Consider the following 57,671-nt stretch of genomic DNA (forward strand, 5'->3'; position numbering starts at 1 on the left):
TGATTTTTCTTGTATCAAACTTTTTATAACATGTTCCCATATCTGTTAAATTTAAATTGTTAAACATATTTGATAAAAATTTAAGAAATTTATTTCCTATGGTGTGCCAAAAAAATAAAATTCTATGTGGCTTACTACCCATAAATCTCGAGCCATATACAACATCTGCCATTCCTTTTAAAAAAGGATTTAATAAATAATTATATTCTTCAGGGTCATACTCTAAATCGGCATCTTGAATAATGGTGTATTTTCCCTTAGCTTTTTCAATACCAGTATGTAATGCAGCACCTTTGCCCTTGTTTACTTTGTGCTTAAAATAATTAATATTTAATTCTGGATTATTATTTATGTAATTACTTAAAGAGAAGTTGGTGTCATCTGTAGAGCAGTCGTCTACTATAATAATTTCTTTTTCAATGTTATTTGTAAGTTTTACATCTTTAATTTTATCTAAAATTTTATGTATTGTTTTTTCTTCGTTATAAACAGGGATAATAATTGATAACATAATGTGTTATGTGTTTTTAGATAAAGGTAGTTGATGAAATCAATTTTCAAAAGTTTCTAATCGTTTTTTTATTTTTAATTTAGTTTAATTGGTACTTTGTGATTTTAATTGTTTAAAATCAACTCTATAACAACAAAAAAATTATTTTTGTTTTTAAAAGCAAATAAAAAGAAATGATTTCAGTTGTAATTCGAAATAAAAATCAAGCTACAGCCTTATCTTTTTTGTTAAAAAATCTAACAGAAAGATACGCAAAAGATATTGCTGAAATTATTGTGATAGATAATTTATCTGAAGATGATAGTAGAGCAGTTTCAATTAAGTACGGGGCTCGTTTTATAAGTATTGAAAAGTTTAGTTATGGTGGTAGCGCTAACTTAGCTGCTCAAGAGGCTAATCAGCCTATTGTAGTTATTTTTAGTGCACATTCCTATCCTGTAAGTTATGATTTTTTTAAATTAATTAAAGAGAAGTTTGAACTAAATTCTAATTTGGCAGGTTTGCGATGTTTACATAGTACCAATGATTATCGAAATTATATTAATAAAGTTACAGCTAAAGCAGATCCTAATAAGTCTGGTTTGATTTTTTCCGGTTCGGCATTTAGTAAGGCTGTTTGGAAGAAACAGCCTTTTAGAGAAGATATAGCTACTTTTGAGGATAAAGAGTGGTCTAAAAGAGTGTTAGAAAAAGGCTATGAAATTGATTTTGTTCCTGCTATTTTTCATTATGAAATAAGAAGAACACCAAAACAACAATTTTTTAGATTTAAAAATGATGTCATTGGTAATTACCAATTGTGGCATCAAGATGTTAGTTTTTGGAATGCTTTAAAAGGATTAATTGGTAGCATATGGAATAGCATTAAATATTTTTTAATAGGGATAAAATATGCTTTTTTACGTTTTTTCTATTTGATAAAATTTATAAGAAACAAACCGAAGCAGTTTTAAGAATGGTAAAAAGAATTAAAAATAATAATTTTGATTTTTTACGCTTTTTGTTCGCAATTTTTGTTGTCATTTCACATTCTTATGCATTATCCGGAGGCACTGAAGAAAATACCGGAATCAGTAAGTTGTCAAATGGTCAATTATCTTTTTCTCAATTAGGATTAAGTGGTTTTTTTATTATTAGTGGTTATTTTATTTTTCAAAGTTTACAAAGAAGTAAAAGTATTTTAGCCTATTACAAAAAACGGTTTTTAAGGCTCTTTCCTGCCTTGTTTGTGGTGTTGTTAATAACGTTGCTTTTATCACCTATAGTTTATAATGGTGATATTCCTTTTGGTAAAAACCTTCAGGTATACAGCTATTTACCCAATAATCTTTCGCTTTATTTATTTCAATCCGGTATAAAAGGAATTTTTGATACTAATCCTTATCACGCTATCAATGGATCTTTATGGACTATTCGTTATGAGTTTTCTTTATATATAGCTTTAGTATTATTGTTTTATTTTAAGGAAAATAAAATAATAACACAAGTATTGCTAGGTTTAACCCTTGCTATTTCATTAGTGATTTTTAATTTTTTTATTGCAAGATTTGCAGAGTCTTCAATATTGGGAATGCAGGGCTATCATATATTAAATTTAGGTACTTTTTTTATTTGTGGAAGTTTTTTAGCGTCTATTGAATTTGAAAAAATAAATAGAAAATGGATTTTGTACATTTCAATTTTGTTGCTTTTAGTTTCAATTTACTACCATTTTTACAATGAGGTGAAACATATCTTGTTCACAATTGTTATTTTACTCATTGGTTTTACGCACTTGCCTTTTTTTAGTAATTTTGGAAGAATAGGCGATATGTCTTATGGTATTTACATTTACAGTTTTCCTATTCAGCAAACGCTAGTTTATTTTTTAAAGTTTAATGTTTTTGAGTTGATGCTGTACTCTGTAATTATTTCAATTGCATTTGGATATTTATCGTGGCATCTCATCGAAAAAAAGGCTTTGAGATTAAAATAACGAGTTGGTTTAATATTTCTTAAAGAATTTATAAAATTAAGATTAATGAAATTTAAAAAGTTAAGAAAAGTATATAGAATATTTTTTCCTAAGAGATTTAGCTCCAGTGAAATTTTTGAACATAAATTAAATCAAAATAGAGAGTTAACTTCTTATAGAAAAGAGGAACGTTACTATATTGTAAAACTCACCAACACACTTAATCTTAATATAAGAAATGAAAATCATAGTGATTATATGGTTTTTGAACAAGTATTTAATTTTAGACAATATGAAATTGTACTGAATTTAATAAAATTAAACCTAAATTTTAACGAAGAAAAAATAATTATTGACGCAGGTGCTAACGTAGCCTATACTTCAATTTATTTTTTAAATAACTTAAACAATTTATTTGTTTATGCAGTAGAACCGTCTCATGAGAATGCATCTATGTGTAGAGAAAATATTGCTTTAAATAATTTTGAAAGTAAAATTAATTTTTATCATAGAGCCTTAAGTCACAAAAAAGGGCTTAAGTTTCAATTGGATACTAAATTCAGAGATTCTAAGGATTGGGCAATCACTACTAATCAAGACATTGATGGAGAAATTCATGGTATAACATTGAATGAAATTATTTCAAATAATAAACTATCTCATATTACATTATTAAAAATTGATATTGAAGGAGCAGAAAGGTTTATTTTCAATGTTAATAATGATTTTTCTTTTTTAAGTATTACAAAAATTATAGCCATAGAGATTCATGATGAGTTTGAGATTAGAGATACTATTTATAAGATTTTAAAGGAGTATGGATATTATTTGTTTGAAACAGGAGAGTTAACAGTTGGAATAAATAAAAATCTATGGACCATTTAGTTTTAAAATAGATAAATACACTTGATATGCATAAGCCATTAGTTTCTATAATAATTCCTTGTTATAATCAAGCCCAATATTTAGATGATACCTTGTCTTCTGTGTTAAATCAAACCTATACTAATTGGGAGTGTATAATTGTAAACGACGGTAGTGCGGATAATACAGCTGAAATTGCTAAAAAATGGTGTAAATTAGACAATCGCTTTAAGTATGTTTATAAAGATAATGGTGGTTTAAGTAGTGCTAGAAATGCTGGTTTAAAGGTGGCAATTGGAAGCTATATTCAATTTTTAGATGCCGACGATTTGATTAAATTTAACAAATTTGAAATTCAACTTAAAGATTTAGAACTAGCAGATATTTCAATTTCAGATTATTTTTCATTTGTTGATGGTAATATATTAAAAGCTGCTGAGTATAAATATTTAACACCTGTTTTTTCAAAATCAAATTATAAAAGTGAAATTATTTGGGATTGGGAATATCGAAAATCTTTTCCACCTCATGCCGTTATATTTAGTCGTTCTTTATTAGATAAGGACAAATTAAAATTTGATGTTGAGTTATTAAATCATGAAGATTGGTTTTTTTGGGTGCTATTGTTTTATTATTCTGAAAGTATTATTTGTAATTCTGAAGTGTTAAGTTACTATAGAATTCGGAATGGGTCAATGTCAACTGATTTTGTGGCCATGAAACAAGGTTTTTTAAAAGCAGCAAAGTATTTAGAAGTGTTTTTTGAAAATGAAGGAAAACCCGATTTAGTAAAAATTGTAAGAGCGAAACACAGCGAAATTTATAATAAAAATAGAGTGCCTTTTTTAAAGAAATTAAAATCCAATGTTTACTCAAAACTTGCTTATTTTTACAAATATGTCAGAAAAAATTAAACCTATAGCCATACATCTGCCTCAATTTCATCCCATTCCAGAAAATGATGCATGGTGGGGAAAAGGGTTTACCGAATGGACGAATGTTGCCAAAGCGAAACCACTTTTTAAAGACCATTATCAGCCACATTTACCAGCCGATTTGGGTTTTTATGATTTAAGATTAGAAGAAGCTAGAATTGCACAGGAACAACTTGCTAAAGCTCATGGCATTTATGGGTTTTGTTATTATCATTATTGGTTCAACTCTAAGCGAATTTTAGAAACTCCTTTAACTAAAAAACTAGCTAATCCCAACGAAGATTTACCATTTATGCTATGTTGGGCTAATGAAAATTGGACACGTGTTTGGAATGGCGGCGATAAAGACGTGTTGTTGCAGCAAAATTATTCCTTAGAAGACGATTTAAAACACATACAAGTTCTTATCTCTTATTTTAAAGACGACAGGTATATTAAAGTTGAAGGAAAGCCCGTTTTTATTGTTTATAGAGCCAATTTATTTCCTGATATTCAAGAAACCATTAAACTATGGCGACATGAAGTAAAAAAGGCTGGTTTTGAAGATTTATATATTGGTTATGCAAAAAATACAGATTTTGAAACCTTGAAAAATGATGATGGTTTTGATTTTTCATTCGATTTTCAACCAAATTTTTCAAATAGGCCTAGTTCAATTAATAACGGTTTTCTGAAGCGTTATTTCAATGCGTTTTTAAGTAAGATAAAATTGCCCGTTATCGATAAATACCGTTTGGTGTATGATTACGAAGCATTTAGCAAGCTTCAAATGAAAACGGGTTTCAAAGAAAATGAATATCCATCAATAACTCCAGGATGGGATAATACGGCAAGACGCAAAGAAAATTATTTTGTACTTCATAATTCAACTCCAGAAAAGTATGGAAACTGGTTGGATTATATCGTAAAAAATTACCCTTGGAAACGCATGCCGGAATCATTTTTATTTATAAATGCATGGAATGAATGGGCTGAAGGCAACCATTTAGAACCTTGCCAAAAATGGGGAAGAGCCTATTTGGAAACCACCAAAGAAATAATAGAGAAATAGTAATTTTAATGAATAACATTACAGTAAGCAGTTTTAAGAATGGTAAAAAGAATTAAAAATAATAATTTTGATTTTTTACGCTTTTTGTTCGCAATTTTTGTTGTCATTTCACATTCTTATGCATTATCCGGAGGCACTGAAGAAAATACCGGAATCAGTAAGTTGTCAAATGGTCAATTATCTTTTTCTCAATTAGGATTAAGTGGTTTTTTTATTATTAGTGGTTATTTTATTTTTCAAAGTTTACAAAGAAGTAAAAGTATTTTAGCCTATTACAAAAAACGGTTTTTAAGGCTCTTTCCTGCCTTGTTTGTGGTGTTGTTAATAACGTTGCTTTTATCACCTATAGTTTATAATGGTGATATTCCTTTTGGTAAAAACCTTCAGGTATACAGCTATTTACCCAATAATCTTTCGCTTTATTTATTTCAATCCGGTATAAAAGGAATTTTTGATACTAATCCTTATCACGCTATCAATGGATCTTTATGGACTATTCGTTATGAGTTTTCTTTATATATAGCTTTAGTATTATTGTTTTATTTTAAGGAAAATAAAATAATAACACAAGTATTGCTAGGTTTAACCCTTGCTATTTCATTAGTGATTTTTAATTTTTTTATTGCAAGATTTGCAGAGTCTTCAATATTGGGAATGCAGGGCTATCATATATTAAATTTAGGTACTTTTTTTATTTGTGGAAGTTTTTTAGCGTCTATTGAATTTGAAAAAATAAATAGAAAATGGATTTTGTACATTTCAATTTTGTTGCTTTTAGTTTCAATTTACTACCATTTTTACAATGAGGTGAAACATATCTTGTTCACAATTGTTATTTTACTCATTGGTTTTACGCACTTGCCTTTTTTTAGTAATTTTGGAAGAATAGGCGATATGTCTTATGGTATTTACATTTACAGTTTTCCTATTCAGCAAACGCTAGTTTATTTTTTAAAGTTTAATGTTTTTGAGTTGATGCTGTACTCTGTAATTATTTCAATTGCATTTGGATATTTATCGTGGCATCTCATCGAAAAAAAGGCTTTGAGATTAAAATAACGAGTTGGTTTAATATTTCTTAAAGAATTTATAAAATTAAGATTAATGAAATTTAAAAAGTTAAGAAAAGTATATAGAATATTTTTTCCTAAGAGATTTAGCTCCAGTGAAATTTTTGAACATAAATTAAATCAAAATAGAGAGTTAACTTCTTATAGAAAAGAGGAACGTTACTATATTGTAAAACTCACCAACACACTTAATCTTAATATAAGAAATGAAAATCATAGTGATTATATGGTTTTTGAACAAGTATTTAATTTTAGACAATATGAAATTGTACTGAATTTAATAAAATTAAACCTAAATTTTAACGAAGAAAAAATAATTATTGACGCAGGTGCTAACGTAGCCTATACTTCAATTTATTTTTTAAATAACTTAAACAATTTATTTGTTTATGCAGTAGAACCGTCTCATGAGAATGCATCTATGTGTAGAGAAAATATTGCTTTAAATAATTTTGAAAGTAAAATTAATTTTTATCATAGAGCCTTAAGTCACAAAAAAGGGCTTAAGTTTCAATTGGATACTAAATTCAGAGATTCTAAGGATTGGGCAATCACTACTAATCAAGACATTGATGGAGAAATTCATGGTATAACATTGAATGAAATTATTTCAAATAATAAACTATCTCATATTACATTATTAAAAATTGATATTGAAGGAGCAGAAAGGTTTATTTTCAATGTTAATAATGATTTTTCTTTTTTAAGTATTACAAAAATTATAGCCATAGAGATTCATGATGAGTTTGAGATTAGAGATACTATTTATAAGATTTTAAAGGAGTATGGATATTATTTGTTTGAAACAGGAGAGTTAACAGTTGGAATAAATAAAAATCTATGGACCATTTAGTTTTAAAATAGATAAATACACTTGATATGCATAAGCCATTAGTTTCTATAATAATTCCTTGTTATAATCAAGCCCAATATTTAGATGATACCTTGTCTTCTGTGTTAAATCAAACCTATACTAATTGGGAGTGTATAATTGTAAACGACGGTAGTGCGGATAATACAGCTGAAATTGCTAAAAAATGGTGTAAATTAGACAATCGCTTTAAGTATGTTTATAAAGATAATGGTGGTTTAAGTAGTGCTAGAAATGCTGGTTTAAAGGTGGCAATTGGAAGCTATATTCAATTTTTAGATGCCGACGATTTGATTAAATTTAACAAATTTGAAATTCAACTTAAAGATTTAGAACTAGCAGATATTTCAATTTCAGATTATTTTTCATTTGTTGATGGTAATATATTAAAAGCTGCTGAGTATAAATATTTAACACCTGTTTTTTCAAAATCAAATTATAAAAGTGAAATTATTTGGGATTGGGAATATCGAAAATCTTTTCCACCTCATGCCGTTATATTTAGTCGTTCTTTATTAGATAAGGACAAATTAAAATTTGATGTTGAGTTATTAAATCATGAAGATTGGTTTTTTTGGGTGCTATTGTTTTATTATTCTGAAAGTATTATTTGTAATTCTGAAGTGTTAAGTTACTATAGAATTCGGAATGGGTCAATGTCAACTGATTTTGTGGCCATGAAACAAGGTTTTTTAAAAGCAGCAAAGTATTTAGAAGTGTTTTTTGAAAATGAAGGAAAACCCGATTTAGTAAAAATTGTAAGAGCGAAACACAGCGAAATTTATAATAAAAATAGAGTGCCTTTTTTAAAGAAATTAAAATCCAATGTTTACTCAAAACTTGCTTATTTTTACAAATATGTCAGAAAAAATTAAACCTATAGCCATACATCTGCCTCAATTTCATCCCATTCCAGAAAATGATGCATGGTGGGGAAAAGGGTTTACCGAATGGACGAATGTTGCCAAAGCGAAACCACTTTTTAAAGACCATTATCAGCCACATTTACCAGCCGATTTGGGTTTTTATGATTTAAGATTAGAAGAAGCTAGAATTGCACAGGAACAACTTGCTAAAGCTCATGGCATTTATGGGTTTTGTTATTATCATTATTGGTTCAACTCTAAGCGAATTTTAGAAACTCCTTTAACTAAAAAACTAGCTAATCCCAACGAAGATTTACCATTTATGCTATGTTGGGCTAATGAAAATTGGACACGTGTTTGGAATGGCGGCGATAAAGACGTGTTGTTGCAGCAAAATTATTCCTTAGAAGACGATTTAAAACACATACAAGTTCTTATCTCTTATTTTAAAGACGACAGGTATATTAAAGTTGAAGGAAAGCCCGTTTTTATTGTTTATAGAGCCAATTTATTTCCTGATATTCAAGAAACCATTAAACTATGGCGACATGAAGTAAAAAAGGCTGGTTTTGAAGATTTATATATTGGTTATGCAAAAAATACAGATTTTGAAACCTTGAAAAATGATGATGGTTTTGATTTTTCATTCGATTTTCAACCAAATTTTTCAAATAGGCCTAGTTCAATTAATAACGGTTTTCTGAAGCGTTATTTCAATGCGTTTTTAAGTAAGATAAAATTGCCCGTTATCGATAAATACCGTTTGGTGTATGATTACGAAGCATTTAGCAAGCTTCAAATGAAAACGGGTTTCAAAGAAAATGAATATCCATCAATAACTCCAGGATGGGATAATACGGCAAGACGCAAAGAAAATTATTTTGTACTTCATAATTCAACTCCAGAAAAGTATGGAAACTGGTTGGATTATATCGTAAAAAATTACCCTTGGAAACGCATGCCGGAATCATTTTTATTTATAAATGCATGGAATGAATGGGCTGAAGGCAACCATTTAGAACCTTGCCAAAAATGGCAAACTAGTTATTTAGATGCAACTAAAGATGTACTTTCAAACTAGTATAATTATTATAAATGAATCAAATTACTGTTAGCGTTTTTTTACTCACTTATAATCAAGAGCAATTTATTGTACAGACAATAGAGAGTATTTTAATGCAAAAATCTGAGTTTAATTTTCAAATAGTAATTGGAGAAGATTGCAGTACAGATAAAACTAGAACTATTTGTGAAATTTATGCTGTTAAATATCCAAACAAAATAAAGCTTTTACCAGCTTTAGAAAAAAATATAGGTTTAATTGCTAATTATATGCGAACTATAAAAGCATGTGATGGTAAATACATCGCTATTTGTGATGGAGATGATTATTGGATTGATGAAAATAAACTTCAAAAACAGGTCGATTTTTTAGAGAAAAACCGGAATTTCTCTATTGTGTTTACTAAAGTGAAAAGGCTTTTTCCTAATGGAGCTTATAGTGAATCGGATAAACAAAACACTAATGGAGAAGCCGATTTTGATGATTTAATTTTCGAGAACTTTATCCCTTCAGTAACGGTGTTGTTTAGAAATATCCAAAATAAAGGTGGTGTCCCTAAGTGGATTTTAAATTTTCCTTATGGTGATTGGCCTACTTATTTATGGACATTAAAAGATGGAGGAAAAATACATTTTATTAACCAAGTTACAGCGGTTTATAGAATGCAAATAGGTGTTTCGACTCAAGTAAGAAAATCAGTTAGTAATGCCTTGTTATTGAATTTAGGTATTTTAAAATGTATATTTAATGATCCCGTTTTTAGTCATAAAAAAAATATTGTGTTAAAAGCTATTAAAAAGCATGAAGTAAGTTTAATGACTAGTTATAATAGAGAAAAACAATATTTAAAAGGGTTTAAACAATATATATATAATTTAAAACAGGTGCCCAAAAACTTTAAATTAACAAAGTTATATTTGTATTCTATCTATAAAAGTATTGCATGATAACCATCGCATTAACATACCGAAATAGAGATTTAAACATTGTAAAAATATGTTTAGAATCTTTAAAAAATCAAACAAATAATCAGTTTGAAGTGGTTTTAGTTGATTATGGTAGTAATGAAACATTTAAAGAATCACTTTTAAAATTAACCCAAGACTATTCATTTGTCAAATTGATACGATGTGAAACCGATAAGCAGCTTTGGTGTAAATCAAGAGCCATAAATGTGGTCTTAAAACAAACGCAAGCACTTTACTTTTTTGTGGGGGATGTAGATATGATTTATCACCCCAATTTTATAGAAACTCTTTATGGTATAAAACTTAATAACGAAGTTGTTTATTTTCAAGTTGGATTTTTAGACGAACTAGAATCAAAAGTTAGTAAAGATTTTGAGTCTTATAAAATTAATTTTAAGTCTAACGAAGAAGCAACTGGTATGACGTTATTTAATTCTGAGGTTTTAAAATCTATAAACGGTTATGATGAATTTTATCATGGTTGGGGTGGTGAAGATACAGATGTACATTCAAGACTTAAAAATGCAGGTTATAGAGTTTCTTTTTTCACTGAGTCTATTTTAATGTTGCATCAGTGGCATCCAAAACATTACAGGCAAGTGAATGATATAAGCCCATTTCATTCATCATTGGAACAAATAAATCATCAATATTTAGAATTTTCTAAGCAAATTAAAAAAGTAAAAGCAAATGAAAATTTTAATTGGGGAGTCTATAATGAACTAGATTATACAGCTTTAAAATTGGTCGATTTAAGTTTTCAGCTAACAAATAAAGAAGCTGAAATTAAAGCTTTTATAAGTAATGTTTTATTAATACAATCAGGTAAAGTAATATCAGTTGATATAACTTATAATTCAGATTATAATTCCGTTAAACAAAAAATAAAAAAAACATTAGGAAAAAAAGCAATTCTGTTTTTAGATATGCAGACTATAAATAAAATGCTTTTAGAATGTTTTATAAATAATTTAAGAGATAGTGCTTATCAATTAAAGTATAACTATAAAAGTCAAACCATTCATTTAATCATTAAGTTATGAAAATATTAATGGTTTCAATGAATTCTATTCACTTTGTAAGATGGACGCAGCAATTAGAAAATTCAGGTCATGAAGTATTTTGGTTTGATATTTTAGATGGAGGTAGAGCAGAAGGTTTATCATGGGTTCATCAAATTACGGGATGGAAACAAAGATATTCCAATTTTAAAGGGAGGTATTTTTTTAAAAAAAAGCTACCATTTTTGTATAAAAAACTAAGCTTTTTATTTGAATATAATACAGGGGAAATGTTTGAAAAGGTATTGGAGGAAATAAAACCAGACGTTGTGCATAGTATGGTTTTGTATATTTCTTGCACACCTATTTTGAAAGTTATGAAAAAGAAACAGAGTTTGCCTTGGATATATTCTTCTTGGGGAAGTGATTTATATTATTTTAGAAATATAGATTCACATAAACGGGATATTTTAAAAGTATTACCTAGGGTTGATTATTTAATTACAGATTGTAAAAGAGATGTTTCAATAGCCAAAGAATTAGGTTTTAAAGGGACGGTTTTAGGTGTGTTTCCTGGCGGTGGAGGTTTTGATTACAAACAAACCGATAAGTATATAAAATCAATTTTTAAACGTAAAACTATTCTTGTAAAAGGGTATCAAGGTCGTTCTGGTCGTGCCATTGAAGTTTTAAATGGATTAAAACAAATTTCAACCAATTTAAAAGGTTATGAGGTAGTTGTTTTTGGAGCGGATAAAGAAGTTGAAAACTATATTAAAGAAGAAGATCTCTCAAGTGAATTGCAGATAAAAGTGTTTTCTAGAAGCAATTTTTTACAACATCATTCTGTTTTAAAACTTATGGGTAAAGCTTTAATTTATATTGGGAATAGTAATTCTGATGGTATGCCAAATACCCTATTAGAGTCTATCTCTCAAGGAGCATTTCCTATTCAGTCAAATCCTGGAGGAGTTTCATCTGAGATTATTTCACATGGTGAAAATGGACTTTTAATAGAAGATTCTACTAATTCAGAAAAGATAAAGGAATTAATTATAAAGGCTATTACAGATTCAGAATTAATAGAAAAAGCATTTCAAATAAATCAAAAGAATGTAAAACCACAATTCGAAAGGATACTTGTTAAAACTCAGGTTTTGAAGGCATATGATGAAGTTTTAAAAAGATGATATCCTATGTGTTTTGTTATTTCATTTGTAAAAAGTGTATTTTAGCACATGTTTTTAAGAAACTAAATGATATAGTATAAATGAAAAAAATAGGTTTTATACCACTTAGAAAAAATTCCAAAGGAATTATAAATAAGAATAAGCGTAAAATGGTAGGTAGGCCTTTGTTTACATGGGTTTTAGGGGAAGCTATTTTTTCTGATTTAGACATGGTTTATGTGTATACCGATGATGCAGACATTATCGATTTTATAACTAAAGAATACCATTGGACCAACAAAGTAAAAGCGCTTTTAAGAAGTGATGAAAGTGCCACCGATACCGCTTCAACCGAGTATGCCATGCTAGAGTTTGCTGAAAAAATTAGATATGATTTTGATGTGTTTTGCTTGCTTCAAGCTACTTCACCGTTTACCAAAAGAACCGATATTAATGCCTGTTTAGATAAAATTAATTGTGATTTTGATTCCGCACTAACCGTTGTGAACACCCATCGTTTTTTATGGAATGAAGATGGTACTGCCATTAATTATAATCCTAAAAGCAGACCACGCCGTCAAGATTTTGAAGGCTTGTTGGTTGAAAATGGTGCCGTTTATGCCATTACAAAAACAGCGTTACAGAAACATAAAAATAGGCTAGGAGATAAAGTTGGTATCGTAAAAATGCCTGAAGATTCTTTGTTGGAAATTGATACCGAAACCGATTGGATAGCCGTTGAACAGCTCCTTATTGAACGCCAAAAAAAAGGAAAATACACCGAAAAAATTACCCATTTGGTGTTAGATGTTGATGGTGTATTTACAGATGGTACCATCACATATACCAAAGAAGGTGAGCTTACCAAAACGTTTGATATGCGTGATGGTATGGGATTGGAAATCTTACGTCAGTTTCATGTGGAGGTTATGGTAATCACTTCAGAGCAATCTGAATTGGTCGCCAAACGCATGCAGAAACTCAAAATTGATGAGGTGTTTTTAGGTGTAAAAGACAAATTTTCACTCCTAAATCACATTATTAAACAAAAAGGAATAGCGTTAAATAACATCGCTTATGTGGGTGATGATGTGAATGATTTAACCAATATTTGCAGCGTGGGTTGGTCTTTAGCGCCCCACAATGCCATGGATGTTGTGAAGCAACATGCCGATATGGTGTTGTCTAAAAATTCTGGAAATGGAGCGATACGCGAAGCCTGCCAATTCATTTTAAATTATAATAAACGATTTTAAATAGTACCTCATTTTATATTCATGAAAACCTACAAACCACCCTATATCATTGCAGAAATTGGTTGCAACCATAAAGGTGATATGGAAATTGCTAAAGAACTTATTAAAGTAGCTAAAATATTTTGCAATGCCGATGCGGTTAAATTTCAAAAGCGTAATAATAAAGAGCTTTTAACCGATGCGCAATACAACCAACCACATCCAAATCCTGCGAATTCTTATGGTAATACCTATGGGGAACACAGAGAGTATTTAGAATTTAATATAAATCAACATCAAGAGTTAAAAGCGTTTTGCGAAGCTATTGGTATTGATTATGCTACATCGGTTTGGGATTTAACTTCTGCTAAAGAAATTGCTTCATTACAGCCTAAGTTTATAAAAATACCTTCGGCGTGTAATAACAATCTAAAAATGCTGGAATGGTTATGTGAAAATTACCCTGGAGAGCTTCATATTTCTACGGGGATGACTACCAAAAATGAAATTGACGATTTGGTTCAGTTTTTCAAAAAATTTAATAGAAACAAAGATTTAGTGCTTTACAATTGCACGTCGGGTTACCCAGTTCCGTTTGAAGACGTGTGCCTTTTAGATATCAATGTCTTAACAGAAAAATATAGAAACGACGTCAAACATATTGGTTTTTCGGGGCATCATTTAGGAATTGCCGTTGATGTTGCAGCTTATACCTTAGGCGCTAATATTATTGAACGCCATTATACGCTAGATAGAACTTGGAAAGGAACAGACCATGCCGCATCTTTAGAACCCATGGGATTGCGTAAATTGTGTAGAGATTTAAATGCTGTTTATAAAGCACTTAGCTATAAATCACAAGATATTTTACCCATAGAACAAGTACAACGCGATAAATTAAAAAACCAAAAGATATAACATGTTTTTAAAAAATACGTTACGACTTTTTTGGTGGAACGAAGTTAAGATTCAAGGCAAGTCTAAAGAAAATTATGGGGATCTTTTAGGTAAGTATTTGGCTGAAAAAATTTCTGGAAAAAAAGTTGTTTTTGCATGGCCAAAAAAGTTTTCAATATACGATTGGTTTGCACCTATACATGTCACCATTGGCAGTATTTTGGGAAATGTTAACCATAAATGTATTGTTTGGGGTAGTGGTATTGTTACAAAAGCGCATCCTATAAAAAATGCCAAATTTTTAGCAGTTCGTGGTCCGCAAACAAGAACGTTTCTTTTAAATCTAGGGTATAATGTTCCAGAAATTTATGGTGATCCTGCGTTATTATTGCCAAAATATTACCATCCAAAATTAGAAAAAGAATATAAAATAGGTATTGTACCGCATTATAGAGACTATAAATTGGTAGTAGATTTATATAAAAATGAAGATTCTATTTTAATAATAGATATCATGACCAATGATGTTGAAGGTACTTCAAATCAGTTTTTAAAATGCGAAAAAATAATGTCTTCTTCGTTGCATGGCATCATAGTGGCGCATGCCTATGGCATTCCAGCTATATGGCAAAAGTTTTCAGGTGATGTTTTTGGAGATGATATAAAATATCAAGATTATTTTGAATCGGTTTTAATTCCTGCTTATAAATCAGATATAATAGATTCAAAAATGAATTTGAATGAATTGGAAAACCTTTTCGACAATAAAGAATCTCTTCCGAAAAAAGGAATAATCGAGAAATTATGTATCAATTTAATGGCAGTTTGTCCTTTTAAAAGTGAGTTATAAATGAAGAAAAAAGTGTTCATTTTTTTCCCAGATGGTGTAGGTTTAAGAAATTTTGCTTTTACAGATTTTAAAGCCATTGGTGAAAACAAAGGTTTCGATATAACCTATTGGAATAATACTGTATTTTCACTAAAAGACAATCTGGGTTTTAAAGAAGTTAAAATAGATAACCATCAAATTCATCCATTAACACCATTATATTCAAGAGCTAGGAAACATATAGAACTCAATGTTTCTGAAAATAAATTTAATGATGAAGTTTATTCAACATATAAATTTCCATTTTCATATAAAGGTTTAAAAAATATATTTAAAACATTATTCATTAGGTTACTAATTGGTTTGAATAATTCTGAAAATGGTGTAGAACGCATACGAAAAAAAATTAACACTTTAGAACGTAAAAATCCAAAGTATGCATACTGTAAAGCACAACTGGAAGAGCATAAACCAGATTTGGTATTTTGCACCACACAACGAGCAACACAGTCTATAAGTGCACTTTTGGCGGCTAAAGATTTAGGAATTCCTACCGTAGCTTTTGTATATTCCTGGGATAATGTGCCTAAAGCGATGCAAGTTGTAGAAACAGATTATTATTATGTTTGGAGTGATTTAATGAAAGATGAGGTTTTAAAATATTATCCATTTGTTAAAAAGGAACAAGTTTTTGTAACAGGTACACCTCAATTTGAACCGCATTATGATGAAGATTTAAATCAAACTAGAGACGCTTTTTTTAAGGAGCATCATTTAGATGTTAATAAAAAATACATTTGCTTTTCAGGTGATGATGAAACTACCTCACCTCTAGATCAATATTATTTAGAAGACCTAGCAAATGCTGTTCGTAGTCTAAACACTAAGGGCTATAACTTAGGAATTATTTACAGGAAATGTCCAGTAGATTTTACCAATAGGTACGATGCGGTTTTAGATCTTAATAAAGATATTATTAAAGTTTTAGACCCTATTTGGAAGCAAGTTGGAACGCAATGGAATCAGGTTTTACCAAAGCCCGAAGATTTTAAAATGCTTTACAATGTTTGTGAACATAGTGAGTTTGTAACCAATGTTTGTTCTTCAACCGTATTCGATTTTGTAGCACATAATAAACCATGTATTTACTATAATTACGAACAGCCTCAACTAAAAAAAGGAGTACGCGATATTGGTCAGAATTATAAATATGTACATTTTAGAAGTATGCCAAGTGATAAGGCTGCTATATTTTGTACTGATAAAAAAGATTTAGAAAGCTTAGTTAAACAAATATTAGATGGTGAGTTGTCAAATGTTTTAGAATGTAAAACATGGTACGAAATAGTGGTTGGTAAATCACCAACAAAAGCTTCAGAGACTATTTGGAAAGCTATTGATACTATAATATGAAGAAGGTAGGTTTTATTACACCAGAATATCCGCACCCCAAAGTTAGTTATGCAGCTGGAATTGGAACGAGTATTAAAAACTTAGCACTAACTTTAGTAAAAAAAGGAGTTGGAGTCACTGTTTTTGTATACCACCAAAAAGAAGATGCTATAATCGAAGATGCTGGTGTTATTATTCATTTAATTGCTAAAAAAACATATCGATTTTTAACTTGGTATCATTACAGATTACAGTTACAAAATTATATAAATAAGGTTGTAAAGGAACAAGGAATAGATGTTTTAGAAGCTCCAGACTGGACCGGAATTACAGCTTTTATGCGTTTTAATGTGCCTTTATTTATTAGGCTACACGGTAGCGATGCTTATTTTTGTAAACTAGAGAAGAGAAAACAAAAGTTCAAAAACTTTTTGTTCGAAAAATTAGCTTTAAAAAATGCTCATGCGTTTATTGCGCCAACAACTTTTGCAGGCATAGAAACCCAAAAAATTTTCGGTTTAGATAAAAAGAAAATCAGAACCATTCATTATGGTTTGAAATTGGAAGACTTTGAAAATGAAACCCCAGAAATTTACTCAAGAAATACCATTCTATACATTGGAACTATAATTAGGAAAAAGGGGGTTTTTGAACTTGCTGAAATTTTTAATACAATAATAGAAACTAATCCATCAGCTAAACTTATTTTGATAGGTAGAGATGCTGAGGATATTAAAACTGGAAACATCTCGACATATGCTTTAATTGAAAAAACACTTTCAGATAAGGCAAAAACACAAACCAAATATCTAGGTAGTATAGCTTATTCATTAGTAAAAGAACATATCAAAAACGCTCATGTATGTGTATTTCCATCGTATGCTGAAACACTAGGTATGGTAACCGTTGAGTCTATGGCACTTCAAAAACCTGTTGTTAATACGAGTATTGGTTGGGCTCAAGAATTGATAGATGATACTATAAATGGTTTTTTGGTTCATCCATCGCAAAGAGATTTATTTGCAAACCGCATCATGGCTTTATTAGATGATGAAGCATTATGTTTAAAAATAGGTAAATCTGCCAGACTTAAAGTTGAAAAACTTTTCGACATCAATAAAAATGCAGATATTAATTTAGAATACTATCAATCTGTTTTAGACTCATGATTCTTTTAACACATAAAGACGATAAAGTTTACGAGATTATTGATTTAAAAACGAATCAAGTAGTATTTAACACCATAAAAAAACCATCAAAAGCACTATTTATAGTAGCCAATACCTATAAGGAACGTATTTTAATTTGGTGCCATATTTCGCAAAAAGACCATTTAAATTTTGAGGGCATTAAAGCGTCGTTTTATTTAAAAAACATGATGCTTTCTTACACTAAAAAACAATATTTACCCGATCAGATTGGTTATGTTGAAGATTCCCCTTTTTTGAAAGTTAACAAAAATGTTTCTTATCCAACTTGGTTAATGAGCAGTGAAGTTGGAGCCATTTATACATCAGAGTTGTTAAAATTTAAAAATACAATAAATTTAAACAATTCCTTGGATTATGTTTTAAACTCTATAGCCAAATTGGGGATTCCAAATGGCCTATTTTGCTACTCAGAACCTCATCTTTTAATTAAAAATGAAGTTAATGTTCAAAACGAAAAAGCATCAATTTTTCAGTTATTTAAGTTTGTAAAACAACACTATAAATCTGTTTGGTGTATTTTGTTATTCTTAAATTTAATAATGTATGAAAAGAGATTTTTATTAATAGCTCTCATTAAAACCCTTTTTATAAAAAGGATTTATTTTTCATCAAGTTTTGATTTAGAAACTATGATTACCCTTGAGATTAAAGACGTTTCCATCGATGTTATCATACCAACATTAGGAAGACAAGCTTATTTATATGATGTTTTATTAGATTTAGAAAAACAAAGCTTTTTGCCAAAACAAGTTATAATTATTGAACAAAATGAAGATAAAAACAGTATTTCTGAATTAAATTTTATTCAAAATAGACACTGGCCATTTAAAATTATTCATAAGTTTATCCATCAAACAGGGGCTTGTAATGCCAGAAATTTAGCATTAAAGCATGTAACAGCCGATTATGTTTATTTAGCAGATGATGATAACAAGTTTGATGAAAACCTTCTTGAAAACGTCATAACTAAAATGCAATTACACAACTTTAGTGCATTAACTATGAGTTACTTGCAAAAAAATGAAACTGAAAAACATAAAACACCTATCCAATGGAATGCCTTTGGTAGTGGCTGTAGTGTTATAAAATCAAAATATTTAAATGATGTTAGTTTTAATATGGCTTACGAATTTGGTTATGGTGAAGACACAGATTTTGGCATGCAATTAAGAAATTTGGGTGCAGATATTATATATATCCCAGACATTAAAGTTTTACATTTAAAAGCACCAGTAGGAGGTTTTAGAACTAAAATTATTCATCCTTGGGAAAAAGATGGAGTTATTCGTCCTAAACCATCGCCAACAGTTATGCTAAGTAGAATAAATAATTCAACTAAACAGCAGCTACTTGGTTATAAAACCAATTTATTTATAAAATTTTATAAAAGTCAAAATATAAAAAATCCTTTCAAATACTTAAGGTCGTTCAAACAACAATGGCAACATAGTATTAATTGGGCTAATCATTTGAAAAACAATTAATAATGAATTTCTCATTAATAGTATGCACTTATATGAGGCCAATGGCATTACGTAATTTACTAAATTCAGTAAATGAACAAACGCTGTACCCAAATGAAATTATAGTTGTTGATGGCTCTTTAAACGATGAAACTTCGCGATTAATTAGTAATTTGAATTACAGACATTTAAAATATTTTATAGTTGATGAAACTAATCGTGGCTTAACAAAACAGCGAAATTTTGGTATAAAAAAGGTTAGTGAAACTTCAGAAATCATATGTTTTTTAGATGACGATATCATTTTAGAAAATGATTATTTTGAAAAGCTTATGATGACTTATCATATAAAAAGGGCTGCACTAGCAGTAGGTGGTTATATTAAAAATGAAGTAATTTGGGAAAAGTCAAATAACACAGATAATTCTGATAAATTTTATTTTGATGGATGGATACGTGATGAACCTTCTCGCTTTAAAATGAGGCGTAAATTTGGTTTATTACCAGATACACCGCCGGGGTTTTTGCCAACTTTTGCTCACGGTAGATCCATTGGGTTTTTGCCGCCATCAGGTGAGATTTATGAAGTGGAGCAGATTATGGGAGGTGTTTCTAGTTATAAAAAGGAAGTATTTGAAAAATTATCATTTTCAACCTATTTTGAAGGATACGGGCTTTATGAGGATGCTGATTTTAGTTTACGTTTAGCCAAAATTGGCAAATTGTATATAAATACTGACGCACAACTTTATCATCATCATGATGAAAAAGGAAGACCAAATATGTATAAATATGGTAAAATGGTAATAAAAAATGGGTGGTATGTATGGCGAGTAAAATATCCTAAACCTAGTTTGAAAGCGAAAATTAAATGGCATGCTACAGCTATTTTGTTAATAGTAATTAGGTTAAGTAATATATTTAACAGTCGTCAAAAAAAACAAGCTTTAACTGAGAGTTTAGGTAGGCTATTGGGTTTGTTCTCTTTAATATTTATTAAACCTAAAATATTCTAAAAATAATACGTTTATTCAAAAAAATTTTATAAATGTTAAAAATATTAAATCTTCCATTTAAGTTAATTGTGCATTACAAAACATTAGGTTTTCAGGGTGTAATGCTTTTATTAAAAAGAAATTTTAAAGCATACAAATTCTTTAGCATTTTACTACCTGGATATAACTTTCCAATTATTTTAAGAAATAATACAACAGATATAGGTGTTTTTTATCAAGTTTTTCTTGCTAAGAGTTATAATCTAAACTTTTATTTAGACCCAAAAGTAATTATTGATTGTGGATCAAATATTGGATTGTCAGCTATTTTTTTTAAAAATAAGTTTCCAAATGCTAAAATAATAACTATCGAACCAGAAACATCTAATTTTGAGATATTAGTAGAAAACACAAAACATTATTACGATATTGTAAATATTAAAAATGGAATATGGAATAAGTCAGCTAATTTAAAAATAAACCAAAATTCTGGAAATTGGGATTTTACAGTTGAAGAAGTAGATTATAAAGACGAAAATACTATTCCTGCAATTTCTATTAAAGATATCATGATTAAATATGAATTGGAACAAATAGATATTCTAAAGATTGATATTGAAGGTGCTGAGAAAGAATTGTTTGAAGATAATTATGATTATTGGTTAAAGAAAACTAGAGTACTCGTAATTGAGTTACATGATGGCTTAAAATATGGAGCTTCAAAATCTTTTTTTAGCGCAGTTTCTAAATTTGATTTTAGAATGATAAAAAAAGACGAGAACTTAGTTTTTTATTTTAAATAAAACTAAAAAAAATATGCAATTACAATTATCAGTATGGACACATCACTTAACGCATTTGGTTTATTCCTATTTTTATTATTGTAAGTCTAATAAGATAGATATAAATATTGTTTATAATTCTAGAATAAAGTATAATTCAGCCTTATTAACTATAAATAATCAATCGATACTTTTTGACTATTCTGATGATACTAAGTTTATTGATTCACCTAATAACTTTGATTTTTATTTTAAACGTTCCCTTTTAAAAAAAGATATGTCTAGCAATGTTTTTCCGTTAAATTTCAATGTGCCAATGGCTTATAAAAGCCATTTGTTTTTATTAAAACTCAATAAAGATTTATTGTTCCATAAGTTTAATAAAATTGAAATAGGTAGAGCCTTAGATGTTTTTGGGCTATTTACTAATTCTGGGCACGGAACATTGGATATAAGGAATTACCCTAAAAATATTTCAGATAATGGCGGCAACGTAATTTTTTATACCAGATTGTGGAATCCAGATAATCATCCAGATGATGATGAAAAAGAACGCAGAATGCTTCAAAATGAGTTTAGGATTAATGCTTGTAGGATTGTTAAAAAGGAATTTAAAAATGCATCAGTAGGTTTATACAATGAAAGTTTATCAAATAAATTAGCGCCAGATTTGTTACTGTCACAAGATAAATCTGATAAAAAAAACTATCTCAAAAAATTAGCGCACTACGATATAGGTATTGCAGATGATGGTTTAAAAAACACACCAGGATGGAAAATAGGTGAGTATTTATTGTATGGAAAAGCGGTTATTTCCACACCATTAAATATTTGTGTTGATGATTTTAAGGAGCATATTAATTACGAAAGGTTATCATCACGTTCCTCATATGATGAAATTCCAGAGAAAATCGAATTTTTATTGAAAGGGAAAAAATATCTTGAAATGGGTGAAAATAATTTTAGGTGGAGTGAAATTTATCTACATCCTAAAAATTATATTTTTAGAATATTAAATATGTTAGAATTAAATGTCTAAAAAAAATTTTAACATTTTAAATAATAAAATGCAGACTATCTACTTACTAAATATCCCTAATTTTTATGCTTCCTATTATTTGTATGGGTTCAATCAAGCATTTCATGTTAAATTTAAAATGGATGATAGGTTTTTAAAATATAACAACAAACCTGTATTGATTTTTATGTTTGATGGTAAACTAGGAGTTATAAATAATGACGACCCTGTTTATTTTGACCAACCTTTATATGAGATTTCAGATAAATATTTTGTAACAAATAAACTTAAAGACCATCTTTCTTTTCAGCAAGACAAGGTGAAACCATTGTTTCCTCATTATCCTATTAGTATTTTACCATTATACTTTAAACTTTTCAAATTTAATTTGGTTAGATTTTTAAAACCTAAACCACTTGCTAAGGAAATTTACATATTATCAAGAAGACCTTCTTACAAAGATTATAACTTTAAAACAGAAAAAGAAAATTACATTTTTTTCTCTTCTAGTATTTGGAAGAATGAGTCTGAAACTAACACATTAAGAGCAGCATTTATTCGTTATTGTAAATCAGATAAACGGATTGTTTTTGAGGGTGGTTTTATACCAAGAAATGATGGAAATAATTTTAATTTTCAGGATGAATTAAATCAAGTTAAGTATGCTCCTAAAGTATTTTCAAAATTAAGTAAAAAGTCTAAAATAGTTTTAAATAATGCCGCAGTTTGTGGAGCGGTTAGTTGGCGATTAGCAGAATATCTCAATCAAAGTTTATTTGTATTATCTTTTCCGTTTAAAATTGAATTGCCAGTTCCTTTAACACATAAAAAAGATGTTCATTTCATTGAAGAAACTGTTGAATTTAAAGAGGTTTTTGATAAAGTTTTGAGCAACTCAGACTATCATAAAAAAATAGCTCAAAGTGGTAAGGCTTATTTTTCTGAGTATTGTACTCCAAAGGCTCAAGCACAATATATTGTAAAAAACTTAAGAGAATAGGTTGAATTTACTAAAATCGAATGAAGTTTTTAATAATCACACATGTAAATCATAAATTAAATAGCGGAAAAGTATCTGCTTATGCACCCTATGTTCGTGAAATGAATATTTGGTTAAGACATATTGATGAATTAATTATTGTGGCTCCAAAAACTAATGAAACTAAACATGCTATAGATTTAGATTATAAGTATAAGAGTATTGAATTTAACAAAATTCCATCCATTCAATTTACCGATTTTAAAAAAGCTATTTTATCTTTATTGAGATTTCCTGTAATTTTAGTCACCATTTTTAAGGCTTGCAGAAAAGCAGATCATATCCACTTGCGTTGTCCAGGGAACATTGGTTTGTTAGGTTGTTTGGTTCAGATTTTATTTCCTAAAAAAATTAAAACAGCAAAGTATGCTGGAAATTGGGATCCACATGCAAAACAACCGTTAAGTTATAAATTTCAAAAATGGATATTATCAAATACTTTTTTAACTAAAAACATGCAGGTTTTAGTTTATGGTAATTGGGAAAAACAATCCAAAAATATTAAATCGTTTTTTACAGCTACTTTTAAAGATGAAGAAAAAGAAAAACCAGATATTAGAAACTACAACGAAACTTTAAAGTTTTTATTTGTTGGTAGTTTGGTAAAAGGTAAGCGTCCATTATTTGCAATTAAGGTTGTGGAGGCTTTGTATAAAAAAGGAATACAGGTGAAATTTGATATTTATGGTGAAGGAATTTTAATGAAACAATTAAAAGATTATGTTTTAGAATATAAGTTGGGTGGTTTAATTAATTTTCATGGGAACAAAGAAAAGAATGTTGTGAAAGACGCTCTAAAAACAGCTCACTTTTTATTATTACCCTCAAAATCTGAAGGATGGCCAAAAGCTATTGCCGAGGCTATGTTTTTTGGAGTTATACCTATTGCTACTTCAATTTCATGTGTTCCCTATATGTTAGATTTTGGTAATAGAGGTATTTTGATTGATCTAAATTCAGAAAAAGCTGTTAATAAATTATTAGTTCATTTAAAAAAAGAAGAAGCCCTAATTGAAATGTCTAATTTAGCATCAATTTGGTCTCAAAAATATACTTTGGATGTTTTTGAAGATGAAATTATAAAATTATTAAAAAACTAGATGCGCGTTTTACAACTTATAGATACTTTAGAGCCAGGAGGAGCAGAACGTGTTGCTGTAAATATTGCTAATGTACTTTCTAATAAAATTGATGGCTCCTTTTTATGTGCTACTAGAAAAGAAGGTGCCTTAAAATCTGATATAACTCAGCTTGTGGGATATCTGTTTTTAGGAAAAACTAAAACCATAGATTTTAAAGCTATTAGTAGGTTAAATATGTTTGTTAAAGAGAAAGAAATTAATATCATTCACGCGCATTCATCTTCTTTTTTTTTAGCAACTATTATTAAACTTTTAAATAAAAATGTATACATTATTTGGCATGATCATTACGGGAATAGTACGTTTCTGGAAAATAGAAAATATCAAGTTTTAAAATGTTGCTCAAAGGTTTTTACTCATATATTTTGTGTAAATAGAACTTTAGCATTATGGGCAAAAAAAACCTTAGAATTTGATAATGTGTCATATGTGTCAAATTTCGCAACTTTAAATACAAGTTTATCAAGCACTACTTTAAAGGGTAAAACTGGTATGCGTATAATTTGTTTGGCAAATTTGAGACCACAAAAAGACCATTTTACACTTCTCGAAGCTTTTAAGCAAGTTCATAACCTATATCCTGATTGGACATTACATTGTGTAGGTAAAAGTTTTAAGGATGGATACTCTAATTCAGTTTTAAATAAAATAAAGGATTTAAATTTAGAAGCATCTATTTTTTTATATGATAGTAAACCCGATATTTATCATATTTTAAAACAGAGTGATATCGGCGTTTTATCTTCAAAATCAGAAGGTTTACCCATAGCATTATTAGAATATGGTTTAGCTGAACTAGCTGTGTTAGCTACTGATGTAGGTGAAAATGGAACAGTCATAACTAATCAAATCAATGGGTTTTTAGTAAATGCTTCGTCACCTAAAGAATTATCTGAAGCCATTATTTTGTATATCGAAAACAAGGAATTAAGATTAACTTTTGCAAAAAAATTTAATCAACATATTAAAGAAAACTATTCGGAAACATCTCAAATCCAAACAATTTTAGAAACTTATAAAGTATATACTAAAAAATATTGAAAAATTATAACTACATAAAAATCATTGGCTTACATGTATTAATAGGGCTTTTAGTATATAGTTTTTCAGCACTATCTTTAGTGTATTTATTAGGTATTTTTTTCTATTTCTCTTATCAAATATTTAAAGCAAAACCATCACAAAAAACCGTAAAAGTTTTATTAGCATGTAGTTATATTGTTGGTGCTGAAGTTTTTATAAGAATGACAGGAGGTAATTTTTTGTATGAGGTTTCAAAGTATTTAGTTATTTTGTTTTCTTTAATGGGGATTTTTTCTACAAGATTAAACAATCAACCAATCCTTTATATATTATATGTTTTTTTACTAATTCCTGCGATTTTAGTTGCTGGATTTAATCCAACAGGTCAATCCACGTTACGAACAGACATTGCTTTTAATTTAAGCGGTCCCATTTGTTTAGGTATAGTTTCTGTTTTTTGCTATAAGAGAAAACTTAGTTATCCAAACATACATAGTGTTTTATTAGCCATGGCATTGCCTTTAGTAGCTATGACTACTTATTTGTTTTTTTATACGCCAGATATTAGAGAAATTATAACAGGAACAGGCTCTAATTATGCTGCATCTGGAGGTTTTGGACCTAATCAAGTGTCAACAGTTCTTGGGTTGGGTATGTTTGTTTTTTCTTTACGATTTTTTATGCTTTCACCTAATTTATCATTTAAAATAATTAATGGGGCATTACTAGGGGCAATGAGTTTTAGAGGGATTGTGACATTTAGTAGAGGCGGTGTTATAACGGCGATAATTATGATAGCCGCTTTTATTTATTTTTATTTTAGAAAAGTGAACATAAAGGCCAAGTTTAGAATTAGTAGATTAGTCTTTATTTTTATAGGTTTAGGCTTAATTATATGGTCAATATCATTGATTCAGACTAGTGGTTTAATTGAAAACAGATATGCAAATCAGGATGCTTTAGGAAGAGCAAAGGAAGACGTTTCTACCGGTAGAAGTGATTTGATTTCTTTTGAATTGGATGAGTTTTTTAATAATCCAATTTTAGGAGTGGGTGTAGGTAAAATTAAAGCACTTAGAGAACAGAAGGAAGGTGTTTTGGCCGCTTCTCATAATGAAATGAGCCGAATTTTATCTGAGCATGGTTTGTTTGGTGTCGCAGCTTTATTGATTTTATTATTCACACCATTATTTTTTAGATTTAAAAATAAATCAAATATCTTTTTTTATTCTTGCTATGTTTTTTGGTTTTTAACTATAAATCACTCAGCAATGCGCATTGCAGCACCAGCATTTGTTTATGGGTTATGTTTATTAGACATTCAATATAAACCTATATCTGCTAAGAAAGCCACTAAAGTTAATGCTATTAAAACTAAACATATTTAATATTTGAAGTGTATATTATACATAGGAAATAAATCTAAAAGGGATAAAAAATCTAATCTATCTTCTATTGATGTCCTGTCGCCTTTGCTCTCTGAAGAAGGATTTGAAATACACACGGCATCAGACAAGAGAAACATCTTTTTAAGATTATTAAACATGCTTTTTTTATGTTATAGATTTAAAAATAAGATTGATTTTGTTTTAATAGATACTTATAGCACCTTAAATTTTTATTACGCTTATTTCGTAAGTCAATGGTGTAGAATTTTAAAATTAACATATATTCCAATATTACATGGAGGTAATTTACCTTACAGATTAAAAAATTCTCCAAAATCATCAAAGGCTATCTTTAATCATGCACATTTAAATGTAGCTCCTTCAGAGTATATGAAGTCTGTATTTAATGATTTTGGATATAATAATATTGTTTGTATCCCTAATTCAATTAAAATTCAAAATTATCCTTACCTACCCAGAATTTTCAAGAAAGTAAAATTACTTTGGGTAAGATCTTTCTCAGAAATATATAACCCATTGTTAGCCATAAAAATCTTAAAAAAATTAAAAGAAGACGGTGTTGAGGCTAAACTTTGTATGGTAGGTCCTGATTCAGATGGAAGTTTGATTAGGGCAAAAGAATTGGCCATGGATTTAGATGTTCAAGTTTCTTTTACAGGTAAATTGTCAAAAGAAGAATGGATAACACTTTCAAAAAAGTATAATATTTTCATAAATACAACTAATTTTGATAATACGCCAATTAGCGTAATTGAGTCTATGGCATTAGGCTTACCAATTATTTCTACAAATGTAGGTGGTTTACCTTATTTAATTGATAATAGCAAGGAGGGTATTTTAGTAGAGCCAAATTCTGTTGAAGATTTTGTAATTGAAATAAAAAAAATAATGTCATCACCAGAAAAATCAAATTTATTGGCGCTCGAAGCTAGAAAAAAAGTTGAAAATTTTGATTGGAATGTTGTTAAAAAGCAATGGATTAAAGTCTTGCAATAATTTTAGCTAGATTAAATTTACTTGTTATCTTTATACATTCTCAATTTTTGTCCTAAAATTATGGCTTACACTGGTATTCATTTTAATATTTCAGAACGTAAAATACTGTTACGTATTGGTGATATATTTTCAATATTAGGCATGTTGTATTTTAGTAGTATTATTTTTGATTTTGATTATTTTACCTTTGATAAAGGAAATTGGGAATCCATTTTAGTACTAATTGTGTATGTTTCAATATTTGGAACCATTTTTGAACTTTACGATTTACAAAAATCTAGTAAAATTGATAAAATAGCTACAAGTATAGTTTTTACAGTTTCTATCACGGTATTATTTTACATATTAACACCATTTATCACACCAATATTGCCAGATAATCGTTTGCAAATTTTATTCTTTTATTTTGCAATACTCATTGCATTGTTTTTATGGCGAATTTTGTATTTAACATTTGTAGTTTCACCTAGATTCTATAAAAAAGTTTTGATTATAGGGGAAATTTCAAACATAGAAATTATTATTGAAGCTTTTAATAAATCAGATCCTAATTATAAAATTATAGGTTTTATTAATTGTGAAATAAACAAATTTCAATCTTTAAAATTTAATGGCATAAAGGAGTATAAAGCAAACCAAATTTATCAAGTTACAAAAGAAGAGAATATATCAGAAATTGTTATTGCTAGTTATAATTCAGAAACAATTACTTCAGAGATTTATTACATATTGATTAGGTTGCTGGAGGAAGGACTGCCAATAAAAGAATATACACAAGTTTATGAAGAATTAGCACATCGTATACCAGTTCAGTTTGTTGGGAAAGACTTTTATAAATATTTCCCGTTTAGCAGGAGTAATCAAAATAAATTGTATTTATTTTTTTTAAGATTTTTTGATATTTTAATTTCATTTATTGGGACTTTAACAGGTGTCATATTTTTGCCCATTATTTTAGTTGGAAATGTTATAGCAAATCGAGGACCTCTTTTTTATACGCAGGAAAGGATTGGTAAAAATGGTAAAATTTTTAAAATTTTTAAATACCGTACCATGGTTAAAAATGCCGAAAAATCTGGTGCTGTTTGGGCCAAAAAAGGGGATGTTAGAATAACACCTTTTGGTAAATTTTTAAGATATTCACGTTTAGATGAAACGCCACAATTTATAAATATTTTGATAGGAGATATGAGTTTGATAGGACCAAGGCCTGAACGCCCGTTTTTTGTAAAAGAATTATCTAAAATGCTTCCTTTTTATGAAACTAGACATATTATAAAACCTGGGCTTACAGGTTGGGCACAAGTAAAAACAAGATACGGCTCATCTGTTGATGATAGTTTGTTAAAACTTCAATACGATTTATATTATATTAAGCACAGAAGTTTCTTTTTAGATGCTAATATTTTAATAAAAACATTAAGTACCGTTATTTTCTTTAGAGGTCAATAAATAGATAAATTATTGATTATAGTTAGATAAGTGTCTAATTAAAAATAAATATCTAATAAATAAAGCTATTAATAATGGGAGTAAACCTACAGCAAATACTTGCACACCAATTATCCAATGCAATGTTAATAGGCAAAGCAGTATAATTAAAAATTTTAAATACTTTATAAACCAGTTACTTGTTTTTTTTATAAAAAGTTGCCCAATTATAAAAATATTTAAAGCGCAAGCCCAAAGTAAATTATAGTTTTGATGTGTTCCCTTATGATCTGTAGCAAACCACAGAAGTAAAATTAAAACACCTATAATGCCAGTGATTGAAAATAATATAATATCCAACCATTTACTTTGTTTTTGGTGTTTAAAGTCTTTATAAGTTATGAAAATAATAAGTGCACCGATAATGCCAAGAATGAATAATGGGCTTATTATAAACAAGCTAGATGCACTAATTTCTTTAGGGTTATAAAGTATATGGCTTTTCTTTACTAAAGGACTCCCATTGTTTTGAATAGTTGATTTTTCAAAGAATTTAAAAATATTTTCTGGTAAAAACATATGCTCTTCACTTGTAGCTTTTCTATCTATCACAGAGCCTAATGCTACATCGATACCTAAACTACCCCAAGAATTTTTGTTTAAATTATTTTGAATTAAAGTTCTAAACGTAGCCTCTTTATAATATTCCGGTTTGTTGAATGTAATGGTGTTATTTACTGCTATATTGGTGACATCCTTTATTTTGGTAGCACAATTATCAAAAAAGAAATCATATAAATACCTTCTGTTTTCTGGTTTATAATTATTTATTAAATAATCATATAATTTTTGATTTTCAGCTTGTGATAGATTTAAAACCTGCTCTTTTATTGAGCGATTGTAATAAAAACTATAGACTTTATAAAACCTAAAAAAATCAATTTCACTTATTAAATAACTAAGTTTGCCCTGAGCAAATTTTAAGTAAAAATTAGGGTCGTCAAAATCATATTCTCCATAACCATAGGTTATATCAATTCCAAGAAGAGGATCTTTAATTCTGAATGCGTTATGACCGAAAGCATCATTTAAAGAGGTGCCAGGTCCTACAGTTAAAACACTTATTTCAGCTTTTTCAGATAAGGAGGTATTTTGGGCTATTACTAATTTGAAAGAAACAAAAACTAATAAAAAAAGTAGAATTTTTTTCATAAAATGAATACTATCTAAAAATACTAAAATCTAATTTTAATGAAAAAACATTGGAATAAAGCGCAATACTTTGGTCACCAATATCAGTAAAAGCGTAATCTATTTGAATGCCATTATACTTAAAACCAAGACCAAAACTAGGTTGAAAACTTAACTGTTCTGTGTTGTCAATTTGTAATTCATTTTGAAAATTACCCATCCCAGCTCTTAAATATACCATATCGGTATATCCAAACTCAAAACCCAATGCAGGATTAACACTAGCAAATGACGTTGAAATGATGTCATTATTTTCTTCAAATCTTACATTTAAATTTACGGCGGTTAGTAAGGTATAATCAACATTAAAATCCATTAATTTTGAAATACCAATTTGTAATTTAGGGATTGTAATTTCAGTTGTTTCTGGTAATTCTTGATTTTGGCCAGCTACAGCATTTCTAATGGTAGCAAATTGTTCTTCATCTATAGCCCACGCATTAAAAGTTGTTGTAATATCTCTAGCCATAATTCCAAACTTCCAGTCATTGTTAGTTTCAAATTGTAAGCCTAAATCAAGTCCAAATCCCCAAGACGATGCAAAATCGCCAATAATTCGTCTAATAACTTTAGCATTAACACCAAAATTTAACCCTTGTACTGGTAAAGACTTGGCATACGAAAACGTTAATCCGTAATCAGCAGTCGAGAATAAACTAATGCGATCATAATTAATGTTTCCTTGTTCATCAATAAGTTGTGTGGTGTTTAAAATATCATCAACAGCAAAACGAATCAATGATATTCCAATAGCACTTTCATTATCTAAAGGCATTGCAAATGCAGCATAATCGTAATTTGCAATATTGGCAAAGTAGCTGGAGTGCATTAAAGCTAGTTGGTTATCTTCAAGTTTTAAAAGTCCAGCAGGATTCCAATACCCAGAATTCACATCAGATGTATGTGAAGTTACAGCGCTACTCATGCCCAAAGCGGCAGCATCCACACCAATATTCATAAACTCATTAGAATATTTTCTAACTGTTTGACTGAATAACGACATTGATAAAACACAAAATAATGCAGTAATGTAATGTCTCAAACGCAATTTTTTTACAAAGATGCACATAATATTTAAACCTATAAACTTGAAATAACAAGAGATATTGCTTTAGACTGAAATTGTTTGTTATTTTTACAAAGTTAAAATATTAATCATGAAGAAACATATACCCAATGCGTTAACACTTTTAAACTTATTATGTGGAAGTATCGCAGTGATTTTTGTGATTAATAATAACTTTTTAACAGCCTCTTTTTTTGTTTTTTTAGGCATATTTTTCGATTTTTTTGATGGTTTTATAGCCAGAAAACTTAAAGTTCAAAGTGAATTAGGTTTGCAGTTAGATTCTCTAGCAGATATGGTTACAAGTGGACTTGTTCCTGGAATGATTATGTATAAACTTTTGAATTTAACAGAATCAAGTTGGAACCATATAACGGTTAATTCGATTTTAAGTTTTAAAGAAATCTTATTTTTTCCATTATTTGGTTTGGCAATCACATTAGCTTCAGCTTACAGATTAGCAAAATTTAATATTGATGAAGATCAACAAACTTATTTTAAAGGTTTACCAACGCCAGCAAACACCTTATTAATGGTCTCGTTGCCTTTAATTTTAGAGTTTCAAAATAATGATTATATAAATGCCATTATTCTTAATAAGTGGTTTTTAATAACCATCACTATTTTAAGTTGCTATTTGTTAAATTCAAGTATAAAATTATTCGCTTTAAAATTTAAAGATTATAGCTTTAGTAATAACGTTATGCGTTATATATTTATCATGTTGTGTTTAGTGCTTTTAATTGTTTTAAAATTTGCAGCCATACCAATTATTATTTTATTATACATAATCATGTCTGTTTTAGATAATTTAACTTCAAAATAGAAAACAATGGCATCAGGTTTTTTTGCTTTATTAGATGATATTGCTAGTTTAATGGATGATGTTGTGGTAATGAGTAAAATTAGTACCAAAAAAACAGCAGGTATTCTAGGTGATGATTTAGCAGTAAATGCAGAAAAAGCAACAGGATTTATAGCTTCAAGAGAACTTCCAGTCTTATGGGCTATAACTAAAGGTTCTGCACTTAATAAGTTGATTATTTTGCCAGTTGCATTTTTGTTAAGTGCTTTTGCTCCATGGGCAGTTACTTTGGCTTTAATTTTAGGAGGTGTTTATTTAGCTTTTGAGGGTTTTGAAAAAATTTATCATTTTGCCTTTCCAGACAAGCATAAAAACCATGATGAAATTAATTTAGAGGATGTTTTTCCTCTTTCAGTTGAAGAACAGGCTATTGCAGAAAAAGCTAAAGTTAAATCAGCTGTTTTCACAGATTTTATTTTATCAGTAGAAATTGTAATTATTGCACTCGGGACAGTTATTGGTAAACCTATTTTATTTCAAGTTTTAGTAGTATCTATAGTAGCAATTGTTGCCACAATTGGCGTTTATGGTATTGTGGCGCTTATTGTTAGAATGGATGATTTTGGATTAAAATTGGTAAGTTTAAATGATAATAAAAAAAGTATATCTCATATTATTGGTAATGCCTTAATTAAAACATTGCCTTGGGTTATAAAGAGTTTATCAGTAATTGGGACTTTAGCCTTGTTGCTGGTTGCAGGTGGTATTTTTATACATAACATAGACTTTTTACATCATTTTTTAGAGATGCTCCCTGGTTTTATTCGAGATTTTTTAGTTGGATTAATAGTTGGTTTTTTGGCGTTTTTATTAGTAAAGACTTTTGTGTTTTTTAAGAATAAAATTTTTAAATAAAGTTTAGTTTTTTTAAGTACAACTTTATCACTAATCCCGAATCTTCTTTTTACGCAACTCAAAATTTTGTCCTAAATACACTTTACGTACCATGGCGTCATTTGCTAGTTCTTCAGGTTCACCGGCTTTAAGAATACTACCTTCAAACATTAAATAAGTTCTGTCCGTAATAGCTAAAGTTTCCTGAACGTTGTGATCGGTTATAAGAATACCTATATTTTTTTTAGTTAGTTGTGCTACAATACGTTGAATATCTTCCACAGCAACGGGATCAACACCTGCAAAAGGTTCATCTAAAAGAATAAAATTAGGATCGGTTGCTAAAGCTCTAGCAATTTCAGTTCGTCTTCGTTCTCCACCAGATAATAAATCACCACGACTTTTACGAATATGTCCCAAACCAAATTCTTCTATAAGGGATTCCATTTTATGGTGTTGTTCTTTCTTACTTAGTTTAGTGAGTTGCAGAACACTTAAAATATTATCTTCAATACTTAACTTTCTAAAAACGGATGCTTCTTGTGCTAAATATCCAATACCATTTTGAGCACGTTTGTACATTGGGTATTTGGTAATTTCGGTATTATCTAAATAAATATGGCCACCGTTGGGTTTAATCAAGCCTACAATCATATAAAAAGAGGTAGTTTTACCCGCACCGTTAGGTCCTAAGAGTCCAACAATTTCCCCTTGGTTTACTTCAAGTGAAACATCCCTTACTACTTTTCGTCCTCCATAGGACTTCATCAAATTTTCGGCTCTTAAAATCATATTTACAATAACGTCATTTTTCTTTAATTGAAAAAGAAATACTCAACGTATAAAGTTGAGGCTCTTTTGAAATTGTCATTTTCGAGAAAGCGTGAATCTAAATAAAAGAATATTGATTCTTTTATTGGGCTTCTAATGCATCCCAAAATTCGTAAGCACGACGTAAATGGGGAATTACTATGGTGCCACCAACCAAAGTGGCAATACTTAAAGCTTCAACTACTTCCTCTTTCTTTAAACCAATTTTATAGCTGGTTTCTAAATGATATTTAACACAATCGTCGCAACGTAAAACCGCAGAAGCTACTAAACCTAGTAACTCTTTAGTTTTAACATCTAAAGTTCCTTCTGCATATGCATTAGTGTCTAGATTGAAAATGCGCTTAATAACTTTATTATTATCAGCTAAAATTTTATCGTTCATTTTAGAACGATATTCATTGAATTCAGTTACAATATCAGACATGTTTTTTCTCTTTACGTTTTTGATTTCTTACGACAATTTTTGAAATATAAATACTTACTTGGTATAAGATTAAAATAGGAATAGCAACTATAACCTGACTTGCAATATCCGGAGGCGTAATTATTGCTGAGAGGATTAATACTATTACCAATGCGTATTTTCTATATTTTCTTAAGATATCTGGAGTAACTAAACCAATTTTAGTTAAAAAATAGATAATGATTGGAAGCTCGAAAATTAAGCCTGAGGCTAATGCTGATGAGCGGACTAAGGCAATATAAGAACTAATATCTATTTGATTATCTACAATATCTGAAATACTATAATTTGCTAAAAAATTTAGTGATAATGGGGTTACAATATAGTACCCAAATAAAACTCCTAAAAAGAATAAAAGTGATGAGATAATTATAAAACCGCGTGAATGTTTACGTTCGGCACTATGCAAACCAGGACTGATAAACTTCCATAATTGATATATAACATAAGGAAAAGAGATAACAAATCCAGCAAGTATGGCTGTCCATATATCTGCTGAAAACTGTCCAGCCATAGTACGATTTTGAATTATCATTGGCATTTTTTCGGCACAAAATGTAGTATCCATGCCTATATAATTAGCTGCATTACAAAGAAAACTATAAGTTGGAAAACTCATATCTAGTGGGGCAAATATGATAGTTTTAAAAATGAATCTACTAAAAATAAAGGAAACTGTTGCTACAACAATTACCGCAATACATATTCTAATTAAATGCCATCGTAAATCTTCAAGATGATCTAAAAAAGACATCTCATTTATATCTTTTTTTGCCATTAGATAATACCTTCTTTTATTAAATCATGTAAGTGAACCACACCAGCGTAGTTGCCATCTTCTTCAACCAATAATTGAGAAATCTCATTGGTTTCCATAATCTCTAAAGCATCAACAGCCATAGCGTTATTTTTAATACGTTTTGGGTTAGGGCTCATAATATCTCTTGCACTTAATTTCGAAAAATCATCAACCTTTGAAAGCATTCTACGTAAATCCCCATCTGTAATAATACCAATAATTTTATTGTTTTCAATAACTGCGGTAACACCTAGCATTTTTTCAGTAATCTCAACAATTACATTTTTAATGGTAGTATCAGGATATACTTTGGGTTTTTGGTTAACCGAAGAAATATCTTGAACTCTTAAATATAATTTTTTGCCTAAGGCACCTCCAGGATGATACTTGGCAAAATCATTACTTGAAAAACCTCTTAATTCTAGTAAACAAACTGCAAGGGCATCACCAATAACTAACTGTGCAGTGGTACTTGTTGTAGGTGCTAAGTTATTAGGGCAAGCTTCTTTCTCTACGAATGCATTTAAAATAAAATCAGCTTGTTGTCCTAAAAAAGAATTTATATTACCAGTAATTGCAATTATTTTGTTTTTTGAACTTTTTATTAAAGGGACAAGAACTTTAATTTCTGGTGTATTACCACTTTTGGAGATGCAAATAACAATATCATCTTTTAGTATAAGTCCTAAATCACCATGAATAGCATCGGCAGCATGCATAAAAATGGCTGGAGTACCTGTTGAATTTAAAGTAGCTACAATTTTATTTGCAATTATAGCACTTTTTCCAATGCCAGTAATAATTACACGACCTTTAGATTTATATATAACTTCAATAGCCTCAGCGAAATCATCAGTTATTAAATTAGCTAGGTTTAAAATGGCTTCACTTTCCATTTTAATAGTTTGTTTAGCTATTTTAATAATAGAATTTTTGTCTTTCAAAATTTATTATTTTTATGTTGATTTTTTAAAGATTTTGTTATCTTTATTGATAGCCAAATTTAAATTCTTTGTAATTTGGTTTAACGTTACAAAACTAACGAAAAAAAAATGAGGGTACTTCAATTGCATTATTAAATTATTCAATAAATAATTTATGCTTTTTGGAGTTTTAATTTAATTAATCAAGTTGATATAATTCATGTTAATAGCAAAAAGTGACTTACATGCTGCATTAAAAAAATATTTTGGATTTAATAAATTCAAAGGACTTCAAGAAGATGTTGTAGAAAGTATTTTATCAGGAAATCATACGTTTGTAATAATGCCAACAGGCGGAGGAAAATCGCTTTGTTATCAATTACCCGCATTAATGCAAGAAGGTACTGCCATAGTAGTTTCTCCTTTAATAGCTTTGATGAAAAATCAAGTGGACGCCATCAGAGGTGTTTCAAATGAGGAAGGTGTTGCTCATGTTTTAAATTCTTCATTAAATAAAACAGAAATAAAGCGCGTAAAAGAAGATATTGTTAAAGGTGTAACCAAGTTGCTTTACGTAGCTCCAGAATCATTAACTAAAGAAGAAAACGTAGAGTTTTTACGATCAGTTAAAGTGTCTTTTTTGGCTATAGATGAAGCCCATTGCATCAGTGAATGGGGACATGATTTTAGACCAGAATACAGAAACCTAAAAAGTATAATTGGTAGAATAGGTGATAATATTCCTATTATAGGTTTGACCGCAACTGCTACTCCAAAAGTGCAAGAAGATATTATTAAAAACTTAGCAATATCTGGTGCTAAAACGTTTAAAGCTTCTTTTAATAGACCTAACCTATATTATGAGGTAAGGCCAAAAACAAAAAATGTAGATGCTGATATTATTAGATTTATTAAGCAAAACGAAGGGAAATCAGGTATTGTTTATTGTTTAAGTAGAAAACGTGTTGAAGAATTAGCACAAGTGCTACAAGTTAATGGGATTAAGGCAGTGCCATATCATGCAGGATTAGATGCCAAATCAAGATCTAGTCATCAAGACAAATTTTTGATGGAAGATATTGATGTTGTGGTAGCCACCATAGCATTTGGTATGGGAATAGATAAACCTGATGTGCGTTTTGTAATTCATCATGATATTCCAAAAAGTATTGAAAGTTATTACCAAGAAACCGGAAGGGCAGGGCGTGATGGTGGTGAAGGGCATTGTTTAGCTTATTATTCTTACAAAGACATTGAGAAATTAGAAAAATTTATGTCTGGTAAGCCAGTTGCTGAACAAGAAATTGGTCAAGCATTATTGCAAGAAGTTGTTGCTTTTGCTGAAACTTCAATATCTAGAAGAAAGTTTATTTTACATTATTTTGGTGAGGAGTTTGATAATGAAACTGGAGAAGGTGGGGATATGGATGATAATATTCGACACCCTAAAAAGAAACATGAGGCACAAGATGATGTGAAATTACTCCTAGAAATAATTGATAAAACCAACGAGAAATACAAGTCTAAGGATTTAGTAAATGTTATTACAGGTAAAGAAAATGCGCTCATTAGTTCTCACAAAACCAACGAATTACCATTTTTTGGTAAAGGAAATGCAAAAGATAAAAAGTATTGGATGGCTTTATTACGTCAGGCTTTAGTAACTGGTTATTTGAAAAAAGATATTGAAACTTATGGTATTATAAAACTTACTGAAGAAGGTAGAGATTTCGTTAAATCTCCTGTTTCTTTTATGATGACTGAAGATCATATTTTTGATGCCGAACAAGAAGAAGCAGCAATTATTACATCTTCAAAAGGAGGTGGAAATGTTGCTGATGAGGTTTTAATGAGTATGCTTAAAGATTTAAGAAAAAAGAATGCTAAAAAATTAGATGTACCTCCTTTTGTTATTTTTCAAGACCCATCATTAGAGGATATGGCTTTAAAATATCCGATTAATTTAACCGAGTTAGCAAACGTGCATGGTGTAGGTGACGGTAAAGCAAAAAAATACGGTAGAGACTTTGTAGCGTTAATTGCTAGTTATGTTGAAGAGAATGATATTCTACGACCAGATGATTTAGTTGTAAAATCAACTGGAAGTAATTCAGCAAATAAATTATACATCATACAAAACATTGATAGAAAATTACCTTTAGATGATATAGCTTCATCAAAAGGAATGTCGATGCCAGATTTTATTAAAGAAATGGAAGCCATAGTTTATTCAGGTACTAAATTAAATATTAATTATTGGGTAGATGAGATTTTGGATGAAGATCAACAAGAAGAAATTCATGATTATTTTATGGATTCAGAATCTGACAGTATTGAAAAAGCTATTAAGGAATTTGATGGCGAGTATGATGATGAAGAATTACGTTTGTACCGAATAAAATTTATTAGTGAGGTGGCTAATTAAACTTTGTACTTCTAAATTCGTACTTCTCACTTAGTTTTCTATCTTTGCACTTTCTTAAAAATTAGAACAATGCAAGACGGATTATACGCAAAATTTAACACAACAAAAGGAGAGATCCTTGTTGCTTTAGAATACAAAAAAACACCAGGAACAGTGGGTAACTTTGTTGCTTTAGCTGAAGGGGATTTAGAAAATAAGGTTAAACCGCAAGGAACTCCATATTATGATGGTTTAAAATTTCATAGAGTTATTCCAGATTTTATGATTCAAGGTGGTTGTCCACAAGGTACTGGAACAGGAAATCCTGGATATCAATTTGATGATGAGTTTCATCCTGATTTAAAACACGATGCACCAGGTGTTTTATCAATGGCTAATGCAGGTCCTGGTTCTAATGGGAGTCAGTTTTTTATTACACATATCGAAACACCTTGGTTAGATAACAATCATACTGTATTTGGAAAGGTAGTTTCAGGTCAAGAAGTTGTAGACGCTATTGTACAAGGCGATAAAATTGAGACTTTAGAAATAGTTAGAGTTGGCTCAGAAGCTGAAGCTTTTAACGCAGTTGAATCTTTTAGAAACTTTGAAGGATCTAGAGAAAAGAGATTAGCTGAGGAAAAAAATGCTGCTGAAGCAGCTTTAGATAAAATTGCTGCTGGTTTTATGAAAACTGAAAGTGGTTTACGTTATCAAATCATTCAAGAGGGTAATGGTGTTAAAGCTGAAAAAGGTAAAACTGTCTCAGTACATTACAAAGGACAATTATCAGACGGGACTGTTTTTGATTCATCATACAAACGTAATGAACCAATAGATTTTCCTTTAGGAATGGGTCAAGTTATTTCTGGATGGGACGAAGGGATTCAGTTACTTAAAGTTGGTGATAAAGCACGTTTTGTAATTCCAAGCCATTTAGGATATGGAAGTAGAGGTGCAGGTGGTGTTATTCCACCAAATGCGACTCTAATTTTTGATGTAGAATTAATGGGAGTTAAGTAAAACTTAATATATTTTTTAATAAATAAAGCACCTCGATTGGGGTGCTTTATTTATATTTATACATGACAAATCAAGAACTACAAAAACTAAAATATCCAATTGGAAAATTTGATTGCCCGAGTAACATTTCAAAGCAACAAATTGAAAGTTGGATTTCTATTTTAGAGCATTTTCCTAACCGATTAGAAACATTAGTTACCGGATTAAGTGCAAAGCAATTAGATACGGCTTATAGACCTGATGGTTGGACAATAAGACAAGTAATTCATCATCTTTCTGATAGCCACCTCCATAGTTATGTTCGTTTTAAATGGGCAATTACAGAAGATAAACCATTAATTAAGGCATATTTTGAAGATAGATGGTCAGAACTTTTTGATTCTAAAACAGCACCAATAGAAATGTCTTTAATTAATTTAAAAGGCTTGCATGCTAAATTGGTTTATTTTTTAAAAGGTTTATCTGATGATGATTTAAATAAATGTTTTATTCACCCTGAAACCAATAGTGAGGTTATTTTGAAAAAAAATGTAGGTATTTATTCCTGGCATAGCAACCATCATTATGCGCATATAGAAAACTTAATGAAATCTAATAATTGGCTTTAAATACTACAAGTGATAAGACGATTTGAAATAGAAGACACACAACAGCTTTTAGATATTTATAACTATTACGTATTAAATTCAACAGCTACTTTTGATGACATAGAACTTGATATTGAAACATTTTCTGAAAAACTTTCTTTAATTAATAGAGACTATCCATTTTTAGTTTTTGAGGATAATAATCAACTTTTGGGTTATTCATATGGAAGTAAATTTAGGCCCAAACCTGCTTATAATAAAACTGTTGAAGCAACTGTTTATATTAAGAATGGAAATTTTGGTAAACAAATTGGTAGCCATTTATATACTGAATTATTAAGATTACTAAAACTAGAAAATTACCATGTAGTTTTGGGAGTGCTAACATTGCCAAATGAAGGCAGTGTAAAATTACATGAGAAATTTGGTTTTACTCAGGTTGCACATTTAAAGCAAGTTGGCTTTAAATTTGGTAATTGGCAAGATGTTGGCTTTTGGCAACTTAACTTATAATTATTTTTTCCATTTAATATTACAGCCAATACTAGGCTTTTGGATAGTGTTGTTCGCTTTTTCCTCAATTAAACAATCCAAAGCATGTCTTAAATCTTTTCCAGAAATAGGAATATTATTTACGGGTCTCGAGTCATCTAATTGTCCTCTGTAAGCTAGTTTTAAATATTCATCAAAAACAAATAAATCTGGAGTACATGCAGCACCATAAGCTTTTGCTACATTTTGAGTTGCATCGTATAAATAAGGAAAAGAATAATTATTTTCTCTTGCATGAGTAGTCATTTTCTCTGGAGAATCTTGTGGGTAATTAATAACATCATTACTTGAAATAGCAATAAAACGGAAGCCTTTTTCACGGTATGAATTAGCAATCTTAACTATTTCAGTATTTATATGAATAACAAAAGGGCAATGGTTACAAATAAACATAATAACTGTTCCTTTTACTCCTTTTAATTCTTGAAGCGATATTGTTTTATGAGAAACAGTATCAAATAAATTAAAATTTGGTGCCTGAGTTCTCAAAGGAATCATATTTGAAGGAGTATTTGCCATAAAAAAAAGTTTTATTCAAAGTTCGGGATAATTTGTACTTTTAAAAAATGAATAATATTATAACTTTTGATGATTTTACTAAAGTGGATTTAAGAGTAGGAACTATTGTTGAAGTTAACGATTTTCCTGAAGCAAGAAATCCTGCCTATCAACTAATTATTGATTTTGGAGATTTAGGTATTAAAAAATCTTCTGCACAAATTACTACACTTTACAACAAGGAAGATTTACTACAAAAACAAATAGTTGCCGTTATAAATTTTCCTGCAAAACAAATCGCTAATTTTAATAGTGAATGTTTAGTTTTAGGTGCTGTAAATGGTAAAGATGTAATCTTATTAAACCCTGAAAATAAGGTTAAAAAAGGTAGTGTAGTAGCTTAATGTATGCAAGAACTTGATAAAGTAGAGATTAATTTTGATGCATCAGGATTATGGATTTTGAATATAGCACTTGCAATTGTTATGTTTGGAGTTGCATTAGGTATAAGGTTGGAAGATTTTAAGCAACTGTTTAAAACACCAAAATTACTTTTTGTAGGAATCTTATCTCAATTTATATTGTTGCCGTTACTAACTTTTTTTTTAGTTGTGATTTTTCATCCTAAACCAAGTATTGCTCTAGGTATGATAATGGTTGCTGCTTGTCCAGGAGGTAATATCTCGAATTTTATCACCCATTTAGCAAAAGGTAATACTGTATTATCTATAAGTTTAACAGCCTTTGCAACGTTTATAGCTGTTTTTATGACTCCTTTTAATTTTCAGTTTTATGGAAGTTTGTATCCTCCCACAGCTGAAATTTTAAATACCGTTGAGCTAAATCCTTTTGAGCTATTAAAGTTGGTAATTTTAATTCTTGGAATTCCTCTGGTTTTAGGCATGTTTTTTAGGTATAAGAAAGAAGAAATGGCAGATAAATTTTCTAAAATTTTAAAACCGTTTTCAATAATAATTTTTGTTATAATTGTTGTTATGGCTTTTTCTAAGAATTTACAAGTATTTAATAAGTATATTCATAATGTTTTATTTCTAGGTATTTTGCATAATATTTTGGCTATTATTTTAGGGTTTACAATTGCTAAATTATTTAGGCTGTCATTTGTTAACCAAAAAACGTTAGCTATTGAAACTGGCATACAAAATTCTGGTTTAGGATTATTGTTGATATTTACTTTTTTTAATGGTTTAGGAGGTATGGCAATTCTAGTAGCCTTTTGGGGTATTTGGCATATAATAACTGGATTAGTAATCGCCTTTTTTTGGTCTTATAAAGCAACAAAAAAGTGAGTATATTGAATAAACTGTTGTTATTTAGCGTTAGAGGTTATATAAAATTGGGCTTGTTTTTTTATTTTAGAAGAATACATATTCATAATATCAATTTCGTTCCTAATAATAAACCTGTATTATTTTTAGCGAATCATCAAAACGCTTTATTAGATGCTCTTTTAATAGCGGTAAATACAAGAAAGTTTACATATTTTTTAACAAGAGCAGGTGTATTCAAAAGCGCTTTAGTTAGTCGTTTTTTAAAAAGTTTAAAAATGTTACCTGTTTACAGAATGAGAGATGGCTGGAGTAATTTATCTAATAATACTGAGATTTTTAAAACTTGTTCTAAATTATTTAATGATAAAGAAGCCATTGTTATTTTTCCAGAAGGAAATCATAATTTAAACAGAACGGTTAGACCTTTAAGTAAAGGATTTACTCGTATAGTCTTTGAAACTTTGGATAACTATCCAGATTCAGATTTGAAATTAATTCCTGTTGGGTTTAATTTTTTGAAAGCTGAAAATTTCCCCGACAGTGTAGCTTTGTTTTTTGGAGAGCAAATCTCTGCTAAAGAATTTCTATTAGAAAACAGAAATGATTCGATAATAAATTTAAAAATTCGAATACAATCAGAAATTTCTAAATTGACAACGCATATCCCAACTGATAATTATGATAAGAGTTTGCAAAAGTTGAATGATTTAAAGGTTGATTTTTTAAATCCGATATCTGTAAATAATGTAATTGCTAACAATTATGAGTTTTATGAAGATTTGAAAAAAAAACGTTTTCATTTCCATTATCAATTTTTAAAACCACTATTAATATTTTTGTTGGTAGGACCATATGTGGTGTGGAAATTTTTGATTCAACCAAAAATAGAAGAAATAGAGTTTATCTCTACTTTTAGGTTTGCCTTAGCTATTACGTTAGTACCTCTTTGGATTTTAATTCTATCATTAATTTTGGCTTTTACCTTTGATATTATAACTGCAATATCATTTATTTTTATTGTTTTAGGCGTAAATTTATTGGTTGTTAAAGCATAAAAAAATCCGAAACAGTTTAAGAATCGGATTTAAATAATCTTTTTTTAGTTTAATTATTAGATATCATCAAAATCTATATCTGTAAAACTTTCTGGTGTTTTTAATTCTGTTTCTTCTGAGTTATCATCATATTCTTTTTTGAAGTCTTTTTGATGACGTTCACTAATTACTTCGTCTCCTTTTTCATCTATAATATAAGATGTCATTTCAGTTAAAATATCTTTAAACTCACTAAAATCTTCTTTATAAATATATATTTTATGTTTTTTGTAATGAAACGAACCATCGTCATTAGTGAACTTTTTACTTTCAGTAATTGTAAGGTAATAATCGTCTGCTTTAGTAGCTCTCACATCAAAAAAATAGGTGCGTCTTCCAGCTCTTAATACTTTCGAAAAAATTTCCTCTTTCTCCATCATATCATTATTATTCATTTTTTATTGGAATTAGTTTATCATTATAAATCAAAAATCTAAAAAAAACAGATATTAACCAACAATTTTAAGAGTTTCTTTTTGGTTAAATATTTTATTGTATTTAATTAATTGATTTCACTGGATTGTTTTAAGTAAAGATGTCTGTAATATCCGTCATCATTTATTAAGCTATCGTGTGTACCTTCTTGTACAATTTTGCCAGCATCTAAAACAATTATTTTATTTGCATTTTTTACTGATGAAACTCTGTGGCTAACTATAACTGTTGTTTTTCCTTTTGATATTTTACTTAGATGTTTAAGTATTTTTTCTTCTGTTTCAGTATCAACAGCAGATAGGCAATCATCAAACAATAAGATTTTAGGATTTTTAATTATAGCTCTAGCTATAGAAACACGTTGTTTTTGCCCACCAGAGAGTGTTATTCCTCTTTCTCCTAATTTAGTGTCGTAGCCATTATTAAAACTAATAATATTTTTGTGTACTTGAGCATTTTTGGCTGCTTCAATAACATCATCATCAGTAGCAGCTTTATTTCCAAATTTTATATTATTTTTTATACTGTCAGAAAATAAAAAAGCGTCTTGAGGGACATAGCCAATGCTATCACGTAAACTATTCAAATTAACATTTTTAATTTCTAAATTATCAATAAGAATAGTGCCTTGGTCTAAGTCATAAAGTCTGCCAATTAAATCGAGAATCGTAGATTTTCCAGAGCCTGTTTTACCTAAAATAGCCAAAGTTTCTCCTTCTTTAATATCAAAGCTAATATCATTTATTGCTTTTATATTAGTGTCGTCATAGGTGAAAGTTACATTTTTGAAACAAATATTACCTTTAATTATGGTAGGAGTATTCAAGTTGTTTTTTATCTCAGGTTCAATATTTAAAAATTCATTTATTCTTTTTTGTGAAGCCTCAGCTTGTTGAACTATTGAAGTTACCCATCCAACGGTTGCTACCGGCCATGTAAGCATATTAACATATATTATAAATTCTGCAATAGTTCCAATACTTTGTATTTCACCATTAATATATTGCATACCACCAACATAAATAACTAGTAAATTGCTCAAGCCAATCAGGAAAATCATCATTGGGAAAAACCAAGCTTGTACTTGAGCTAAATGTATTTGTTTCTCTTTGCTTTCATTTGCTAAACTTTTAAAATTAACAGATGTTTGTGGTTCTATACCATAAGCTTTAATAACTGAAATACCACTAAACGATTCTTGAGTATATGAAGATAGCTTTGATAAATACTCTTGAACTACCGTGCTACGTTTGTGTATTTCTTTACTTAGGTTATAAATAATTATTGATAATATGGGTAAAGGTAATATGGTGTAAAGTGTAAGTTTGGGAGATGCATTTATCATGTAAATAATTACAATTATAAATAATGTGATGGTATTAATGCTATACATTATAGCAGGGCCAGCATACATTCTTACTCTGCTTACATCTTCGGTAATACGATTCATTAAATCGCCCGTTCTATTTTTTTTGTAAAAATTTAGTGAGAGTTTTTGATATTGATTATAAATCTCATTTTTTAAATCGAATTCTATATATCTTGAAACATTTATAATATATTGACGCATAAAAAATGTTAAAACACTTCCAATAATGGCAGCTCCAATTATGTAAATAATCGATTCGGATAAGTTTACTTTAAATACTTCTTTAGTAATGGTGTTTTTTGAGTAATTTTCTATAACAATAAAAATTTGTTTTACATATCTGGGCGTATACAATAAAAATAATCTTGCAGCTATGGTAATAACGACACCTATTAAAAGCTGCTTCTTATATTTAAGAAAATATTTATTTAAATGCTGTAATTCTTTCATTTATTATTGAAAATATAGAAGAGCAAAGATAGGTTAATATTGATAATTAATACGATTGAGATATTGAAACTAATTGTTAAATAAGCTATAAAGTGACATAGAAAATTAAAATCACTATTACCTATAATTTATTTAAATTTAGTATTATTTTTGCAGCGTGAAAAGTATCAATTTATTTCATTAAAGTTCTTTGTAATTATGCTAAATAGGAGACATATTCGTGTAAAAGTAATGCAAACCATTTATGCTTTTAAGGGTGGTGAAAGTGATGATTTTAGCAAAGATCAAAAGTTTCTACTATTTAGTATAGATAATATGTACAATTTGTACTTGCTATTAATATCGTTACTTATTGAAGTTCAAAAACGAGCAGAAAAAGATTTAAAAAAGAAACAAAATAAGCATTTAGCTACCAAAGAAGATATTAATCCGAATAGAAAGTTTGTGAACAACCAACTTCTAAAACTTTTAATTGAAAACCAAGAACTTAATAATCAATTTGAAATCTATAAAATAAATAACTGGGAATTAGACCAAGAGTATATTGATTTAGTTTTTAAAGCCATAACATCGAGTAATTTATATATTGAATATATGAAAACTAAGGTGTCTGATTTTAAAGAAGATAAAGATTTTATTGTTGATATTTATAAAGAAGTTATAGCGCCAAACGAAAAACTTTACGAATATATAGAAGATAAAAACTTAACTTGGTTAGATGATCTTCCAACGGTAAATACCACCATTTTAAAATTATTAAGAAAAGCTAAAGAAACATCTTCGGATGCTTATTTTATACCAAAACTTTATAAAGATATTGATGATAAACAATATGCTATTGAGTTATTTAAAAAGACACTTTTAAATAAAACCAAAATAGCTAAAGAAATTGAACTTAAAACCCAAAATTGGGAAACCGATCGAATTGCTAATGTTGATTATGTTTTATTACAGATGGCTATTTGTGAGTTGAAAAACTTCCCTTCAATACCAGTGAAAGTAACTATTAATGAGTATTTAGAAATATCAAAAGAATATTCAACACCAAAAAGTAGTATCTTTATTAATGGCATTTTAGATAAATTAGTAAAGGAATATGAGGTTTCTGATGAATTAAAAAAAATAGGTCGAGGTTTACTTTAAAAATGTTAAGAACTTAACAAAAGTTTTTAATCATTTAAATAATTACTATTTTTACACACCAAATAAATATTATAAATAATTATTATGAAAAAAATTATATTAGGATTAAGTAGCTTATGCTTAATAGCTTTTTCATCATGTAAGGAAAATGCAGCAAAAAAAATTGATGAAAGTAATGTAGTAGAGGCTGCGGTTAGAGATGCTAGTGCTTCAAAATTCCCAGTCATTGAATTTGAAGAAACAGAACACGATTTTGGTGAAATAGAAGCCAGAACAGCTGTTGAAACTATTTTTAAGTACAAAAATATTGGAGAAGCTCCTTTAGTAATTACTGATATAAAAAGTACTTGTGGATGCACAGTGCCTCAAGATTGGAGTAGAGAGCCTTTATCTCCAGGAGAATCAGGTCAATTTACCGTTAAGTTTAACGGAAGTGGAGCTAATAAAGTTACAAAAACAATAACTGTAACAGCTAATACAGAAAAAGGAAGTGAAATGGTTAAAATTATGGCTTTTGTTAAGCCAGATCCGAATACTCCAACACCAGCGAATTCATCATTATCACCAACACCAGTAATGAATCCAGGTATGCAGCCAGTTAAGTCTAGTACACAGCCTGGACACGAAGGACATAATCACGACTAAATAGAAATTAATAATTAAAATAATGGGAGAAGGTATTGGTAGTTTATTGCCATTTGTATTAATGTTTGTTGTAGTTTATTTCTTTATGATAGCTCCTCAAATGAAACGTGCAAAAAAAGAAAAGAAATTTGCTGCAGAATTAAAGAGAGGTGATAAAGTTATTACCAAAAGTGGTTTGCACGGAAAAATTGCTGAGTTAAATGATAAAGATAACAGTTGTGTTATTGAAACTCTTGCTGGTAAATTAAAGTTTGAGAGATCTGCTATTTCTATGGAAATGAGCGCAAAACTTAATGAGCCTGCTAAATAAAATATAGTTTAAAAAAAAGCTTCCGAGTAGGAAGCTTTTTTTTAAAAATTAAATGAGATGGCTATTTGCAGTAATTTCTGCTATTTTACAAATAACTTCTGTAGCTTTAATCATACTTTCAACAGGTACATATTCATAACGTCCATGAAAGTTATGTCCTCCAGCAAATATATTTGGACAAGGTAATCCCATATAGCTTAATTGAGAGCCATCAGTACCACCGCGAATGGGTTTTATTAATGGAGTTATATGTAATTGTTTCATGGCCTCTTCGGCTATATCAACAATATGCATAACAGGTTCTACCTTTTCTTTCATGTTATAATATTGATCCTTTATTTCTATAGAGATAATTTCTCCCCCATATTGAGAATTAAGCTCGTTGGTTAATTTTGTCATCATCTCTTTTCTAGCCTCAAAATGCTCTTTATCGTGATCTCTAATAATATATTTGAGAATTGTTTCTTCTACATTCCCATGGATGTCATGTAAATGGAAAAAACCTTGATATCCCTCAGTGTGCTCTGGTGTTTCAATTCGTGGCAACGAGTTAATAAACTCCTGAGCGATATACATAGAATTAATCATTTTACCTTTTGCATACCCAGGATGTACAATTTTACCCTTTAAAGTAACTACAGCACCTGCAGCATTAAAGTTTTCATATTCTAATTCACCAATTTGACTCCCATCCATAGTATATGCCCAGTCTGCTCCAAATTTTTTAACATCAAATTTATGGGCACCTCTGCCAATTTCTTCGTCTGGTGTTAATCCTACTCTAACTTTACCATGCTTAATTTCTGGATTATTTATAAGATATTCCATAGCAGATACTATTTCACAAATACCGGCTTTATCATCAGCTCCCAATAGGGTGGTGCCATCTGTAGTAATTAAAGTTTGTCCTTTATATTGAATTAAATCTTCAAAATAATCAGGTGATAAAATAATATTTAAATTTTCATTTAAAACAATGTCTTTTCCATCATAATGCTCAATAATTTGAGGCTTGACATTAGCTCCTGTAAAATCTGGCGAAGTATCAAAATGAGAAATAAATCCGATAACTGGTACATCGTGTTCAACATTACTTGGTAAAGTTGCCATGATATAAGCATTATCATCAATATTTACGTCTTGCATTCCAATAGATTTCAATTCTTCAGCAAGTTTGTTAGCTAAATCCCACTGCTTTGTGGTGCTTGGTGTATTGCTTGATTCGGGGTCTGATTCGGTATTTATAGTAACATAACTTATAAATCGTTTAATAATTTGTGCTTTAGAAATCATATTTTATCAATATTTTTTAAAGTATAATTGGGGGAATTAAATGTTATTTAAAGCATAAAGTTACGATTATTGAGATTTTTATCATTTGAATTGCGCATTTTTTTATTTAGAATTACTTTTGCAAAAATAATACTGATGTACAAATTACTACTTCGCCCTTTATTTTTTTTATTCGACCCCGAAAACATTCACCATTTTACGTTTTCTTTAGTAAAAACAAGTTCTAAAATACCTGGATTACCGGCATTGTTTAGAAGTTTATACCAAGTTGAAAATAAAAAATTGGAAAAACAAGTATTTGGTTTAACTTTTAAAAATCCTGTTGGTTTAGCCGCAGGGTTTGATAAAAATGCCGTTTTGTATAATGAGTTGGCAAATTTCGGTTTTGGTTTTATTGAAATTGGAACTGTAACTCCTAAAGGACAAGAGGGTAATCCTAAAAAGAGGTTATTTAGATTAAAAGATGATCATGGTATTATTAACCGGATGGGGTTTAATAACGACGGTTTAGGGGCAGCTATAAAACAACTTAAAAAGAATAAAGGGCAGTTAATAATTGGAGGAAATATCGGGAAAAACACAACAACAAAACCTAAAGATTATACTAAAGATTATTTAGAGTGTTTTAATGCTTTGCATCCCTACGTTGATTATTTTGTCCTCAATGTTAGTTGTCCAAATGTAGGAAGTCATGCTAAATTAAATGATAAAGATTACTTAGAGGAGTTGATAGGGTCTGTACAAAAGGCTAATATGGCTTATAGTAAACAAAAACCCATTCTATTAAAAATAGCTCCAGATTTAAATAATAATCAATTGGATGAAATTATAGAGCTGGTTAGCTTTACCAAACTAGATGGGGTTATTGCTAGCAATACCTCTACAGATAGAACCGGTTTAAAAGCTTCAAACGATTTATTAGAGCACATTGGTAATGGTGGTTTAAGTGGGCAACCTATTAAAGATAAAAGTACTAGTGTAATAAAATATTTATCTCGCAAAAGTGGAAAATCTTTTCCAATAATTGGTGTTGGAGGAATCCATTCTGCTGCTGATGCCATTGAAAAATTAGAGGCAGGGGCTGATTTGGTTCAAATTTATACAGGTTTTATTTATGAAGGCCCAAGCCTCATTAAAAAAATCAATAAAGAATTGCTTAAAAAAACAGGTGTTACTTTATAAACTTTCTAACAACACTAGAGGTTCCATTGTCTAAAACTAATAAGTAACTTCCTGGTGACAAATTGTTTACATTAATTTCTTTATTAGAAGTTTTACCTTGAGAAAGTGTTTGTCCTTGAAAATTGGTTATTGTATAATTTATTGAGGGATTTTCTAGTGAAACTTTTAAAAAAAGTTTATCATTTGAAACCGGATTTGGATAAATTTTCACAGAAATTAAATCATTATTTTCAGTTTCAATTTCATGATAATCTGGTTTAAGTGAATCTTCAATAGTTTTGTAATACCCGTATATTCTTGAAAATTGTTGTTCTGAAAAATAGTTTCTACAGGATTTTCTTGAATAAGACATGATATTTCTAGTATCTGGTTTGAAAAAATTCCCATGAGAATCTTTCATGTTGCCACTGTAATTACAAGAATCATCAATTGTGTTATTAGAAAGTGTTGGGTCTGCGGGTGTATCACAGATGCCATCACCATCTGTATCACAATTACTACCATCTACTAATTCAGTTGTTAACCTAGAATTACTTGGACCATGTGTATGCAATAATGAGAAAAAATGTCCCATTTCATGAGCTAAAGATGAATCATTTACAGCACAACTATTTTTCATAATAATGATGTTGTTTTTTTCTTCAACATAACCACAAATACTTTCACCAAACGAATTTTCAATTGCTTCAATAAAGTAAACATTTATAGTGTTAGGTACGTAATTGGTACCTATTAAAGTTTGTTCGTTTCCTTTTCTAAAATTTGATAACTCATCACTATCCAAATAATTAATTTCATCAAATAAATAAAATTTCATAAAAGCGTCAGCATATATTTCATTAAGGTTTTCAATGGCGTTAATTACACTAGTTTCACTTAAACCACCGTTATGATTTGTTGTTCTAACTATATGTGCTTTTATAGGAATAAAGTTTAAGGTTTTTCTAGTATTGTAGTTTTTGTTTGATTTCATTTTAATGAATTCTTGTTCAAAACTCTTAACTTGTTTTTTAATGCTGTTGTAATGATTTAGAAATTGCTGTGAAGTTTCCGTAGCACAAATTGACTCAGACTCGTTTTGTGAAAAAACAAAGGAACTAATCGATATAAATATCGAAAATAAAAATAATTTGATTTTAGTATTGTAAAGCTTCATTTGGGGACAAAACATTTCAAGCAAATGTATCAGCAAATGAAGTATTTAAAGAAAAAAAACGTTGAAGACAGAAAAAATTCGATTAATGTGCTAAAAACGTTGTTTTAAGTTAATTTATAATAAGTTTTTTTATTTTGTAAGCTCCTTTAGTATTTTTTAAGTTTATTATATAAATGCCTTTATTCAAATGAGTTACGTCTACTTGTGTTTGGGGAAGATTATTTTGAAGGCGTACTTTTTTAACTAATCCTCCTAAAATATTGTAAATTTCCAAGTAGTTTAATTCTATATTTTTATAATTTGATATATAAATCTTTCCCATAGTTGGATCATGAAAAATTTTAATATTTTCAAACAAATCAACATTTTTTGTGTTTAAAACATTTTGCAAACTAATAGTTAATTTACCAACGGGATTATCATTAAATGGCGATACTCCTTTTAAACTATTAATAGGAATATGAGGCGTTATATCTGAAACACCATAATTATAGGTTGTTCCAGCATCTGTTCCAGCATCATAGATAAATAAATCTATTTCAATTAAGTTTAACCAATCAGTGTTTTCTTTATTCCTAAGGTTTATTCCATTTACAGCTATCATCCAATCTGGACTTGGAGCTATCATGGATACTAAACTAAGTAGAGGATAATTTTCACTTATTTCTAATCCATTGATATGAATAGTTCCAATGGCACTTCCTAAACCACCTCCATTAATAAATTGTTCACAATTACCATTAGTAATACTTAGATTTACTTCATTATCTCTGTAAATAGTAAAATTACCAGTTTCAGCTATATTCTCTATACCTTGTGAGGCTATCTCGCCCATTTCTAAGAATATTACATTGTTATTATGATTTGCACCAACTAAAGATGACCAATGAGGAGAATTAGGTAAAGTTCCATGATCTGTTGCATTCCAAAAGCTTTCAAAAATAATATTGTAACCAGCCACACTTTGACCAATTGATGAGCTTGAAAAAATCAAAAATAAATAACAAGAAAGCGAATATTTTTTTTTCATGAGAAAGCAGTTTAAAAAAAAGTCGTTTTAAAATCTAATGTCTTACAATACTCTTGTTAAACTTGCTTTTATAATTGTATGCTTAATTAAAATAATAGTATTTTTATCTCCCTATTTTAATTGAATGTTTAAAGAAGTAAAAATAATAGAATGTCCACGGGATGCCATGCAGGGTATAAAGCAATTTATTCCTACAGAGCAAAAAGTACAATACATTCAATCACTTTTACGGGTAGGGTTTGATACGATTGATTTTGGAAGTTTTGTGTCTCCAAAAGCCATTCCTCAAATGGTAGATACTGAGGAGGTTTTATCCAGACTTGATTTAACAAAAACTACCAGTAAACTTTTGGCTATTATTGCAAATACCCGTGGCGCAGAAGATGCTTCTCTATTTAAAGAGATAGATTACCTAGGTTTTCCTTTTTCAATCTCTGAGAATTTTCAAATGCGTAATACCCATAAAACAATTGCGCAATCTGTTGAGACTCTTTCTAAGATTTTGGATATTGCTAGTGCTTCTAATAAGAAAGTTGTAGTTTATATTTCAATGGGTTTTGGTAATCCTTATGGAGACCCTTGGGATGTTGATATAGTAGGAGAATGGACAGAGAAATTATCCAAAATGGGTGTTAAAATTTTATCTTTAAGCGATACTATTGGAAGTTCCGAACCAGAAAGTATAAGTTATTTGTTTTCAAATTTAATCCCAAGATATCCAGATATTGAATTTGGCGCACATTTGCATACAACTCCAAATTCTTGGTTTGAAAAAGTGGATGCAGCATTTAAAGCGGGTTGCTATCGTTTTGATGGTGCAATTCAAGGTTTTGGAGGTTGCCCAATGGCTAAAGATGAACTAACGGGTAATATGCCAACTGAGAAACTCTTATCATATTTTACATCACAAAAGAAAAATAATTTGAACGCTTTGAGTTTTGAAAGTGCTTTTAACGAGGCTTCTAAAATTTTTAAAAATTTCCAATAAAAAAGAGAGTCACTAATAACTAGGACTCTCTTTTAAAATATTTAAAATCTAAAATCTAAACCTGCATAGGCTCCGAATGGATGTCCAGGTCTTAAACCTGCGGGAACTCTAGAAACTGCATATGTTTTATCTAAAAGATTTATGATATTTCCAGTAACACTTAAACGTTTGTTGATATGATATTTACACGAAAAATCAATAATAAAATTTGAAGTTACACCATTTGCTTCTGTGATTTTTTCAGTACCTGCCAATGTTCTAAAAGCGCCATTTAAACGGCCGTTCAGGTTGAGTTCAAACTTTTTATGTTCTAACGAAATTGAAGTGTTAAATTGATGTTTTGCTATGTAAGGTAGCTCGTCTCCAATTGAAACTTGTCCCCATAATCCATCATCACTACCGAAACTATTTAAAAATTCAGTATCTGTAAAGGTGTATCCAAAAGTTATTGGTAGTGAAAATTTATTGTTTTTTTCGATTAAATCATAATTTAAAAGTAATTCAATACCCCTTACGGCTACTTCACCAGCATTAAACTGATCTAAAGATCCAGTTCCTCCAGTTGCAGCCAAATCACTTCCTAGCAAGTTGCTGTAGTCATTATAAAAAGCTACAATTTCGCCTCTTAATCCTTCAAAATTAAATCTGGATCCTAATTCGTAATTAATGCTTTCTTCTGGCTTTTCACCAGGTTCGTTACCTGGAGGAGAAAAACCTTTATGAATACCACCATATAGCGATGTATTCTGATTGAATTTATAATTAAAACCAATTCCAGGGATAAAAATATCTACATTATTTTCTCTGATTGATAAGTTGGTTCCATTCCGATTTGAATCGTTGGTTCCAAAATTTTCTCTAATTAAGGTAATATTTTCATAACGTAAACCAGGAGTAAGTGTTAAGTTATTATAATTTAATTTATATAAGATCGATCCTGCAAAAGCCTTAGCACTACTTATTCTATTAGAATCACCGCCTCTAGCACCATTAGATGTTAAATTCATTTCGCCATCAATTATATTATAGCCATCAACCCATTGGTATCTATCCTCTTCATCGTAATGGTAACGTAGACCAATTTCAATATCATGAAATAATTTCGCACCAGACCAATGATAATCAAATTTTGTTTGTACGCCTTTAGAGACGTATTTTCTGTTATTTGCTTTTAAAAGAATGGCATCATTATCAGAATTAGTTGTGCCATTAACAATACTCATGTAATCTGGATAGTCTTGAGGATTATTAACAATAGAAGCTATACCAACTCTATTATTATTTACAACAATATCATTTAACTTATACCAGTTTCTTGAAAAACCATTATAGTAAGCGTTTGTTGTGATTCTGAATTGGTTAGAAAAATCAATGTTATGAGTTGCCATAAATTGGATATGATCATTCGTCATTTGGTCATCTTGAGAACTTGCATATCTACTAAAAGAATTTAAGTCAAAATCATTTTGTGTAAGACCTAAATAAGTTTCATTGGATACTTCATCAGCGTACTGAAATTTAAAAGTTAAAGCTTGTTGTAATGCAGATTCTGGATTTGAATTGATTCTAAATTTAGCTACAAAATCGTTTTTATCAAACCCAGTATTGCTGCCATCAGGCAAGTTTTTAAAACCATCAGAATTCATATTTAAATATTCAACATTGTACCCAAATGTTGGTTTGCTATCCCCAATTTTAAGATATGTTTGTCCCGTATTAAAGCTACCATAATTTGTTCTAAAAGCACCTTTAAACGTTTCAGGAATTTGGGTGCTTACTAAGTTTAAAGCGCCACCAGTGGTAAATGGGCCATATTGTATTTGACTACTACCTTTTAAAATTTCTACAGCTTGCATTCTAGCTATAGATGGGAAATAATAAGCAGCAGGAGAGCTGTATGGAGCTGGTGCTATAAGTACGCCATCTTCCATAATAGATATTTTTGCACTACGTTCAGGTGATGTACCTCGTAAACTGATATTTGGACGCAATCCAAATCCGTCTTCTTCATAAATATTAACACCAGGAACAGTTCTTAAAACTCTATTAATATCTGTGTAATTAAATTTTTCTAATTCTTCAGGTGAAATATAGTAAGATGAACCTGTTCTGTTTTTAGCTTCATACTTACTTCCAAAAATCACTTGAGCATTTATAAGAACTTTTTCAAGTTTTTGAATGGAGTCTTTTTTTGTTTCATTTTCTGATTCTTGTGCATACGAAATTCCTATAATTAGTAGGAAAAATAAAGAGATTTTAGCTTTCATTTTATTTAGACTGATTAAAAATAGTTATTTTTTTGGGTGCAAATTTAAGGATGAATTTTACTTTCACAAAGTTTATTTAGAATAAATAAAAATAAAATTTATAATAATTTGGTTTTCAGATATTTTGAAATTAGTCAGAGTCGTTAAATCGAAAATCAGATTTGGCTTTAAATATGTTTTAAACCAATTTAGAATTCTTTAGTCTAAGTAATAACCTATTAAAACCATTTAGATTGAAAACCATATTATCATCATTTTTCTTATTATTATCGGTTTCATTATTCGCTCAAAAATTTACTTTTGAAGGTATTGTTAAAGATAAACAAGATGTTACTTTGGAAGCTGCTACGGTTTTTGTTCAAAGTGTTCAAGATAGCCTTATTATCGCCTATGGAATAACCAATAAGGACGGGCAATTTTCGATAAAAGTCAATGCAGAAAAAGATTCTAAATTGCTATTCAATATAGCATATTTAGGGTATAAACCCTTTTCCAAAGAAATTGAGGTTCCAAAAACAGGAGATCTAAATGTTGGATTTTTGTTCTTAGAGTATGCCGTGGAAGAGTTAGAAACCATATCTATTATTTCTAGATCTCCTCCAATAATTATAAAGAAAGATACTATAGAATATAACGCTGATAGTTTTAAAACACTTCCTAATGATAGAGTAGAAGATTTGCTTAAAAAACTACCTGGAGTTCAAATCGATATTGATGGAAACATTACAGTTAATGGTATTGATGTTGAGGCTATAAATGTGGATGGTATGCGCTTTTTTGGTGAGAAGAATGGGGATACCGCTTTAAAAAATTTACCAAGTAACGTTATTAGTAAAGTACAGGTAACGGATTTTAAAACCAATATGCAAAAGTTTACTGGTGAAGAATCCGACTCTGGTACAAAAGAAATAAATCTGAAAATTAAAAAAGGGAAAAATACAGCATTTTTTGGAGATTTAAATGGCGGGTTTGGGACTGATGATAAATATCAAGCCAATGCTAATTTATTTAAATTGATTGATGGTAAACAGTTGGGTTTTATATCGGGATCTAATAATATAAATATACGACGCGGATTCAACGCACTTCCAGATTCTAAATCTAGTAACGGCTATATTGAATCAGATTTTATAGGTGCTAATTACTCAAAAGGAAGATGGGATGAAACTCGGATTAACGGAAATTATCGATTTAATGCTGATAATGTTGACAATATTCAAAAGCGAGTTCGAGAAAATTTTCTACCCAATTTAAATTATATATCCGAGACGGAAAGCACTAGCACTAGTGATACGGATAATCATATTGGAAGTTTAGATTTAAAGTACATTATCAATCCTAAAAATAAACTATCAAAAAATAGATTGCAGCTTTCCAATGAGTTGGATTTTAGTAGTGATAACTCAGGTTCATTTTCACAATCAGAAACATCTTCAAAATCTATTGATGGCGATTTAATAAGTGATGTAAATTCTAATAACCAATCCGTGGCTAAAAACAGTAGTATTAAAAATAGTTGGGGTATTATTTCTAGAACAGGAAATGGTAGCGATTTTTTCACTGTAAACCTAAATTCTAATTTTAGTCAATCAAATTCAGATTCTCAAAATTATTCTGAAAATATTTTATATGCGAGTAATAGAACCAGAATTCAAGATCAAATTATAAATACAGAAAATGGCACATCTAACATAAATTTTAATGGTATGTGGTTTAAGCAATTGCTTCCTAAC

Annotated in this window: 56 protein-coding genes (1 of these 56 running past the window's edge); 42 read left to right on the plus strand and 14 right to left on the minus strand. The window is 29.3% G+C overall.

Annotated features, from left to right (window positions below):
- A partial coding sequence (locus tag AC1XJX_RS08355) for a glycosyltransferase family 2 protein (RefSeq protein WP_482003520.1) occupies nt 1-511 on the minus strand: 511 nt, incomplete at its 3' end.
- Nucleotides 512-684: 173 nt separating this feature from the next.
- On the opposite strand from AC1XJX_RS08355, the gene AC1XJX_RS08360 reads away from it, so the two are divergent.
- The 27 genes from AC1XJX_RS08360 (at nt 685) to AC1XJX_RS08490 (ending at nt 29,206) form a co-directional block, all read left to right on the plus strand.
- Nucleotides 685-1,464, plus strand: a complete 780-nt coding sequence (locus AC1XJX_RS08360) for a glycosyltransferase family 2 protein (protein ID WP_482003521.1) — start codon at nt 685-687, stop codon at nt 1,462-1,464.
- 2 nt (nt 1,465-1,466) lie between these two features.
- Nucleotides 1,467-2,486 carry an acyltransferase family protein gene (locus tag AC1XJX_RS08365; protein WP_482003522.1) on the plus strand — a complete coding sequence of 340 codons (1,020 nt, stop codon included), beginning with the start codon at nt 1,467-1,469 and terminating at the stop codon, nt 2,484-2,486.
- Nucleotides 2,487-2,531: 45 nt separating this feature from the next.
- Nucleotides 2,532-3,350 (plus strand): FkbM family methyltransferase, encoded by an 819-nt coding sequence (locus AC1XJX_RS08370; protein WP_482003523.1) that lies wholly within the window; start codon nt 2,532-2,534, stop codon nt 3,348-3,350.
- 26 nt (nt 3,351-3,376) lie between these two features.
- Nucleotides 3,377-4,243 (plus strand): glycosyltransferase family 2 protein, encoded by an 867-nt coding sequence (locus AC1XJX_RS08375; RefSeq protein WP_482003524.1) that lies wholly within the window; start codon nt 3,377-3,379, stop codon nt 4,241-4,243.
- Nucleotides 4,227-5,315 (plus strand): glycosyltransferase WbsX family protein, encoded by a 1,089-nt coding sequence (locus tag AC1XJX_RS08380; RefSeq protein ID WP_482003525.1) that lies wholly within the window; start codon nt 4,227-4,229, stop codon nt 5,313-5,315. The genes AC1XJX_RS08375 and AC1XJX_RS08380 overlap by 17 nt, the downstream gene beginning before the upstream one ends.
- A gap of 39 nt (nt 5,316-5,354) precedes the next feature.
- Complete coding sequence (locus tag AC1XJX_RS08385; RefSeq protein WP_482003522.1) at nt 5,355-6,374, plus strand: acyltransferase family protein; 1,020 nt, start codon at nt 5,355-5,357, stop codon at nt 6,372-6,374.
- 45 nt (nt 6,375-6,419) lie between these two features.
- Nucleotides 6,420-7,238, plus strand: a complete 819-nt coding sequence (locus tag AC1XJX_RS08390; RefSeq protein WP_482003523.1) for an FkbM family methyltransferase — start codon at nt 6,420-6,422, stop codon at nt 7,236-7,238.
- Between the two features lie 26 nt (nt 7,239-7,264).
- On the plus strand, nt 7,265-8,131 hold the full coding sequence (locus AC1XJX_RS08395; RefSeq protein WP_482003524.1) for a glycosyltransferase family 2 protein: 867 nt from the start codon (nt 7,265-7,267) through the stop codon (nt 8,129-8,131).
- Nucleotides 8,115-9,203, plus strand: coding sequence for a glycosyltransferase WbsX family protein (locus tag AC1XJX_RS08400; protein ID WP_482003526.1), 1,089 nt, complete (start codon nt 8,115-8,117; stop codon nt 9,201-9,203). Before AC1XJX_RS08395 ends, AC1XJX_RS08400 begins: the two co-directional genes overlap by 17 nt.
- A gap of 14 nt (nt 9,204-9,217) precedes the next feature.
- Entirely contained in the window at nt 9,218-10,132 is a 915-nt protein-coding gene (locus tag AC1XJX_RS08405; RefSeq protein ID WP_482003527.1) for a glycosyltransferase, read from the plus strand.
- Nucleotides 10,129-11,196, plus strand: coding sequence for a glycosyltransferase family 2 protein (locus AC1XJX_RS08410; protein WP_482003528.1), 1,068 nt, complete (start codon nt 10,129-10,131; stop codon nt 11,194-11,196). Before AC1XJX_RS08405 ends, AC1XJX_RS08410 begins: the two co-directional genes overlap by 4 nt.
- The gene (locus AC1XJX_RS08415; RefSeq protein ID WP_482003529.1) at nt 11,193-12,344 is read left to right on the plus strand and encodes a glycosyltransferase; all 1,152 of its coding nucleotides are present in this window, start codon (nt 11,193-11,195) and stop codon (nt 12,342-12,344) included. Before AC1XJX_RS08410 ends, AC1XJX_RS08415 begins: the two co-directional genes overlap by 4 nt.
- Before the next feature lie 80 nt (nt 12,345-12,424).
- A complete protein-coding gene (locus tag AC1XJX_RS08420) occupies nt 12,425-13,579 on the plus strand; it encodes a cytidylyltransferase domain-containing protein (RefSeq protein ID WP_482003530.1) in 1,155 nt (384 codons plus the stop codon).
- A gap of 21 nt (nt 13,580-13,600) precedes the next feature.
- Nucleotides 13,601-14,476, plus strand: a complete 876-nt coding sequence (locus tag AC1XJX_RS08425) for an N-acetylneuraminate synthase family protein (RefSeq protein WP_482003531.1) — start codon at nt 13,601-13,603, stop codon at nt 14,474-14,476.
- A gap of 1 nt (nt 14,477) precedes the next feature.
- Nucleotides 14,478-15,305 carry a polysaccharide pyruvyl transferase family protein gene (locus AC1XJX_RS08430; RefSeq protein WP_482003532.1) on the plus strand — a complete coding sequence of 276 codons (828 nt, stop codon included), beginning with the start codon at nt 14,478-14,480 and terminating at the stop codon, nt 15,303-15,305.
- Nucleotides 15,306-16,697: a UDP-glycosyltransferase gene (locus tag AC1XJX_RS08435; RefSeq protein WP_482003533.1), complete on the plus strand. Its 1,392-nt coding sequence runs from the start codon at nt 15,306-15,308 to the stop codon at nt 16,695-16,697.
- Complete coding sequence (locus tag AC1XJX_RS08440) at nt 16,694-17,845, plus strand: glycosyltransferase family 4 protein (RefSeq protein WP_482003534.1); 1,152 nt, start codon at nt 16,694-16,696, stop codon at nt 17,843-17,845. Before AC1XJX_RS08435 ends, AC1XJX_RS08440 begins: the two co-directional genes overlap by 4 nt.
- Nucleotides 17,842-19,371 carry a glycosyltransferase family 2 protein gene (locus AC1XJX_RS08445; RefSeq protein ID WP_482003535.1) on the plus strand — a complete coding sequence of 510 codons (1,530 nt, stop codon included), beginning with the start codon at nt 17,842-17,844 and terminating at the stop codon, nt 19,369-19,371. The genes AC1XJX_RS08440 and AC1XJX_RS08445 overlap by 4 nt, the downstream gene beginning before the upstream one ends.
- 2 nt (nt 19,372-19,373) lie before the next feature.
- Nucleotides 19,374-20,366: a glycosyltransferase family 2 protein gene (locus tag AC1XJX_RS08450; protein WP_482003536.1), complete on the plus strand. Its 993-nt coding sequence runs from the start codon at nt 19,374-19,376 to the stop codon at nt 20,364-20,366.
- A gap of 32 nt (nt 20,367-20,398) precedes the next feature.
- On the plus strand, nt 20,399-21,148 hold the full coding sequence (locus tag AC1XJX_RS08455) for an FkbM family methyltransferase (RefSeq protein WP_482003537.1): 750 nt from the start codon (nt 20,399-20,401) through the stop codon (nt 21,146-21,148).
- A gap of 13 nt (nt 21,149-21,161) precedes the next feature.
- Nucleotides 21,162-22,166 (plus strand): hypothetical protein, encoded by a 1,005-nt coding sequence (locus AC1XJX_RS08460; protein ID WP_482003538.1) that lies wholly within the window; start codon nt 21,162-21,164, stop codon nt 22,164-22,166.
- A 28-nt stretch (nt 22,167-22,194) separates the two neighbouring features.
- Nucleotides 22,195-23,145: a hypothetical protein gene (locus AC1XJX_RS08465; protein ID WP_482003539.1), complete on the plus strand. Its 951-nt coding sequence runs from the start codon at nt 22,195-22,197 to the stop codon at nt 23,143-23,145.
- Between the two features lie 20 nt (nt 23,146-23,165).
- Nucleotides 23,166-24,284, plus strand: coding sequence for a glycosyltransferase family 4 protein (locus AC1XJX_RS08470; protein WP_482003540.1), 1,119 nt, complete (start codon nt 23,166-23,168; stop codon nt 24,282-24,284).
- A complete protein-coding gene (locus AC1XJX_RS08475; RefSeq protein WP_482003541.1) occupies nt 24,285-25,367 on the plus strand; it encodes a glycosyltransferase in 1,083 nt (360 codons plus the stop codon). It begins immediately after the preceding gene.
- Nucleotides 25,364-26,737 (plus strand): O-antigen ligase family protein, encoded by a 1,374-nt coding sequence (locus tag AC1XJX_RS08480; protein WP_482003542.1) that lies wholly within the window; start codon nt 25,364-25,366, stop codon nt 26,735-26,737. The genes AC1XJX_RS08475 and AC1XJX_RS08480 overlap by 4 nt, the downstream gene beginning before the upstream one ends.
- Nucleotides 26,738-26,740: 3 nt before the next feature.
- Nucleotides 26,741-27,754 carry a glycosyltransferase family 4 protein gene (locus AC1XJX_RS08485; RefSeq protein ID WP_482003543.1) on the plus strand — a complete coding sequence of 338 codons (1,014 nt, stop codon included), beginning with the start codon at nt 26,741-26,743 and terminating at the stop codon, nt 27,752-27,754.
- Between the two features lie 60 nt (nt 27,755-27,814).
- Nucleotides 27,815-29,206: an exopolysaccharide biosynthesis polyprenyl glycosylphosphotransferase gene (locus tag AC1XJX_RS08490; RefSeq protein WP_482003544.1), complete on the plus strand. Its 1,392-nt coding sequence runs from the start codon at nt 27,815-27,817 to the stop codon at nt 29,204-29,206.
- A gap of 9 nt (nt 29,207-29,215) precedes the next feature.
- On the opposite strand, the gene AC1XJX_RS08495 is transcribed toward AC1XJX_RS08490, so the two are convergent.
- Together AC1XJX_RS08495 and AC1XJX_RS08500 are read right to left on the minus strand one after the other, a co-directional pair.
- Complete coding sequence (locus AC1XJX_RS08495; RefSeq protein WP_482003545.1) at nt 29,216-30,397, minus strand: lipoprotein N-acyltransferase Lnb domain-containing protein; 1,182 nt, start codon at nt 30,395-30,397, stop codon at nt 29,216-29,218.
- Nucleotides 30,398-30,407: 10 nt separating this feature from the next.
- A complete protein-coding gene (locus AC1XJX_RS08500) occupies nt 30,408-31,478 on the minus strand; it encodes a putative type IX sorting system protein PorV2 (RefSeq protein ID WP_482003546.1) in 1,071 nt (356 codons plus the stop codon).
- Between the two features lie 115 nt (nt 31,479-31,593).
- Here AC1XJX_RS08500 and AC1XJX_RS08505 point away from each other — a divergent pair, with 115 nt between their 5' ends.
- A complete protein-coding gene (locus tag AC1XJX_RS08505) occupies nt 31,594-32,328 on the plus strand; it encodes a CDP-alcohol phosphatidyltransferase family protein (protein ID WP_482003547.1) in 735 nt (244 codons plus the stop codon).
- A 6-nt stretch (nt 32,329-32,334) separates the two neighbouring features.
- Nucleotides 32,335-33,222, plus strand: a complete 888-nt coding sequence (locus AC1XJX_RS08510; RefSeq protein WP_482003548.1) for a DUF808 domain-containing protein — start codon at nt 32,335-32,337, stop codon at nt 33,220-33,222.
- A 30-nt stretch (nt 33,223-33,252) separates the two neighbouring features.
- Here AC1XJX_RS08510 and lptB read toward each other — a convergent pair whose 3' ends face one another.
- The 4 genes from lptB to AC1XJX_RS08530 all read right to left on the minus strand — a co-directional run bounded on the left by lptB (nt 33,253) and on the right by AC1XJX_RS08530 (nt 36,193).
- Nucleotides 33,253-33,993: an LPS export ABC transporter ATP-binding protein gene (gene lptB, locus AC1XJX_RS08515; protein WP_482003549.1), complete on the minus strand. Its 741-nt coding sequence runs from the start codon at nt 33,991-33,993 to the stop codon at nt 33,253-33,255.
- 121 nt (nt 33,994-34,114) lie between these two features.
- Nucleotides 34,115-34,459 carry a carboxymuconolactone decarboxylase family protein gene (locus tag AC1XJX_RS08520; protein ID WP_482003550.1) on the minus strand — a complete coding sequence of 115 codons (345 nt, stop codon included), beginning with the start codon at nt 34,457-34,459 and terminating at the stop codon, nt 34,115-34,117.
- The gene (gene tatC / locus AC1XJX_RS08525) at nt 34,452-35,276 is read right to left on the minus strand and encodes a twin-arginine translocase subunit TatC (RefSeq protein WP_482003551.1); all 825 of its coding nucleotides are present in this window, start codon (nt 35,274-35,276) and stop codon (nt 34,452-34,454) included. The genes AC1XJX_RS08520 and tatC overlap by 8 nt, the downstream gene beginning before the upstream one ends.
- Nucleotides 35,276-36,193 (minus strand): KpsF/GutQ family sugar-phosphate isomerase, encoded by a 918-nt coding sequence (locus AC1XJX_RS08530; RefSeq protein ID WP_482003609.1) that lies wholly within the window; start codon nt 36,191-36,193, stop codon nt 35,276-35,278. The genes tatC and AC1XJX_RS08530 overlap by 1 nt, the downstream gene beginning before the upstream one ends.
- Before the next feature lie 247 nt (nt 36,194-36,440).
- Between AC1XJX_RS08530 and AC1XJX_RS08535 the strand changes: the two genes are divergently transcribed.
- The 4 genes from AC1XJX_RS08535 to AC1XJX_RS08550 all read left to right on the plus strand — a co-directional run bounded on the left by AC1XJX_RS08535 (nt 36,441) and on the right by AC1XJX_RS08550 (nt 40,747).
- Nucleotides 36,441-38,645, plus strand: coding sequence for a RecQ family ATP-dependent DNA helicase (locus AC1XJX_RS08535; RefSeq protein WP_482003552.1), 2,205 nt, complete (start codon nt 36,441-36,443; stop codon nt 38,643-38,645).
- A gap of 69 nt (nt 38,646-38,714) precedes the next feature.
- The gene (locus tag AC1XJX_RS08540) at nt 38,715-39,647 is read left to right on the plus strand and encodes a peptidylprolyl isomerase (RefSeq protein WP_482003553.1); all 933 of its coding nucleotides are present in this window, start codon (nt 38,715-38,717) and stop codon (nt 39,645-39,647) included.
- A gap of 62 nt (nt 39,648-39,709) precedes the next feature.
- Nucleotides 39,710-40,255: a YfiT family bacillithiol transferase gene (locus AC1XJX_RS08545; protein ID WP_482003554.1), complete on the plus strand. Its 546-nt coding sequence runs from the start codon at nt 39,710-39,712 to the stop codon at nt 40,253-40,255.
- A gap of 9 nt (nt 40,256-40,264) precedes the next feature.
- Complete coding sequence (locus tag AC1XJX_RS08550; RefSeq protein WP_482003555.1) at nt 40,265-40,747, plus strand: N-acetyltransferase family protein; 483 nt, start codon at nt 40,265-40,267, stop codon at nt 40,745-40,747.
- On the opposite strand, the gene AC1XJX_RS08555 is transcribed toward AC1XJX_RS08550, so the two are convergent.
- Complete coding sequence (locus AC1XJX_RS08555; RefSeq protein ID WP_482003556.1) at nt 40,748-41,305, minus strand: thioredoxin family protein; 558 nt, start codon at nt 41,303-41,305, stop codon at nt 40,748-40,750.
- 47 nt (nt 41,306-41,352) lie between these two features.
- On the opposite strand from AC1XJX_RS08555, the gene AC1XJX_RS08560 reads away from it, so the two are divergent.
- From AC1XJX_RS08560 to AC1XJX_RS08570, 3 genes are read left to right on the plus strand one after another with little or no spacing between them, the layout of a single operon-like run.
- Complete coding sequence (locus AC1XJX_RS08560) at nt 41,353-41,688, plus strand: tRNA-binding protein (protein ID WP_482003557.1); 336 nt, start codon at nt 41,353-41,355, stop codon at nt 41,686-41,688.
- A 3-nt stretch (nt 41,689-41,691) separates the two neighbouring features.
- The gene (locus tag AC1XJX_RS08565; protein WP_482003558.1) at nt 41,692-42,594 is read left to right on the plus strand and encodes a bile acid:sodium symporter family protein; all 903 of its coding nucleotides are present in this window, start codon (nt 41,692-41,694) and stop codon (nt 42,592-42,594) included.
- A 5-nt stretch (nt 42,595-42,599) separates the two neighbouring features.
- Nucleotides 42,600-43,631, plus strand: coding sequence for a 1-acyl-sn-glycerol-3-phosphate acyltransferase (locus tag AC1XJX_RS08570; protein WP_482003559.1), 1,032 nt, complete (start codon nt 42,600-42,602; stop codon nt 43,629-43,631).
- A gap of 56 nt (nt 43,632-43,687) precedes the next feature.
- On the opposite strand, the gene AC1XJX_RS08575 is transcribed toward AC1XJX_RS08570, so the two are convergent.
- Entirely contained in the window at nt 43,688-44,065 is a 378-nt protein-coding gene (locus AC1XJX_RS08575; RefSeq protein ID WP_482003560.1) for a PUR family DNA/RNA-binding protein, read from the minus strand.
- 107 nt (nt 44,066-44,172) lie between these two features.
- Nucleotides 44,173-45,924 (minus strand): ABC transporter ATP-binding protein, encoded by a 1,752-nt coding sequence (locus AC1XJX_RS08580; protein ID WP_482003561.1) that lies wholly within the window; start codon nt 45,922-45,924, stop codon nt 44,173-44,175.
- Between the two features lie 198 nt (nt 45,925-46,122).
- On the opposite strand from AC1XJX_RS08580, the gene nusB reads away from it, so the two are divergent.
- The 3 genes from nusB to yajC all read left to right on the plus strand — a co-directional run bounded on the left by nusB (nt 46,123) and on the right by yajC (nt 48,022).
- On the plus strand, nt 46,123-47,067 hold the full coding sequence (gene nusB, locus AC1XJX_RS08585; protein ID WP_482003562.1) for a transcription antitermination factor NusB: 945 nt from the start codon (nt 46,123-46,125) through the stop codon (nt 47,065-47,067).
- An 84-nt stretch (nt 47,068-47,151) separates the two neighbouring features.
- A complete protein-coding gene (locus AC1XJX_RS08590; protein ID WP_482003563.1) occupies nt 47,152-47,712 on the plus strand; it encodes a DUF1573 domain-containing protein in 561 nt (186 codons plus the stop codon).
- Between the two features lie 22 nt (nt 47,713-47,734).
- A complete protein-coding gene (yajC, locus tag AC1XJX_RS08595; RefSeq protein ID WP_482003564.1) occupies nt 47,735-48,022 on the plus strand; it encodes a preprotein translocase subunit YajC in 288 nt (95 codons plus the stop codon).
- A 48-nt stretch (nt 48,023-48,070) separates the two neighbouring features.
- Here yajC and pepT read toward each other — a convergent pair whose 3' ends face one another.
- The gene (gene pepT / locus AC1XJX_RS08600; protein ID WP_482003565.1) at nt 48,071-49,315 is read right to left on the minus strand and encodes a peptidase T; all 1,245 of its coding nucleotides are present in this window, start codon (nt 49,313-49,315) and stop codon (nt 48,071-48,073) included.
- A gap of 135 nt (nt 49,316-49,450) precedes the next feature.
- On the opposite strand from pepT, the gene AC1XJX_RS08605 reads away from it, so the two are divergent.
- Nucleotides 49,451-50,497: a quinone-dependent dihydroorotate dehydrogenase gene (locus AC1XJX_RS08605; RefSeq protein WP_482003566.1), complete on the plus strand. Its 1,047-nt coding sequence runs from the start codon at nt 49,451-49,453 to the stop codon at nt 50,495-50,497.
- Here the strand turns inward: AC1XJX_RS08605 and AC1XJX_RS08610 are convergent.
- Entirely contained in the window at nt 50,487-51,470 is a 984-nt protein-coding gene (locus AC1XJX_RS08610) for a zinc-dependent metalloprotease (RefSeq protein WP_482003567.1), read from the minus strand. The two genes, AC1XJX_RS08605 and AC1XJX_RS08610, sit on opposite strands and share 11 nt — an antisense overlap.
- Nucleotides 51,471-51,762: 292 nt before the next feature.
- The gene (locus tag AC1XJX_RS08615; protein ID WP_482003568.1) at nt 51,763-52,683 is read right to left on the minus strand and encodes a spondin domain-containing protein; all 921 of its coding nucleotides are present in this window, start codon (nt 52,681-52,683) and stop codon (nt 51,763-51,765) included.
- Between the two features lie 124 nt (nt 52,684-52,807).
- Between AC1XJX_RS08615 and AC1XJX_RS08620 the strand changes: the two genes are divergently transcribed.
- On the plus strand, nt 52,808-53,671 hold the full coding sequence (locus AC1XJX_RS08620; RefSeq protein WP_482003569.1) for a hydroxymethylglutaryl-CoA lyase: 864 nt from the start codon (nt 52,808-52,810) through the stop codon (nt 53,669-53,671).
- 41 nt (nt 53,672-53,712) lie between these two features.
- On the opposite strand, the gene AC1XJX_RS08625 is transcribed toward AC1XJX_RS08620, so the two are convergent.
- A complete protein-coding gene (locus AC1XJX_RS08625; protein ID WP_482003570.1) occupies nt 53,713-55,938 on the minus strand; it encodes a TonB-dependent receptor family protein in 2,226 nt (741 codons plus the stop codon).
- Between the two features lie 233 nt (nt 55,939-56,171).
- Here AC1XJX_RS08625 and AC1XJX_RS08630 point away from each other — a divergent pair, with 233 nt between their 5' ends.
- Nucleotides 56,172-57,671 carry the 5' portion of a TonB-dependent receptor gene (locus AC1XJX_RS08630; protein WP_482003571.1) on the plus strand. Its footprint extends 1,254 nt past the window's final position, so the window shows 1,500 of its 2,754 coding nt (coding positions 1-1,500); the start codon lies at nt 56,172-56,174; the stop codon falls past the right edge of the window.

The sequence above is a fragment of the Flaviramulus sp. genome (assembly GCF_982512915.1).

What these genes read in the sequence shown, in the direction of transcription:
- AC1XJX_RS08360 (WP_482003521.1), top strand. Translation starts at nt 685, where the DNA reads ATGATTTCAGTTGTAATTCGAAATAAAAATCAAGCTACAGCCTTATCT.
- AC1XJX_RS08365 (WP_482003522.1), top strand. Translation starts at nt 1,467, where the DNA reads ATGGTAAAAAGAATTAAAAATAATAATTTTGATTTTTTACGCTTTTTG.
- AC1XJX_RS08370 (WP_482003523.1), top strand. Translation starts at nt 2,532, where the DNA reads ATGAAATTTAAAAAGTTAAGAAAAGTATATAGAATATTTTTTCCTAAG.
- AC1XJX_RS08375 (WP_482003524.1), top strand. Translation starts at nt 3,377, where the DNA reads ATGCATAAGCCATTAGTTTCTATAATAATTCCTTGTTATAATCAAGCC.
- AC1XJX_RS08380 (WP_482003525.1), top strand. Translation starts at nt 4,227, where the DNA reads ATGTCAGAAAAAATTAAACCTATAGCCATACATCTGCCTCAATTTCAT.
- AC1XJX_RS08385 (WP_482003522.1), top strand. Translation starts at nt 5,355, where the DNA reads ATGGTAAAAAGAATTAAAAATAATAATTTTGATTTTTTACGCTTTTTG.
- AC1XJX_RS08390 (WP_482003523.1), top strand. Translation starts at nt 6,420, where the DNA reads ATGAAATTTAAAAAGTTAAGAAAAGTATATAGAATATTTTTTCCTAAG.
- AC1XJX_RS08395 (WP_482003524.1), top strand. Translation starts at nt 7,265, where the DNA reads ATGCATAAGCCATTAGTTTCTATAATAATTCCTTGTTATAATCAAGCC.
- AC1XJX_RS08400 (WP_482003526.1), top strand. Translation starts at nt 8,115, where the DNA reads ATGTCAGAAAAAATTAAACCTATAGCCATACATCTGCCTCAATTTCAT.
- AC1XJX_RS08405 (WP_482003527.1), top strand. Translation starts at nt 9,218, where the DNA reads ATGAATCAAATTACTGTTAGCGTTTTTTTACTCACTTATAATCAAGAG.
- AC1XJX_RS08410 (WP_482003528.1), top strand. Translation starts at nt 10,129, where the DNA reads ATGATAACCATCGCATTAACATACCGAAATAGAGATTTAAACATTGTA.
- AC1XJX_RS08415 (WP_482003529.1), top strand. Translation starts at nt 11,193, where the DNA reads ATGAAAATATTAATGGTTTCAATGAATTCTATTCACTTTGTAAGATGG.
- AC1XJX_RS08420 (WP_482003530.1), top strand. Translation starts at nt 12,425, where the DNA reads ATGAAAAAAATAGGTTTTATACCACTTAGAAAAAATTCCAAAGGAATT.
- AC1XJX_RS08425 (WP_482003531.1), top strand. Translation starts at nt 13,601, where the DNA reads ATGAAAACCTACAAACCACCCTATATCATTGCAGAAATTGGTTGCAAC.
- AC1XJX_RS08430 (WP_482003532.1), top strand. Translation starts at nt 14,478, where the DNA reads ATGTTTTTAAAAAATACGTTACGACTTTTTTGGTGGAACGAAGTTAAG.
- AC1XJX_RS08435 (WP_482003533.1), top strand. Translation starts at nt 15,306, where the DNA reads ATGAAGAAAAAAGTGTTCATTTTTTTCCCAGATGGTGTAGGTTTAAGA.
- AC1XJX_RS08440 (WP_482003534.1), top strand. Translation starts at nt 16,694, where the DNA reads ATGAAGAAGGTAGGTTTTATTACACCAGAATATCCGCACCCCAAAGTT.
- AC1XJX_RS08445 (WP_482003535.1), top strand. Translation starts at nt 17,842, where the DNA reads ATGATTCTTTTAACACATAAAGACGATAAAGTTTACGAGATTATTGAT.
- AC1XJX_RS08450 (WP_482003536.1), top strand. Translation starts at nt 19,374, where the DNA reads ATGAATTTCTCATTAATAGTATGCACTTATATGAGGCCAATGGCATTA.
- AC1XJX_RS08455 (WP_482003537.1), top strand. Translation starts at nt 20,399, where the DNA reads ATGTTAAAAATATTAAATCTTCCATTTAAGTTAATTGTGCATTACAAA.
- AC1XJX_RS08460 (WP_482003538.1), top strand. Translation starts at nt 21,162, where the DNA reads ATGCAATTACAATTATCAGTATGGACACATCACTTAACGCATTTGGTT.
- AC1XJX_RS08465 (WP_482003539.1), top strand. Translation starts at nt 22,195, where the DNA reads ATGCAGACTATCTACTTACTAAATATCCCTAATTTTTATGCTTCCTAT.
- AC1XJX_RS08470 (WP_482003540.1), top strand. Translation starts at nt 23,166, where the DNA reads ATGAAGTTTTTAATAATCACACATGTAAATCATAAATTAAATAGCGGA.
- AC1XJX_RS08475 (WP_482003541.1), top strand. Translation starts at nt 24,285, where the DNA reads ATGCGCGTTTTACAACTTATAGATACTTTAGAGCCAGGAGGAGCAGAA.
- AC1XJX_RS08490 (WP_482003544.1), top strand. Translation starts at nt 27,815, where the DNA reads ATGGCTTACACTGGTATTCATTTTAATATTTCAGAACGTAAAATACTG.
- AC1XJX_RS08495 (WP_482003545.1), bottom strand. Translation starts at nt 30,397, where the DNA reads ATGAAAAAAATTCTACTTTTTTTATTAGTTTTTGTTTCTTTCAAATTA.
- AC1XJX_RS08505 (WP_482003547.1), top strand. Translation starts at nt 31,594, where the DNA reads ATGAAGAAACATATACCCAATGCGTTAACACTTTTAAACTTATTATGT.
- AC1XJX_RS08510 (WP_482003548.1), top strand. Translation starts at nt 32,335, where the DNA reads ATGGCATCAGGTTTTTTTGCTTTATTAGATGATATTGCTAGTTTAATG.
- lptB (WP_482003549.1), bottom strand. Translation starts at nt 33,993, where the DNA reads ATGATTTTAAGAGCCGAAAATTTGATGAAGTCCTATGGAGGACGAAAA.
- AC1XJX_RS08520 (WP_482003550.1), bottom strand. Translation starts at nt 34,459, where the DNA reads ATGTCTGATATTGTAACTGAATTCAATGAATATCGTTCTAAAATGAAC.
- tatC (WP_482003551.1), bottom strand. Translation starts at nt 35,276, where the DNA reads ATGGCAAAAAAAGATATAAATGAGATGTCTTTTTTAGATCATCTTGAA.
- AC1XJX_RS08530 (WP_482003609.1), bottom strand. Translation starts at nt 36,193, where the DNA reads ATGGAAAGTGAAGCCATTTTAAACCTAGCTAATTTAATAACTGATGAT.
- AC1XJX_RS08535 (WP_482003552.1), top strand. Translation starts at nt 36,441, where the DNA reads ATGTTAATAGCAAAAAGTGACTTACATGCTGCATTAAAAAAATATTTT.
- AC1XJX_RS08540 (WP_482003553.1), top strand. Translation starts at nt 38,715, where the DNA reads ATGCAAGACGGATTATACGCAAAATTTAACACAACAAAAGGAGAGATC.
- AC1XJX_RS08545 (WP_482003554.1), top strand. Translation starts at nt 39,710, where the DNA reads ATGACAAATCAAGAACTACAAAAACTAAAATATCCAATTGGAAAATTT.
- AC1XJX_RS08555 (WP_482003556.1), bottom strand. Translation starts at nt 41,305, where the DNA reads ATGGCAAATACTCCTTCAAATATGATTCCTTTGAGAACTCAGGCACCA.
- AC1XJX_RS08560 (WP_482003557.1), top strand. Translation starts at nt 41,353, where the DNA reads ATGAATAATATTATAACTTTTGATGATTTTACTAAAGTGGATTTAAGA.
- AC1XJX_RS08565 (WP_482003558.1), top strand. Translation starts at nt 41,692, where the DNA reads ATGCAAGAACTTGATAAAGTAGAGATTAATTTTGATGCATCAGGATTA.
- AC1XJX_RS08575 (WP_482003560.1), bottom strand. Translation starts at nt 44,065, where the DNA reads ATGAATAATAATGATATGATGGAGAAAGAGGAAATTTTTTCGAAAGTA.
- AC1XJX_RS08580 (WP_482003561.1), bottom strand. Translation starts at nt 45,924, where the DNA reads ATGAAAGAATTACAGCATTTAAATAAATATTTTCTTAAATATAAGAAG.
- nusB (WP_482003562.1), top strand. Translation starts at nt 46,123, where the DNA reads ATGCTAAATAGGAGACATATTCGTGTAAAAGTAATGCAAACCATTTAT.
- AC1XJX_RS08590 (WP_482003563.1), top strand. Translation starts at nt 47,152, where the DNA reads ATGAAAAAAATTATATTAGGATTAAGTAGCTTATGCTTAATAGCTTTT.
- yajC (WP_482003564.1), top strand. Translation starts at nt 47,735, where the DNA reads ATGGGAGAAGGTATTGGTAGTTTATTGCCATTTGTATTAATGTTTGTT.
- pepT (WP_482003565.1), bottom strand. Translation starts at nt 49,315, where the DNA reads ATGATTTCTAAAGCACAAATTATTAAACGATTTATAAGTTATGTTACT.
- AC1XJX_RS08605 (WP_482003566.1), top strand. Translation starts at nt 49,451, where the DNA reads ATGTACAAATTACTACTTCGCCCTTTATTTTTTTTATTCGACCCCGAA.
- AC1XJX_RS08610 (WP_482003567.1), bottom strand. Translation starts at nt 51,470, where the DNA reads ATGAAATCAAACAAAAACTACAATACTAGAAAAACCTTAAACTTTATT.
- AC1XJX_RS08615 (WP_482003568.1), bottom strand. Translation starts at nt 52,683, where the DNA reads ATGAAAAAAAAATATTCGCTTTCTTGTTATTTATTTTTGATTTTTTCA.
- AC1XJX_RS08620 (WP_482003569.1), top strand. Translation starts at nt 52,808, where the DNA reads ATGTTTAAAGAAGTAAAAATAATAGAATGTCCACGGGATGCCATGCAG.
- AC1XJX_RS08625 (WP_482003570.1), bottom strand. Translation starts at nt 55,938, where the DNA reads ATGAAAGCTAAAATCTCTTTATTTTTCCTACTAATTATAGGAATTTCG.